This is a genomic window from Actinoplanes sp. CA-252034, assembly GCF_050956125.1.
GTDB lineage: Bacteria > Actinomycetota > Actinomycetes > Mycobacteriales > Micromonosporaceae > Actinoplanes.
Genome location: NZ_CP191846.1, coordinates 2,641,833 through 2,698,538 on the forward strand (window position 1 = coordinate 2,641,833; position 56,706 = coordinate 2,698,538).

Below are 56,706 nucleotides of genomic sequence, written 5' to 3' on the forward strand. Positions count from 1 at the left end.
GGCGGCGGCGTCAGCGGCCGCCTTGTTCGCCTCGGCCACCTTGCCCCACGCGTCATAGGCGGCCTTGTTCGCGGTGGCCGCGTCGGCGAGCGCCTTCTGCGCGTACTCCTGTGTCTGCGCGACAAGAGCCCGAGCGACCTGCACGTGCGCGGCCTGTTCCTGATCGCGCTGCATCGCCTGGAACTGCGACGTGGTCAGGAAGTAGGTGAGGTACGACTTCGGGCCGGCGAGCGCCACCTGTGCGGCGGCTTTGACCTCCGGGCCACCGGTCTCCATGATCCGGTAGACCTCGATACGGTCGTCCGCCGCCCGAGCGGTGTGCTGACCCTCGCGCAGGAACTTGTGCATGTCCGCGGTCGTACCGGCCAGCGCGGCGTTGGCGGCGTTCTTGACGTTCGGGCCGGGGCTCGCGTCCAGGATCGCGTAGATCTTCGTGCGGTCCTGAGCCGTCTTCCCCGCGTAGTTGCGCGTCTGCAGGAACCTCTCGACCGCGGCGTCGTCACCGGCCAGCGCGGTCTTCGCGGCGGTCTTCTCGGCACCGTCGGGCAGCGTGTCGGTCAGCCGCCACACCTTCGCCCGGTCGTCCTGGCCGACCGCCATCCGCCTGCCGTCGGCGAGCCAGGACCGCATCTCCGTCTCGCCGCCGGCGAGGGCTTCCGCCGCGGCGGCCTTGGTCCACTCGCTGCCGGTGGTCAGCAGCGTGATCGCGGCCTTGCGGCCCTTCTGGAGCATCACCTCGGTGGAGACACCCGTGGCCGCCGCTTCGGTCAGCAACTGACGCGTGGTCGGGTCGACCCGGCCCTCCTCGGCGGTGTCCCAGAGCAGCTTGCTGTTCCAGGCGAGCGCCTCACCGCCCGCGGCCTTCTCCTCGGTCTCCAGCCGCATCGCGTCCTGGGCGCGCAGGACACCCTGCTCGGTGGCCTCGGCCAACCGGGTGACGTCGTCCTCGCGGGCCAGCCTCTCCAGGTTCGCCGCCTGCTCGGCCGTGGCGACGGCCATGTTCGCCGCCGTGACCGCCGCGGCGGCGTGGTTGGACGCCTCGGTCGCCGACTTCTCACCCCGTTCCGCGGCGGCCGCGGCGGCCTCCGCGGCGGCTGCGGCCCGTTCGGCGTGGGCGGCGGCCTGCCGGGCGTACTCGAACGCCTGGTCCGACGCGACCGCGGCCTTGCGGGCGAACGCGACCGCCCGCTCCGCGGCACGCGCCGACGCGGCAGCCGCACGCCGCGCGTCCTCGGCCGCTTTCCGCGCCCGAGCCGCCTCCGACTCGGACACACCGGCCTGCGCACCCGCGTCGTCCGCGGCAGCGGCCGCCGCGTCCGCGTCCGAGCTGGCGCCCTTGGCCGCGTTCGCGGCCTTCTCCGCCTCGGCCAGCGCCCGGTCACGCTGCGCCCGCACCAGGTCCAGGTCCTTCGCCGCTGCGGCGGCGTCCCGGGCTGCCTGCGCAGCGATCCGGGCGGCCCGGGCATCGCCGGCGCCGGTCCGCGCGTTCGCCGCCGCCTGCTGCGCACGTGCCGCGGCCTGTGCCGTCGCCGACGCGGCAGCGGTCGCCTTCCGCGCCGCGTCCGAGGCGATCCGGGCCGCGCGCATCGCCGCGTTGGACGCGCCCACCGCGTCCCTGGCCGCTGCGGCGGCGCCCTTGGCCGCGTCGGCTGCCCGGCCGGCCGCCGCGTCGGCCTTCTTCGCCGCTCCGCCGGCGGCCCGGGTCTCCTCGGCCGCGGTCTGCGCCGCCTTCTTCGCCTCCGCCGCGGCGTTGGCCGCGCGGGTCGACGCGGCCGTCGCCGCCAGGGCTTCCCGGGCCGTGGTCTCGGACGCCTGCTTGGCCTGCTCCGTCAAGCTCCGCAGGGAAGCGAGCTCCTGGTCCCGGGCCCGCGCCACGAGCTGGCCGTAGCTCAGGAACTCCTCGAGCTCCTCCGGGGTGCCGGCCAGCGCCTCCTGGGCCGCGGTGTTGAGCACCGGGCCGCTGTTGTTCGGCCCTCCGGTCAGCATCCGCGTCGCGGCGATCCGATCATCGGCGTACGTGGCCTTCGCGTACCCGCTCGCCAGGAAGTTCTCCAGCTCCTCCGCGGAACCGCCGAGAGCGGCAGCCGCCGCGGCTCGCGCCGTCGGGCCGCCGGACTCGAGGATCCGGTTCGCGCGGATCCGCTCGTCAGCGCTCCAGCTGGAGACCCACCCCTCGTTCACGAAGGCCTCGGTCGCCGCCGGCGACGTCGCGATCGCCTGCAGGGCCGCCGCGCGCATCGTGGGCCCGTCCATACTGGCCAGGACCTGCGCCGCCGCGATCTGGTCGGCCGCGTGCGCCTCGCGGTAGGCGGTGCTGAAGTACTGCTGGAGATCGGCCTCGGAGCCGGTCAGGGCGGCGTGCGCGGCCCGGCGTACCGAGGGGCCGCCGTCGACCAGGTGCGCGACCGCGGTGGCACGGTCCACCGCCAGGGTCTCGGCTGCCGCCGGTGTGCTGGGGTAGAGGAACGTGGTGGTGAGAAGCATGCTGAGCGCGGCGGCTCGGCCACGTCCGGGTCTGGATAGTCGAAACACCGATTCTCCTTCACGCGTGAGGGTTCTCGCCGCCCGATGAAGTCTTGAGCTCATCAAGTCGCCGCTGTTTCCGTCCGCAATCGACAGGTCGGAATCGGGAGGTGGCGGAAAGCGTGAAGAATGAAGTGCGTCGGCTGATCCGGTTTTGACAACGACGTTGCCCTGGACGGCCGATGCGGCCGCCCAGTGTGCTTTCGTCAAATGCCCCCGCCGAAAGCTGGTCCCCGTTCCGGCATAGACACTAGCCGATGCAAGCGGATCCCAAGGTTGTGAGCGTCGTCACTGTGCAGCGGTGCCGGGGATCCGCTCCGGCCACGACTTCCGCCGTACTAGTGTGCAATTATGAGGTTAGTCCCTTTTGCGGAGCCGGCGCTGGCGCTGGTGCTGCTCGCCGGATGCACCTCCGGTGAGCAGAGCACCCCGGAGCCCACGCCGTCCGCGTCGCCGTCGGCGTCCGCCGGCCGGCCGGCGGACGCGCTGCCGGAGGCGGAGGCGCCGGGCGGCAACCTCGCGAGCGCCGGCAAGGACGCCGACTGGGACACGTTCGTCCTGCCCTGCGAGGACAAGACGCAGGAGGCCGTCGTCCAGCAGGTGGTGACCGGCGACGTGAGCGGTGACGGCGTCGCCGACGCACTCGTCGTCCGCAGCTGCGACAACGTCGGGACGGTCGAGGTGTTCGACGGCTCCTCCCCGGCGCAGCGCCCGTGGCGGATCGATCAACCACTGCTCGGCGGACCCCCGGCCGAACTACGGCGGCCGTGGATCACCGGCGTGGAGGTGACCTCGGGAGAGATCGTCATCAAGGCCAACGGCCACGCCATCGACTCCGGCAGCAAGACGTGCCCCAAGGACCGGCTCGTGTTCGCCTTCAAGCTCGTCGGCACCGACTTCACCCAGCTCCGGCTGGAGACCGACCCGGCCGGCAGCTGCCTGCCGGCCGGGTGACTCCGCGTCAGTCCTGGATCCTGCCCTCGACGGCCGGGTGCTCGCCGTTGACCTTGGTGCCGCCCAGCCGGGCCAGCAGGCCGGTCAGGTCGATACCGGTCAGGTCGGTGCCGATCTGCAGACCCTGCGCCACGTTGCCGGCCACCGACTTGGTCAGCGACGTGGCCCCGTCGGTGGAGATGACGGTCAGCTTGTCGACGTTGGCGAGCGGGGCGCTGGCCGCCTCGACGACCTGCGGCAGGACCTTCACCAGCAGGTCGATGACGGCCGCGTCGCCGTACGCCGCGAAAGCCTCGGCCTTCTTGGCCATCGCCTCCGCCTCGGCCTGACCCTTCGCCAGGATCGCCGCGGCCTCGGCCGTGCCCTCCCGCTCGATCGCCTCGGCGATGGCGGTACGCCGCCGCTGCTCCGCCTCACCCTCCTTGGCACCCTCGATCGCGTGCGCCTCAGCCAGCGCGGCACGCCTCGCCCGCTCGCCCTCACCGGTCAGGCGGGCCTGCTCGGCCTGCGCCTGCGCGCCGGCGATGGTGGCCTGCCGCTGCGCGTCCGCGTGCAGAACGGCGGCGCTGCGGGCCGCCTCGGCCTCCTGCTCCACCCGGTACCGGGCGGCGTCGGCCGGCTTGCGCACCTCGGTGTCCAGCTGGCGCTGCTTGAGCTCGGCGTTCTGCTCGGCGACCTTCTGCTGCTCGGCCAGGATCTTCTGGTCCCGCTCGGCCTGGGCGAGAGGGCCGGCCGCCGCCGACTGGGCCTTCGCCGCGTCGATCTCGGCCTGGATGCCGGCCTGCTTCAGCGACAGGTTCCGGTTCGCCTCGGCGATCGCCTCCTCGGCCAGCAGTCGCTCCTGCTCGGCGGCCTGCCGCGCCCGGGCCTCGGCGATGGCCGCATCCTTGAGCACCCGTGCCGCCTCCGGGCGACCGAGGTCCTGCAGGTACGACCCCTCGGCCAGGATGTCCTGCAGCTGGAACGTGTCGAGCACCAGACCCTGGTTGGTCATCGAGTGCTCGGCCTCCTCGGCGACCGCGCTGGCGAACGCCGCCCGGTCCCGGATGATCTCCTCGATTGTGAGCCGGCCGACGATCGACCGCAACGCGCCGGCCAGCACCTCACGGGTGAAGTCCTCGATCTCCGACTGCTGGTGCAGGAACCGCTGGGCGGCCGCGCGGATCGCGTCCTCGGTGCCGCCGACCTTCACGATCGCCACACCGTGCAGCTCGGCGCGGATGCCCTGCTTCGACACCGCGCCCTTGATGCCGACGTCGATCCGGCGGCTGGACAGGTCGAGTGACTGCAGCTTCTGCACGACCGGCAGCACGAACACCGACGCGCCCATGACGACCTTCTGCCCCGACATGTCGGTGCTGCTGGTGCCGTCCAGGCCCTGCGTCGTCTTGCCCTTGCGGCCGGTGATGATGAACGCCTCGTTGGGCCCGGCCACCTTGATCCGGGACAGGATGAACACCACGAGCAGCACGACCAGCAGCACACCGCCGCCGATCGCGATCAACAATCCAGACATTCGAGCCTTCCCTATGGTGTCTCTTCGACGATTACGCTCGTGTCGCTCGGCGCCTCGATCACGAAGACCTCGGCGCCCGCGGGGATGGCACGGTCGGCGCGTGCGTTGAGTTTCACCGGCTGCCCGCCCAGCCGGACCCGCACCTCGCCGTAACCCGTGCCGGCCGGGACCGGCGTGACGACCACGCCGATCGAACCGACCAGATGCTGCCGTTGCGGTGTCGCGTCGGTGCGCATGTCGCGCGCCGCCCGCGACAGCCGCCACGCGAGCCAGGCGGCGGGCACGGCGGCCAGCGCGCCCACGGCCGCTGCGATGACGATCATGGCGAGGGTACGGGCGTCGAGCAGCTCTGCCGCGGCGGCGCCGGCGAACCCGAACGCCCCCAGGAAGCCGGCCGCCACCTCGGTCGACACCGGCCCGCCCGCCTCCGGGTGACCGAAGTGCAGGAGCTCGCCGCCGACGAGCGCCAGCGCCAGCACCACCAGGGCCACGCCGCCGATCACCAGGAACACCACAGTCGCCGTCAGCACGATTCTTCCTGGCCTTTGCTCAGGCCCCTTCCCGGGCCGGTCCGATCAGCGTAGAACAGGCCGTCGACCTGCACTGTCGTCATTTCCGGTAGACCGGTGCCGGTGGATCCGCCGGGCCGAGGCGCTCCGCGAGCCACTTGTCGTAGATGTCCGTCCAGGTGCCGTCGGCGCGCATCCTCTCCAGGACCCCGTTGACGAACCGGGTCATGTCCTCGTGCTCCTGGGGGATGCCGATCCCGGCCGGCTCGTCGGACACCGCCCGCCCGGTGACCTCGGTCGTCGGGTCCTGCGCGGCCAGGCCGGCCAGCAGGATGTCGATCGTCGAGACCGCGTCCACCTGACCCTGCTGGAGCAGCACCAGACAGTCCAGGGTGCTGTCGGTGCTGACCGGGATCAGTCCGTACGGCTGCGCGGCGATCGTGACGATGCTGGTGCTGCCCCGGGTCGCGCACACCTTCCTGCCCCGCAGATCGGGGAAGTCCTTGATCTTGTCGGCCTTGCGCACCAGGAGCCGCTGCCGTGACGGGATGTACTCGGTGGAGAACTTCACCTGCTGCCAGCGCTCACAGGTCATCGACATGGTCCGGATGACCAGATCGACCTTCTTGTCCTGCAGCATCGGGATGCGCTCGGCCGTCGTGATCGCCCGGAACTGCACCTTCGCGGGGTCGCCGAAGAGCGCCCGCGCGATCTCCCGGGCGAAGTCGATCTCGAAGCCCACCAGCTCGCCGCTGCCCGGGTCACGGAACCCGAAGAGGTACGCGTTCTGGTCGATGCCGACGACCAGCCGGCCGTTCTCCACGATCCCGGCCATCGTGCTGCCGGCCGGCATGGCGCCCGGTTTCGGCATCGACGCCGGTGGCCGCAGGCTGGCGCGCGGATCGCAGGTCGGCGCCGGCCCCGCGGTCGGGATCTCCGCGGGGTCCTGCACGTTCAGCGGCCGTGGCACCGCCGCCGTGGCGTTCGCCGACACCGGCCGCGGCGGCCCGTCCGTGCCGCACCCGGCGGCGGCCACGGCGACCGTCAACAGGGCCGCGGCGGCCTTCATCCTCTTCGCCACCGGCACTCCCGCGATCCGCGACTGAGGCTTCGTCTTCACCGGTACTCCCCGATCCGTGGGCGGAATCCCAGTCCTACGGCGATCATCAGACCGATCGTGAGCAGCGCGAACCCGGCGATCAGCCCGGTCAGGGCGCTCGCCGCGCGGTCGGTCTGCCGGTCCACCTGCTGATTGCCCGCCGCCAGTGCGCCGGTCAGCGCCTCGTCCAGCCGGGCGAACACCGCGGGCAGCGCCTGGTCGCCGGTCGCCGTCGCCAGCTCCACCGCCCGGTTCCAGTCGCCGCCGTTGTCCGCCGCGCGCACCTCCTGGTGCAGCGTGCGCCACCGGTTGGCCTCGGTGCGGGCCTGGTCGAGGAGCGCCCGGTCGGCGTCACCCGCCCGGGCCCGCGCCTCGGCGAGCAGGCCACCGTGCCCGTCCACGCCGATCAGCTCGTCCATCGTGGCGGTGAACACGGTCTCGAACCCGGCCCCGCCGCCCCGGGCCACCAGCGTCAGTGACTCGTTGGCCCGCGCCTGCAGCGCCGCGCGCCCCGAGTCGGCCAGCAGCGACACCTGCTCGGCCGGGCTGCCCCGCCCGGTCTCCAGCCGGTCGGTCGAGGCGCCGAGCGCGACCACCGACCAGAGCAGCGCCAGCGCGGTGATCCCGCTCGCCGCCACCAGCCCCAGGTTGAACGTGCGCCGGCTGCGGCGGGCCACCAGCACCTGCGCCCACAGCAGCGCCCCGGCGAGCAGCACCACGAAGAACGCGGTCAGCCAGGGGAACCCGTCGGCCTCCTCCTGCTCGCCGACCAGCCGCCGGTGAGTGCTGTCGAAGACGCCCGCCGCGGCCGGAAGGATCGTCTGCTGCATCAGCCCGGACGCCTCCCGCAGATAGGCACCGCCCAGCGGCACCCCGTGACGCTGGTTGGCCCGGGCCGTCTCGATCAGCCCGGTGTAGACCGGCAGTTGCCCCGCGACCACCTGCAGCCGGGCCGTCTCGTCGTCGTCGGCGTCCCGCAGCGCGATCGTCAGGGCCGCGCCGGCCTGGGCGATACGGTCGAGATACCGGGTCCGCAGGGCGGCCGACTCGCCACCGGTGGACAGGAACGCCGCCGCGGCGGTCGCGTCGGCGTCGGCCAGCGACCGGTACAACGTCTGCGCGTCGACGCTGATCGGTGCCTTGACCTCGGAGACGTCGGTCAGCAGTGCGGACCGCTGCCGCACGTCGGACACCGCGGCCGTGCCGGTGATCAGCGCCAGCACCACCAGCCCGATGGCGACCAGCCAGTACAACCGGGGTGTTGACCACCGGTCGTTCCCGGGCGGCGCGAGCTGTCTTGCAGGCGCGAGTTGGGTCGGCACGCACACCCCCGATTGATCCATGTGGGACGGCCACGATACGGCGACACCGCCACGGTAGGGAACCGCGTCCACACAGGGCGGGACCAGGGGCTAGCTCGCGGCCAGATCGAGGGCGGCCAGGTAGCCGAACGTCATCGCCGGGCCCAGTGTGGCGCCGGCGCCCGCATAGCCCCGGCCCATCACCGAGGCACTCGTGTTGCCGGCCGCGTACAGGCCGGGAATCGGCGTGCCGTCGCCGCGCAGCACCCGGGCGCGCTCGTCGGTGCGCAATCCGCCCTTGGTCCCCAGATCGCCCGGCACCAGCGAGAACGCCAGGAACGGCGGTCGCAGCAGCGGGCCCAGGCACGGGTTCGGCCGCTGGCGCGGGTCGCCGTAGTAGCGGTCGTACGCCGAGTCGCCCCGCCCGAAGTCCTCGTCCCGCCCGTTCGCCGCGAACCCGTTGAACCGCTCGACCGTCGCCCGCAGGGCCTCGGCCGGCACACCGATGCGCCCGGCCAGCCCGTCCAGGGTGTCCGCCCGGTGCGCGATCCCGGCGTCGAACCAGCGCCGGGGCAGCGGGGCCCGTGGCGCCCGGCCGGCGAACAGGTACCGGTCCCGGTACGACCGGTCGGTCACCAGCCACGCCGGCAGGTGCGGCCCGCTGCCGGTGCGGCCCAGCATGGCGTGGACCACGTCGACGTAAGGCGCGGCCTCGTTCACGAACCTGCGCCCGGTCCCGTCGACGATCAGGCCGCCCGGCAGGTTGCGCTCGGCCAGGCAGAAGTACGCCCCACCGGTCAACGGCAGCGACGGCCCCCACCACGCCTCGTCCATCAGGTCCAGCGCCGCGCCCAGCCGCTGGCCCTCCTCGATCCCGAGCCCGGTGTTGCCGGCCGCGCCGACGGTCCACGCGACGCCCAGATCCTGATGCTCCCGGCGCATCCGCTCGTTGTGGTCGAACCCGCCGCACGCCAGCACCACCCCGCGCCGGGCCCGCAGCAGCCCGTCCGGCGTGCGGACACCGGCGACCCGGCCGTCGTCCGTCACGTGCAGGGCGGCCATCGGCGTACCCAGGCGCACCGGAACCCCCGCCGACCGCAACCCGGCCCGCAGCCCCGCCGCGAGCGCCTGCCCCATGGTGAGCCGCCGCCCGCGGAACCGGCCGGCCGCCAGCTTGACCGCGGTCAGCGCCGACCGTGGATGCCGCAGTCCGAGCGAGAGCCACCGGTAGTCGACCGCGGTCACCGCCATCCCGTTGGGCGCCGCACGATACGGCGGGGCGAGCGCGCCGACGTCCGCGGCGACCCGGCGCACGTCCAGTGGGCGCGGCTCCAGCGTGCGGCCCTCGGCCAGCCCGCCCGGCGCCTCCGGGTGGTAGTCGGGATAGCCCGGCACCCGCGCGAACTCCAGCGGGGTGTGCCGGGTCACGAACGCGAGCACCTCAGGCCCGTGAGCGAGCAGCGCGTCCCGCCGGACCGATGGCACCTCATCGCCTGCAACGTGTTTCAGGTAGGTGGCCGCTTCCGGTCCGGGTAGCCACAGTCCTCCACCGGAGCGGGCGGTCGAACCGCCGTACACCTCTGCACTGTCCATGACGACAACGCTGAGCCCATGGTGCGCGGCGGCGAGCGCAGCGGTCATCCCGGCTGCGCCGCTCCCCACCACGACGACATCGAATTCCTCTTCGCGCAACACTAGAACAGGTTATAGTTATCCGGTTGCCGACGCCATTCCTCCGGAGGCCCGCATGCTCGTCGTGGTGGTGGGCTTCGGCGCGGCGGGCGCCTGCGCCGCCATCGAGGCCGCCGAGTCCGGCGCCGACGTCCTCGTGATCGACCGCTTCACCGGCGGGGGCGCCACCGCCGTCTCCGGGGGCATCGTCTACGCCGGCGGCGGCACCCGGCAGCAGCGGGCCGCGGGCGTCACCGACACCCCGGAGGCGATGTACGAATACCTGCGCCACGAGGTCCGCGACGCCGTCTCACCGGCCACTCTGCGCCGCTTCTGCGCCGGGTCCGCCGACATGCTGGCCTGGCTGGAGGAGCACGGTGTCCCGTTCGACGCGGGCCTGTGCCCGTACAAGACCTCGTACCCCACCGACCGCCACTACCTCTACCAGTCGGGCAGCGAGCACGCCCATCCGGCGCCCGCTCCACGCGGCCACCGCACCCACGCCCCCGGAACCTCCGGCGGCACCCTCCACGCCCGCCTGGCGGCAGCCGCCGCGGCGCGCCGGGTCCGCCTCCTCCCGCAGTCCCGGGCCGTCACCCTTCTCGTCGCCCCGCGATCCCATCCCGGCAGTGGTACGTCCACCCCTCCCCGACCGCATCCCACGACTTCCGCCGTGCCGGCTGATCCCGCGTCCCACGACCCTCGTGACGAGCCCGCGGGGCGGGAGCGGGTCGTCGGGCTGGTCTGCCGGACGCTGGGTGAGGCGCCGGGCTGGGCTCGGCTCACGCATCGGTGGCTGCACCGGTGGTCGGTCAAGCCCGGTGTCTACCTGCCGGGGTTCGGGCGGGCGCTGCACCGGGCGGTGGCCCGGATCGAGGAGCGCTACGGTCGGGAGCTGCGGATTCGCGCCGACGCGGTCATTCTGGCGGCGGGTGGGTTCGTCTTCGACCGGGAGATGATGCGGGAGCACGCGCCCGGGTATCGCGGTCTGCGACTGGGGACGCCGGGGGACGACGGGTCCGGAATCAGGCTCGGGACCTCGGTGGGGGCGGGCACCCGGCACCTCGACCGGGTCACGCTGTGGCGGTTCCTCACGCCGCCGTCGGCGCTGCTCGGTGGCGTCCTGGTCGACCGGGACGGGCGGAGGGTCTGCGACGAGTCGCTCTACGGCGCGGCCGTCGGTGACGCCGTGCGCGCCCGCCCCGGTGGGAGGGCCTGGCTCGTCGTCGACGCGGACGTGCTCGGCGAGGCGCGGCGGCAGCTCTCCTCGCAGACCCTGTGGTTCCAGCGCTGGCAGAGCCGGTGGCTCTTCACCGCGCGCCGCACGTCCGCGCGGACCCTCGCCGAGTTGGCCCGCCGCGCGGGTATCGACGAGACCGCCCTGGCCGCGACCGTGGCCGCCAACAACGCCGCCGCCTCGGGCTTCGCGCGGGACGTCGCCGGTAAGCCGATGGAGTTGGTGCGGCCGCTGGTCAGGGCGCCGTTCTCGCTCATCGACGTGTCGCTGCGCGCGGTCCCGGCGCCGATGCTCACCCTCGGCGGCCTGACCGTCGACGAGGAGACCGGCCAGGTGCTGACCCCCGCCGGCGCCGCGATCCCCGGTCTCTACGCGGCCGGCCGGACGGCCGTCGGTATCTGCTCAGGCTCCTACGTCAGCGGCCTCTCGCTGGCCGACTGCGTCTTCTCCGGTCGACGAGCGGGCCGTCATGCCGCCACCACGGGCTCCGCAGCCGCGCCGCCGGCCGCCACCGCCGTCTCCGTGGCCGCGGAGACGGCCGCGCCGCCGGCCGCCGTCCCCACCGATGTCGCGCCGCCGGCCGCCGTCCTTCCTGCCGCCGCCGCGCCCGCCGAGCCGGGAGAGGATCATGATCGACGAGACTGAGCTGTGGATCGTCGCCGACCGCCTTCGGGACGCGGAACGGGATCGGGTCCCGATTCCCCCGCTCGTCCTGGAGCATCCGGGGCTCACCGCCGACGACGCCTATGCCATTCAGCTGATCAACATTCGGCGGCGCAGTGCCGGGATCGTGGGGCACAAGGTGGGGCTCTCGTCGAAGGCGATGCAGGAGATGATGGGCGTCGACGAGCCGGACTACGGACATCTGCTGGCCGACATGCGGTTGTCCGAGGACGAGCCGGTCGACGCCGCACGGTTCTGCCGTCCGCGGGTGGAGATCGAGGTGGCGTTCCTGCTCGGGGACGACCTGCCCGGTGAGGAATGCACCGAGGAGGACGTTCTCGCTGCCACGGCGGCGTTCGCGCCCTCGATCGAGCTCATCGACAGCCGGATCGCCGATTGGCGGATCAGTCTGGCCGACACCATCGCCGACAATGCCTCTTCCGCCGGTTTCGTGGTGGGCGCTTCACGCGTACCACCGAAAGAAGTCGATCCTCGCGGCATCGCCGCCGTTCTGTGGCGTGGCGACGAGAAGGTGGCGGCCGGGCGGTCGGATGCCGTGCTCGGGAATCCGGTGACCGCGGTCGCCTGGCTGGCGCGGAAGGTGGCGAAGTTCGGGGTCCGGCTCGAGGCGGGACATCTGATTCTGCCGGGCGCCTGCGCACGTGCCGTCGACGCGCGGCCGGGTGACGAGTTCCGCGCCGAGTTCAGCGGCCTCGGCGATGTGCGATTGACGTTTGCCGATGCAAAAGAGGGGGGTCGGGAATGACGCTCAGCGCGGCGATCGTCGGATCCGGGAACATCGGGACGGATCTGATGTACAAACTGCTGCGATCGCCGGCCGTCGAGCCGCGGTGGATGGTCGGCGTCGATCCGGAGAGCGCCGGACTGCGGCGGGCGGCGAAGGCGGGGCTGGCCGTCAGCAGCGACGGGGTGGACTGGCTGTTGCGCCGGGAACCGCGGCCCGACCTGGTGTTCGAGGCGACGTCGGCGGCCGTGCACCGGGCGAACGCGCCGCGGTATGCGGAGGCGGGGATCCGGGCGATCGACCTGACCCCGGCGGCGGCCGGGCCCGCGGTCGTGCCCGAGGTCAACCTCGGCGAGCACCGGGACGCGGCGAACCTCAACCTGATCACCTGTGGTGGGCAGGCGACGATCCCGATGGTGCACGCCGTGTCGCGGGTGACGCCGGTCGGCTACGCCGAGATCGTGGCGACCGTCGCGTCCCGCTCGGCCGGGCCCGGCACCCGGGCGAACATCGACGAGTTCACCCGGACCACGAGTCGAGGGCTGGAGACGATCGGGGGAGCGGCGCGGGGCAAGGCGATCATCGTGCTGAACCCGGCGGAACCACCGTTGATCATGCGCGACACGATCTTCTGCGCGGTCGGGCCGGACGCCGACCAGGCCGCGATCAGCAGGTCGATCGTGGACGTCGTGGCCGCGGTGTCGGCGTACGTGCCCGGCTACCGGCTGCTCGACGAGCCGCAGTTCGACGTGATCGGCGACCGGGTACGCGTGGGGATCTTCATCGAGGTCGAGGGCGCGGGCGACTTCATGCCGCCGTACGCCGGGAACCTGGACATCATGACCGCGGCGGCAACCAGGGTGGGTGAGGAACTTGCTCGATCTCAGGATCACTGACTCGTCGTTGCGGGACGGGTCGCACGCGAAACGCCACCGGTTCACCGTCGCCGAGGTGACCGCGATCGTGGCGGCCCTCGACGACGCCGGCGTACCCGTCATCGAGGTCACCCACGGTGACGGCCTGGGTGGGTCGTCGTTCACCTACGGGTTCAGCCACACCCCCGAGCAGGAGTTGATCAGCGCGGCCGTGCGTACCGCCACCCGCGCGAGGATCGCCTTCCTGATGCTGCCCGGAGTCGGGGTGTTCGACGACATCCGGGCCGCGGCCGGCAACGGGGCCACGGTCTGCCGGATCGCCACCCACTGCACCGAGGCCGACATCGCCGTTCAGCATTTCGGCATCGCCCGTGAACTGGGCCTGGAGACCGTCGGGTTCCTGATGATGGCGCACTCGTCCCCGCCGGAACGGCTCGCGGAACAGGCCCGGATCATGGTGGACGCCGGCTGCCAGTGCGTCTACGTCGTCGACTCGGCGGGAGCGCTCGTCCTCGACCAGGTCGGTGACCGGGTCGCCGCGCTCGTCGCCGAGCTGGGCGGGGACGCGCAGGTCGGGTTCCACGGGCACGAGAACCTGGGGCTCGGCGTCGCGAACTCGGTGCTCGCCTACCGGGCGGGGGCGAAGCAGATCGACGGCAGCACGCGGCGTTTCGGGGCGGGGGCCGGGAACACCCCGGTCGAGGCGTTCGTCGGCGTCTGCGACAAGCTGGGCATCCGGACCGGCGTCGACTTCTTCAAGATCGTCGACGCGGCCGAGGACGTGGTCCGCCCGGCGATGGCCGACGAGTGCAAGCTGGACCGGATGGCGCTGATCATGGGGTACGCCGGGGTCTACTCCAGTTTCCTCATGCACGCCTACGAGCAGGCCGAGCGGTACGGGGTGTCCGGCGCGGAGATCCTGGTGAAAGCGGGGGAGCGGCGTCTCGTCGGCGGCCAGGAGGACCAGTTGATCACGATCGCCCGGGAGCTGTCGGCGCGATGAGAGGCGCCCGGTGGCAGTGGCCCGGGATGGGCCACTTCACCCGGCGTGGTGGCGGACCCGCCCGGCCCGCGCACGCGGAGTGTCGTTCCGGTCAGTAGTAGGTGACCGAGACGTGGTCGGTGACCGGAACCGCCTGGCAGGCGAGGATGTAGCCCTCGGCGAAGTCCTCCTCCTCGAGGATCTCGTTGTCGACCAGTGTGACCTCGCCGCTGACCAGACGGACCGCGCACGCACCGCACTGGCCCTGCCGGCACGAGTAGGGCGGGTTGAGGCCCGCGTCGATGATCACGTCGAGGAGCCGTTTGCCCGGCGCCCACGGCAGCACGTGCGTCTGCCCGTCGATCGCCACCTCGGCCGTCGACGCCCGGCTCTCGACCGGTGGGAGCTCGAATCGTTCCACCCGGATCCGGTCGGCAGCCATGCCGGCCGACAGCAGCGCCTTCTCGGCGACGGCGACGAACGCCTCCGGGCCGCAGAGGAAGGCCTCCCTTGCGAGGTACGGCGTGAGCAGCTCTCGGAGGGAGTCGGCGGTCGGAACGCCCCGCTCGCTGTCCAGCCAGTGGACGACCGGCAGCATCGCGTCGAGCCGGTCCCGGAAGATGATCGACGCGGCGTCGCGGTTGGCGTAGACGAGGACCGGGTCGCCCCGCAGCGCCCCCAGAATCCCCATGATCGGCGTGATGCCGGAGCCGGCGGCCAGGAACAGCAGGTCGTCGTCGAGCGAGGCGGGAGTGAACGCCCCGGCCGGACCGGCCACGTCGAGGGTGTCGCCGGCGCGGACATGGTCGCAGATCCAGTTCGACACCTGGCCGCCCGGCACCCGTTTCACCGTCACCGCCGGCGAGTCGTCGACCCCCGGCGTGGTGGACAGCGAATAGCACCGCGCCCCCACCGGGGTCCGCACCGTCAGGTATTGACCGGGCAGGTAGTCGAAGGTGGTGTCGAGAACCAGGGAACGGGCGTCCGCGGTCTCCGGGACCACCGCGGCGATCCGGACAGGGCGGAACTGCGGCATCAGCTCACCTCCAGACGACCCTCGCGAACCGCCCGATCGATGCTGGCCCGCAGCTCGGGGCAGGTGGGGACGAGCGCGGTGGGCCGCCCGGCAGCGGCGGCGGCCTCGCTCAGCCGATCGCACGCCGGTCCGGACCACTGCACGCTGGTCTGCATCGCGCTGCGCTTCCCGGCCCGCACCGGAAGCCCGCAAGCCTCGCACCGCACCTCGGCGAGCCCTCCGGCCAGATATTCCTGTCGCTCATCGCGCTGTTGCCGGCCGTCGTGTGCGGCCAGGTCGTGGCCGGTGACCGTCATGAGGCGCCGGCCCGGGCCTGGTTGGCGGCGACCTCGGCCTCCCACGTCTCGACGGCCCGTGTGGTGTCCACCTCGAACTCGTAGCGCGCCACCATGTCGTCGGTGACGTCCTCCACGTCGACGTAGAACTGCTCATACCACCGGCGGAGCTGGTAGACGGGCCCGTCCTCGGCGCAGAGCAGCGGGTTGTCGATGCGTGTCTTGTTCTTCCAGATCTCCACGTCCTGCAGGAACCCGACGCCGATGCCCTTGGCGAACTTGGCCGCCGCCTTGGCCGCCTGCTCGGTGCTGAGCCCGGGCAGCCGTTTCATGCTCAGGCCCCACTGGAGGACGAACGAGTCGGGGCTGACCGGGTAGTGGCAGTTGATCAGCACCGACTCGATGTTCACGCCGTGCCAGTCGTTGTACAGATAGTCGATCATGTAGGCCGGCCCGTAGTAGGCCGCCTCCGACCGCAGCGTGGCGTCACCGGACTGGCTCGACGAGGCCGGCACGTCCGGGCGCGGCCGGGTCTTCAGGAACTGCGCCGCCACGTGCCCCTCCATCACGTTCTTGAAGAACGTCGGGAAGGCGAAGTGGATGTAGAAGAAGTGCGCCATGTCGACGACGTTGTCGATGATCTCGCGGCAGTTGGCGCCCTCGATGAGCACCGAGTCCCACGTCCAGTCGCTCCACTCGTCGGAGAACGCGCCCTCGATGCGGGGGATCGCCACCTCGGGCGGCGGGGGATTGCCCTGCGGATCGTTCCAGACGAACAACTGCCTGTTCTGCTCACAGGTCGTCCACGCCCGGGTCCGCGCGCGCATCGGGATCCGGTGTGCGTAGGGCACCTCGACGCAGCGGCCCTCCCCGTTCCACCGCCAGTCGTGGAACGGGCAGGCGATGGTGTCACCCTTGATCGTGCCCTGGGTGAGGTCGCCGCCCATGTGCCGGCAGTAGCCGTCGAGCACGTTGATCCGGCCCTGGGAATCGGCGAACACCACGAGCTTCGTGCCGAACGCCTGGATCGCGTGCGGCTGCCCGTCGCGGAACGTGTCGGCGAGCCCCAGGCAGTGCCACCCCCGGGCGAACCTCGCCGGTGGTCTCCCGGCATCGATGGTGCGCGGTTCCTGGCTGATGCTCATGTCCCACTCCTGGTCCCTAGGTAGAACGTGTTCTAGTATAGAGGTCGCTCGACACGTGGCCAACCAGCCTGGAGGGATCTCATGGAAGCGGTCCTCGCCGGAGTTCGAGAACTGTTACCTGTTCTGCGGGAGCGCGCCCAAGAGACCGAGGACCGGCGCTCCCTCGCCCCGGAGACGGTCAAGGCCCTCGCCGAGACCGGCTTCTTCCGCCTGCTCCAACCGGCCCGCTTCGGTGGCCACGAGGCGCACCCGCTCGACTTCCTCACCTGCGTGCGTGACATCGCCTCGGCCTGTGGCTCGACCGGCTGGGTCGCCTCCGTGGTCGGGGTGCACGCCTGGCAGCTCGGCCTCTTCCCGGACCGCGCCCAGCAGGACGTCTGGGGCGCCGACCCCGGCACCCGGATGTCGTCCTCCTACGCCCCGACCGGAAAGATCACCAGGGTCGACGGCGGTTACCGGGTCGACGGCCGCTGGAGCTTCTCCTCCGGCTGTGATCACGCCACCTGGGTGCTGCTCGGGGGCATCGTCCCGCCCGGCGACGACGGCACACCCGCCGACTTCTGCACCTTCCTGCTGCCGGCGGCGGACTACACCGTCGAGGACGTCTGGCACACCGTCGGGCTGCGCGGCACCGGCAGCAACGACATCGTCGTCGACGGCGCTTTCGTCCCGTCGTACCGTGCGCTCAGCTTCAACGACACCGCACGCTGCGTCTGCCCCGGCCAGGAGCAGAATCCGGGACCGCTCTACCGGATCCCCTACGCCTCGATCTTCACCTACGCCATCACCACGCCGATCATCGGCATGGCGACCGGGGCCTACCGCGCCCACGTCGACTACACCCGCGAGCGGGTCCGTGCGGCCTACGCCGGTGTCAAAGCGGCCGAGGACCCGCACGCGCAGGTGCGCGTCGCCGAGGCCGCGGCCGACATCGACTCCGCCTGGTATGCCGTCGAGGCCAACATGCGCGAGCTCATGGACCTCACCACCGCCGGGACCAGACTCCCGATGCCACTGCGGCTGCGGATCCGCCGCGACCAGGTCCGCGGGACCGCCCTGGCGATCCGCGCTGTCGACCGGCTCTTCGAGAGCTCCGGCGGCCGGGCGCTCGCGATCGGCACCCCGATCCAGCGCTTCTGGCGCGACGCCCACTCCGGCCGCGTCCACGCGATCAACGACCCGGAACGGGCCCTGTCCATGTACGGCCGCGGCGAGTTCGGCCTGCCCCTCAACGACGCGATGGTGTGAGATGACACTGGCCTTTCGCCGCGACGGCGCCGGATCACCGGTGGTCCTTCTCCACGGGGGCGGTCCCGGCGCGTCCGCCGAGAGCAACTTCGGGCGTACGATCCCCGCGCTCGCCCCGCATTTCGACGTCCTCGCGGTCGATCAGCCCGGATACGGCGGCTCGCTGGGCGACCCGATCACCGGGCAGTACTTCACGCACGCCGCCACCGAGCTGGCCGCCCTGCTCGACAAACTCGGCATCGAGCGGGTCGACCTGATCGGCAACTCGCTCGGCGGCGGGACGGCCGTCCGCTTCGCCCTGATGCACCCGGGGCGCGCCCGGCGGCTGCTCCTGATGGGACCCGGCGGACTGTCACTGAACGTCTTCTCCGCGGACCCCACCGAAGGGGTCAAACGACTCGGCGCGTTCGGCCGGGACCCCAGTCGCGCGAGGCTGGCGGCATTCCTCCGCACCCTCGTCTTCGATCCGTCCCTGATCACCGACGAGCTGATCGAAGAGCGTTTCCGGGCGGCCGTCGACCCCGCCGCGATGCGGGCCATGCGCGAGATGGGCGCCTCCTTCAGCAACCCGGAGACATACGAGGAAGGGCTGCTCTGGCGCGACGCCCACCGGCTGCGCCACGAGACCCTGCTGGTCTGGGGCCGTGAGGACCGGGTCAACCCGCTCGACGGCGCGCTGGTCGCCCTCAAGGTGCTGCGCAACGCGCGCCTGCACGTCTTCGGCGGCTGTGGCCACTGGGCCCACCTGGAGAAGTTCGACGAGTTCAACCGCCTGGCCATCGATTTCCTCACCCCCTGATCTGCCCTTCACCTCACCTATCGCGCCCACCTCGACTTCTGGTTCTGTGAGAGGGGACACCGCCCGTGAGCAACCTCATCCGATCCCTCGGCTACCTGCGCGTCGAAGCCACCGACCTGCCCGCCTGGCGTGACTTCGGCGTCAAGGTGCTCGGCATGACCGAGGGCCGCGGCCCCGACCCGCAGGCCGTCTACCTGCGCATGGACGAGCTGCCGGCGCGCATCGTGGTGGTGCCCGGCGAGCGGGACCGGCTCGCCGCGTCCGGCTGGGAGCTCGCCGACCCGGCCGCCCTCACCCGGCTCGCCGGTGTCCTCGACGAAGCCGGCATCGCCGTCAAACCGGCCGGCGCCGACGAGCTCGCCGACCGCCGCGTCTCCCACCTGATCAGTGTCGACGATCCGGCCGGCAACCGGCTCGAGTTCTTCTGCGGCGCCGCCCTCGACGGCCGGCCGTCGCTGAGCAGCTACGGAACGAGGTTCGTCACCGGCGGGCAGGGCATGGGGCACGTCGTCCTGCCGGCCCGCGACGACGCCGCGTCGCTGCGGTTCTGGAGCGAGGTCCTCGGGTTCCGGCTGCGCGACTCGATGCGCCTCGTGCCGGAGCACCTGGGGCTCCCGCCGAGCGACACGCCGCTGTGGATGCGGTTCCTCGGCTGCGGGCCCCGCCACCACAGCGTCGCCCTCGCCCCGATTCCGGCGCCGACCGGACTCGTACACCTGATGATCGAGACCGAGACCCTCGACGACGTCGGCCGGGCCATCGACCGGTGCGCCCGCAACAAGGCCCCCATGATCTCCACCCTGGGCCGGCACGCCAACGACGAGATGGTCTCCTTCTACGTCCGCACCCCGAGCGGATTCGACATCGAGTACGGCTACGGCGGCCTCACCGTCGACGACGAGACGTGGGTCGCCCGCCAGACCACCGCGCACAGCATCTGGGGACACCGCTTCTCCGGCGGTGGCGGGCATTGACCACCCACCCGTCCGTGCCGGTGTCGCCGGCCGCCGGTTTCCGGAGAGTCCTCGGCCACTTCGGAACCGGCGTCACCGTCGTCACCACGGCCGACTCCGACGGGCCGGCCGGATTCGCGTGCCAGGCGTTCGCGCCGCTCTCCCTCGACCCGCCCCTGGTGCTCTTCTGCCCGCAGAACGGATCGGACACGTGGCGTCGCATCCGCGCCTCCGGGACCTTCTGCGTCAACATCCTGGCCGCCGACCAGCGGGACGTCTCCCGGCTCTTCGGCACCCGCGGCGCGGACCGGTTCGCCGCCCTCGACTGGACGCCGGCCCCGTCCGGCGCGCCCGTCCTGGACGGCGTCCTGACCTGGGCCGACTGCCGGGTGGAGGCGGTGCACCCGGGCGGTGACCACGCCATCGTCACCGGCCTGGTCACCGCGCTCGGCCCGTGCCGTGACGTCACGCCGCTGCTCTTCCACCGCAGCCGTTACACCACGACCACGCCGACCTCGCCGTACGAGCCACCCGAGGTCGTCGACACCCTGCTGTCCTGGCCCCGCCACACCGACTGGATCTGAACGCCGTAGCCGGGCGGCCGACCGCAGACCGACCGATCGGCCACCATGGATGGTTTGCGCAGGTCTTGTTAGGACGGTCGCGCGGGCGAAAGGATCGCGGTGGATCGTCTCCGCACGGGGAGCCCGCAGGGGCGCGCGGGGCGACGGGGGAGGCCACGTCATGTGGACAGTCGTTCTCGAAATGCTCACCCCAGCCGGCTCACGAGCCCGCTGGGCCGCCCTGTTGGTGCTGGCCGTGGCGGTGAACGGCCTGGTGGTGACCGCCGCCGAGCGGCCCGGCCCGGACCGGTCGGCCACCGTGGCACTGGCCGCGGCCGAGAGCGCACCGGCCACGACCCGGCTGGGCCGCTGCCAGGCCGCCCGGATGCTGCACGCGGGCGGCCCCGCGCTGAAGGCCGCAGCGACCGGGGTCCTGGCCGGACCGGACGCCGATCTGGCCGCCGCCGGAGAACCGGGCAGCGCCGTGTACGCGCGGCTCCTGGGCGCCTACCGGACCGACGACGAGACCGTCCAGGCGTACCGCGACGCCCGCTGGGCCCGGCAGGCGGCCTGGCGTGACCAGCTTCAGCCGTACGGGGTGTTCGACGCGGCACCGGAGGCCGACGCCTCGGTCGCACAGTTCATGTTCGGCCGCCAGGACATCGCCTACCGGACGCTGCACGGCGAGCCCGACCACCCGAAAGCCGGGCCGGAGGCGCTGAACCGGGTCTCGGCGATCATGGCGGAGAGGCCGGACGACCTCACCCTGCAGATCGTGGGACAGCTGGTCCTGGCCACCGGAACCGCGGACGACGTGCGTCGCTTCCTGCTGCACGGCGGCTATCTCTCCGCACCGCCCGCACCGGGCTCGGTGGAGTCCCGCCACGAGGTGGAAGCACTCAAGATCCGCTGGGCCTCCTGCGACACCGCCGACCCGCGCCCCTACTCGAGCGATCCCGACAACCCACTCAGGGACGTGACGGCCACCGCGGCCGCCGAGTGGAACGCGGAACTGGCCGCGCAGGCCGGTCCGCGCAACGACATCGTGACCGCCGAGGCCGACGCCGCCGAGCAGGTCCGCCGCGCCTCCGAGACCATGTTCGAGGCCATCGGGCAGGCCTGGGTGGCGGAGCGGATCCTCGCCGTGCAGAAGCGCTGGACGGACTGCCCCACCTGCACACCGGTGCCGAGCGCGGCCCTGAAAGCGCGTGCCGTGTCCGACCTCGCCGCGATCCGGAGCACGGTGGCCGGGCTGGTCACCACGGCGCAGACGGCGGTCACCGCGGCCGAGCGCGCCGCCGGGAGAGCGGACACGGCCAAGACGCAGGCGGCGCAGATCGCCGTCCGGGACCACACGCCGTACGGGCGAGGTCTGGGCTACGCACAACAGTCCGCCCAGGTCACCAGAGCCTCAGCGGCGGCCGCGGTGGCGGCGAAGAGGGCCACCGAGACCGCGTTGCGCGCCGTGCAGGCCACCGCCGCCGACAGCGCCGCGCTGCTGTCGCTGGCGCAGACCCAGTCCCTGGCGCTGGGGGCGGAGTTCAGACGGGTGGCCGCCCAGGAAGCGGCCGCGCAGGCCAGGGCCGCCGCCGTCACCGCTGACGCGCAGGCCACCGAGGCGGGCCGGGCCGCCGCACGGGCCGCCGCCGACCGGGCCGTCGCCGAGCAGGCCGAGGGCGCCGCCCGGGCCGCCGCGCAGTCCGCACACGACAAGCGGGCCGTGGCCGACCGCGAACGCGACACCGCCGCCGCGCAACGAGCCGCCGCCGAAGCGGAACGGGCGACCGCGCAGCAGGCCGAGACACGAGCCCGGGAGCAGCAGTCGGCCGCCGCCGACGCCCGCGGCCGCGCCGAGACGGCCGGAGAGACCGCGAGGCGGAACAGGGATGCCGCGCTGAACGCCGAACGCAAGGCGGTTCAAGCCCGCGACGACGCGGTGCGCGCCGAACGACACCGGGAGGCGCTCGTCGCGAAGGCCGCCGCGCTGCGCGCCGTGGCCGCGGCCTCCGAGGGGGAGGCCGGCGCCGATCAGGCCCGCGCCGCCGCCGACGAGGCGCAGGCCGCGGCGGACACGGCCACCGGGGCGGCCACCGCCGCACGGGCCGCCGCCGACGAGGCGACCGCTGCCGCCGTCGCCGCCCGGGAGGCCGCCACCCGGGCCACCGCCGCCGCCGAACGAGCCCGGGCCGCCGCCGACGGGGCCTGGGCCGACGCGACGGTCAGCCAGTCCGCCGCGGCCACGGCGCACGCCGCCGCAGCCGACGCCATCGTCGCCTCCGAACAGGCCGCGAGGAACGCCGAGACCGCCGAACAGCAGGCCGAACTGGCCTCGAACGCGGCGGCCGCGGCCGCCGCGGACGCCGCCGCGGCCCGGGAGCTGGCGGACGCGGCGCTGGCAGAGTCCGCCCGCACCGCCGGGCACGCCTACGCGGCGGCCGCGGCGGCCACCGCTGCCGGCGACGCCGCCCGCGCCGTGACGGACCCGGCCAACGAGGCGATCACACTGGGCACGCCGTTCGGCGAGAAGGACTCCTCGGCCGGCATGGCCGTCCTCGTCGGCCAGAGCGCGAAGACTCTGGCCGAACAGCACGCCTCGGCCGCCGGGGCGAAGGCGGCCGAGGCCGCCCTGGCCGCCGAGGCCGCCCGGCAGGCCGCCGCCCGGGCCGTCGGGGACGCCAAAGCCGCCGCCGAGGCCGCCGCGGCGGCAGCGGCCGACGCGGCCTCCGCCGCCCAGTCGCTGGAGCGCGCCCGCCGATTCGCGGCCGAGGCCACCCGGGACGCCGAGGCCGCCCGGCAGGCCGGCGCCCGCGCCGCCACCCACGCCCAGCAGGCGCTCGGCGACGCCCTTCAGGCCGGATGGTCGGCCGACAGCGCCGAGGCGGACGCCACGGCGGCCCGCAACGCCGCCACCGCCGCCGAACAGGACGCCGCCTCCGCCCGCGGCGCCGCCGACCGGGCCGAATCGGACGCCTCCGCCGCCCGGGACGTCGCGACCCGCGCCGACCGGGACGCCACCACCGCCGAACAGGCCGCGGCCAGGGCCCGGGAGGCCGCGCAGGAGGCCCAGGCCGCCGCCCAGCGGGCCGAGGCCGCCGCGAAAGCGCGGGAGGAGGCAGCCGCCCTCGGCCCGGACGCACCCAGCGGCATGGAGAACGTGATCATCCAGCCGATCAACGTCCGGGACGAGGTCCCGCAGACGGTGGACTGCATCCAGATCGATCCCCTGCACTGCACGGCGACGATCACGCACCACCTCACCGGCCAGTTGGCGGTGTATCTCCGGACCTGCCCCGACCCCGACACCACGGACTGCCCCGGCGAGTACGTCGACGACTACCTGGGCACGATGCCGCTCGACACCCGTGTCACCAGGACCTACACCATCAACTTCCTGGACATCACCAGAGAGCTCTGGCTGAACCTCGGGAAAGCCATGGTCCAGGACTACGTCGACTGCTACCACGGCGCGCTCGACAAGTGCGCCCTCGCCGCCGGAGAGCTCGCACTCGACGTGGTCACCGCCAAGGCGGCCACCACCCTCATCACGCTCCGGCGGATCGCCAAGGCGCGGGCCCTGTCGACCGCGACGGACGGCGCGATCTTCTGGTCCGGAACCGTCAACGGCTCCAGTGTGCAGCCGCTGGCCGAGGAGCTCGCCCGCACGCGCGGCGGTGCGACGCTGGAGATGCTGTTGTCGCAGCGGGGCGTCACGATGCCTGGCTGGACCGCCCGCGACCCGGCCTCCGTCCAGATGTGGAAGGAGGCGTCCGAGGCCTTCGCCGGCACCGCGCGGGGAGAGATCCGGGCTCTGGTGGGCGACACCGTCCCGCCGAACGGCGTCTGGAGGAGAATCGAGCTGCCCGCTCTCCGGCAGAATCCGAACGTGACGAGGATTATCGAGGTCAATGCCGTCACCGGCCAGGAGACCGTCATCTTCACGCGGTGATCGCTTCGGCGAGGGGGGCAGAGGTGCACGACGACAGGCTGAGCCGGGCCGTCACGGTTTTCGTCTGGGGCGACCCGCCCCGGTCCTGGCCGTCCTCCGACCCGGCCGCCGTCACCCGCCTGTTCGGAGACGGCGCCGCCGGCCTCCTCCAGCACATCGATGCGCTGGTCGCCGAGCTGAACCAGATCCCACCCGACGACGACCTGATCGTCTACGGCGACCGGATCGAGCAGGCCCTGGAGCGCGGCCATCCCGAGCTCGACAAGGCGGCGCGCGAGGCGCTGGCGAACAGATACACCTTCGCCTGGCGCTGAGCCCGGCGGATCGGCATCCTCCTGTCATACGACAGCTAGGTTGCCGACCACTCTTCTAGCGCCTATAGTCATGAGCAAGGCTCGTCGGGGTCGACTGCCGCTGAGGAGGTATCCGCATGGGTAAGCTGCGGGAACGGGAAATCGTCCGCAGAGGGGGTCGTTCCATGAGCGCCGAGTCAGCGTTCCAGTGGCAGCGGCCGCCCGCGGAAGGATTCACCGCCGATGACCTCGATAAGATTCCCGATCTCCCGTCGCACGCCGAGCTCATCGACGGGAGCCTCATTCTCGTGAGCCCGCAAAAGATTTTTCATACTCTGATGCTCGACCTCTTGACGCAATCTTTGCGTTCGAGTGCACCTCGATCGAAGTATCTGGTTCGGCGAGACATGTCTGTGGTGCTGAGCAAGAGGCAGCGGCCCGAACCGGACGTGATCGTCGTTCGAGCGGATGCTGAGCCCGACCTCTCCGGGACGTGGTATCCGGCTGAGGCGGTCGTTCTGGCGATCGAGGTCGTGTCGCCGGAGTCGGAGATCCGTGACAGGCACCGCAAGCCGCAGCTCTATGCCGAGGCCGGAATTCCCTACCACTGGCGTGTGGAGAATCGCGAGGGCAAACCGGTCGTCTACGCCTACGAGCTCGACCCGGTCATCAAGGCATATACGCCGATCACCATCTTCCGTGACCGGGTGCAGCTGCCCGACCCGTTCGTGATCGACATCGACCTCACCGAGCTCGAGCGGATGTGACGGCTCAGCCGCAGTGGGAGAAGTCGCTCGTGAAAGACAAACCGCCGATCGAGCCGCTCCACTTGACGCACGTCTTCGAGGCCGTGGCGGTCACCGGCCCGGCGTAATACTGGAACGTTCCCGAGTCGGCGACCGGCGCGCTGCCCTGGACCTCCAGCTTCGCGGACATCGAGGTCTTCTCGTCGAGCGTGTCGGCCTTGATGGTGACCACGCAGTTCTTGCCACCGGACGCCCGGTAGAGCAGATAGACCGTGCCGCGCAGCACCCCGGCCGAGGTCGCCAGCTTCTTCGAGTCGATCACCTGGTACCCGTTGCCGCAGATGCCGACCGGATCGCTGTGAGGGTTCGTCGCCGGTTCGGTGGCGTCCGGGTCGCGGGGCTCGTCCGGGTCGGTGCTGGCGTGCTGACCGGTGTCGGTCGGGCCGGCGACCGGATCGTCGACCGCGGGCGCGGTGTTCCCGGTCGTAGCGCCGCCCTTCGGTGACGACTTCGGGCGGCCGGTGCCCTGGCCGCGTGGCTTGTCGGTTCCGGTGACCGCCGAAGGTGGGGCGTCCTGGCCGCCGAGGCTCTGCGAGCCGGTCACCAGGTTCGGTTCGTCCGGCTGGTTGCCGAGGATGATGCCGACACCGGCCAGCACCGCCACGACCGCGGCCGCCGCCAGCGCCACGGTGACGTTGCGCCGCCGCGCCGAGGACGCCGCAGTGACATCCCCCGCCGTGGAGCCGTGCCCGCCGGTCGACGTTCCACTCGCGCCGACCAGGGCGGAACCCGCCACGAACCCGTGCGGAGCCGCCCCATCGGCGGCCCCGCGCCCGGCGGAGAAGGAGCCGGTAGCCGTCCCACGGGGGAAAGCGCCGCTCGCCGGCCGGGCAGGAAAGGCGCCGCTGGGCGCCGGCCCGCCACCGAAGCCACCGCGAGGCGCGGTCCCCGGCATCTGACCGCCGGCAACGGACGGCCCGCGGCGAGACAGGGCGGCAGCCGCGCCCCGGGCGGCCGCCGCCAGCGCCGCGGCGCTGGGAAACCGCTGACCAGGGTCCTTGGCGAGTGCCCGCATCACCACTCCGGCGACCGGAGCGGGCACGTCCGGCGGCAGGACCGGCGGCTGCCCGTGCACCAGTTGGGCGAGGACGGCGAGCGGATTGTCACCGACGTACGGCGGGCGCCCGGTGAGGCAGCAGAACGCGACCGCGCCGACCGCGTACATGTCGGTGGCGGCGGTGACCGGGCGGCCCTCGGCCTGTTCCGGGGCCATGTAGTGCGCGCTGCCCAGAACGACGTTGGTGCTGGTGATCCCGGTGACCCCGGTGGACCGCGCCACTCCGAAGTCGACCAGGACGATGGCGCCGGCCGGGCGTACCAGAAGATTGGCGGGTTTGACGTCGCGGTGGATGATGCCGGCGTCGTGGGCGGCCTGGAGGGCGTCGGCGACCTGGGCGACCGCCTCCATCGTGTCGGCCGGGGACAGGCGCCCGGCCCGCTGGATCCGCGCCGACAGCGGGGTGCCGTCGATGTACTCCATCACCAGGTAGTCGAGCCGGTGTGCGCCGACCTGCGCGTTCTCGCCGTAGTCGTAGACCTGCACGATCCCGGGGTGCCGCAGCGCCGCCATCATCCGGGCCTCGGAGCGGAACCGCGTGATGAAGTCCGAATCGGCCATCAGTGCCGGGAGCAGCACCTTCACCGCGATCTTCCGGTGCAGCAGCAGGTCGTCGCCGCGCCACACCTCGCCCATGCCGCCCGCCGCGATCCGCTGGGTCAGCCGATAGCGGCCGTTGAGCACGTCTCCCGGTGAAAGCACCGGATCATGTTAGTCGGCAGAGGACAGCAGCGCGGGGGTGAGCCGCGCGACATGGGACTCCGGCGAACCGAACATCTGCGCCGTGGTCCACGCCCGACGCAGGTACCGGTGGGCGTCGTGTTCCCAGGTGATCGCGATGCCGCCGTGCATCTGCACCATCTCGGCGGCGACCGCCCGCACCGTCTCCGAGCAGGTCACCTTCGCCGCCGCGGCGAGCAGTGGGGCGTCGGCCGAGCCGTCGACGACGGCCTGCACGGCGGTCTCGGCGGCGGACCGGGCGGCCTGCACCCGAACGTACGCCTCGGCGAGCCGATGCTGCAGCACCTGGAACGACCCGATCGGCCTCCCGAACTGATGCCGTTGCCGTACGTGGGCGACGGTCAGTTCGAGGGCGCGTTCGGCGGTGCCGAGCTGTTCGGCGGCGAGCGAGACGCAGGCGAGGTCGAGCAGTTCGGGCGCCGCGCCGGCCAGCCGCCGCCCCGCGACGCCGTCCAGCCGCAGTGTGCCGAACCGCCGGGTGAGGTCCAGCGTCGCCGCGATCTCGATGCCCCCGTCCACCTCGTAGAGGGCGCCGTCGATCACGACGAGCACGACGTCGGCCGCGGGGACGTCCCGGAAGACGCCGCTGACCAGTCCATCCGCCGAGACGGTCCCGGATCCCCGCCAGGCGACGCTCACGGTCCGCTCGCCCGAGCAGAGGCCGGGCAGCAGCCGGGCGCGGGCGTCGTCGTCGCCCGATCCGAGCAGCGCGTGCGCCGCCAGGACGGTCCCCGGCATCGGCGCCGGGCTCAGCACCCGCCCGAGCTCCTCCAGCACGACGGCCGCCTCACCGAGGGTGGCTCCCGAACCGCCGTACTCCTCCGGGACGGTGAGTCCCGCCACGCCGATCTCCTTGCACAGCCGCGCCCACAGGCCGTCCGCCGCGATCTGCCCGCCGAGCAGTCCGCGCACCGCCTCGCGCAGCGCCGCACGCTCCTCAATCATCAAGATCAACCCCTTCCTTCGCGGTACGGTCCACACCCGCCCCCGCCGAGCCCACCCCGTCCCGCGGCCACCCCGCGACGCTCTCCCGGCGCAGGGCCGCAACGCGACCGCCGGGCTGAGGCCTTCGGTCACCGCCACCGTTCCCGCCGTCCGGCACGGTGTTCGCCTCGCGGGGTCCGCCGGCCGTGCCGGTGAGCTCGCCGAGGATCCGCCGGCGATGCCAGCCCGGGGTGCCCCAGGACAGATGCAAGGCGCGGACCCGGGTCAGGTAGCGCCCGAGCGGGTGCTCCCGCGTATACCCGATCGCGCCGTGCACCTGCAGCGCTGTCCGTGCCGCGAGCAGCGCCGCCTCGCTGCAGGCCACCTTCGCCGCCGACACGTCCCGGGGCGCGCTGGTCAGCCCGGCCGTCCCGGGGGAGGGGCAGGTGCGGACGTGCACGGAGAGGGCGACCGCGGCCGCGTAGAGCAACGGGCGGGCAAAGGCGAGCGCCACCGCCACGTCGGCGAGCTGGTGACGGACCGCCTGGAACGAGCCGATCGGCCGGCCGAACTGGGTGCGGTTCTTCGCGTGCTCGACGGCCATCGACAGCAGGGTGTGCCCGGCGCCGAGCAGCTGGGCGGCGCAGGCCAGCGTTCCGAGGTCGAGGGCCCGCTCGATCGGGGCGCCACTCTCGACTACCTCGCCCGGGGTCACCTCCGCGAGCCGGCGGGACGGGTCGAGGGACCGGTGGAGCGAAGCGGGGCCCGCCCGCCGTACCGCCTGGTCGTCGACGGCCAGGAGGAGATCGGCCACGTCGCCGTCGGCGGCGAACGGCAACCGAGGTGGCGCGGACACCGAGGCGACGATCCGCCCGTCGGCGAGCTCCGGCAGCCACCGTCCGGAGGACAGCAGCGCGGGCGCCGCCGCGACGGACTCGGCGACCGGCCCGGGCACGGCGTGCCGCCCGAGCACTTCGCAGGCGACGATCAGGTCGTCGACTCCGGCTCCGAGCCCGCCGAACCGTTCCGGCACGAGCAGCCCGGTCACCCCGGCGCCGGCGATCGACTCCCACAGCCGGCGCCACGGCCCGGCATCCCCCGCGGCCCTTGCCTGCGCCACCGCGGCCGGATCCGCCCTGGTCAGCATCGTGTCGAGGACCTCGGCGAAGCGGCGCTGCTCCGCGGACGGCGCGAGTCTCACCGCGGCATCCCGAGTTCGCGCTGGGCGAGGATGTCCCGCTGGATCTCGTTGGTCCCGGCGTAGATCGGCCCGGCCAGCGAGAACAGGTAGGCGCCGGTCCACCCGGTGTCGATCTCCGCGAGCGGCCCGAGCACGTCGAGGGCCGTCTCGTGCAGCGTCACGTCCAGGGTGGACCAGAACAGTTTCGTGGCGCTGGGCGCCACCGGCTCGTCGAGCGACGCATACGCCTGCATCCGATAGGCCCGCGCCCCGATCCAGGCGTCCACGACCCGATCGCCGAGCCCGTCGCCGAGCCCGCCGTCGCCGTGCAGGGCGACCAGCCGGGACGCCGCCGCCGTGAAGCGGCCGGGCCCGCGCAGCGTCAGCCCCCGCTCGTGCCCGGCGGTGCCCATGGCGATCCGCCATCCGTCCCCGGGCGACCCGATCACGTCCTCGTCCGGCACGAACACGTCGTCCAGGAAGATCTCCGCGAACCCGGCCGTCCCGTCGAGCTGCCGGATCGGCCGGACCGTCACCCCGGGCGCCCGCAGGTCGAACATCAGATAGGTCAGCCCGCGGTGCCGTTCCCCGGCGGAGCTGCGGAACAGCCCGAATGCCCGGTCCGCGACGACGGCCCGCGAGCTCCACGTCTTCTGCCCGTTCAGGATCCATCCGCCGTCGACGGCACGGGCCCGCGCCCGAAGAGACGCGAGGTCGCTCCCGGCGGACGGCTCCGACCACGCCTGCGCCCACACCTGCTCGCCGCGGGCCATCGGCGGCAGGACCCGCGCGCACTGCTCGGCGGTCCCGTGCGCGAGCAGGGTCGGCGCCAGCAGGAACAGCCCGTTCTGCCCGATCCGCACCGGCGCCCCGGCCGCGAAGTACTCCTCGTCGAACAGCAGCGCATGCAGTGGTGGAGCGGCCCGGCCACCGTATGCGGCCGGCCACGACACGGCCGCCAGCCCGGCGTCCGCGAGCCGCGCCTCCCACGCGCGGTGAGCGGCGCTCCCGGCCGGGGTGTCCGGCGCCGGCAGTGGCGTCTTCGGCACGTTGCCGGCGAGCCACTCCCGCACCGAGTCCCGGAACGCGACCGCCGGCGGATCCAGGTCGAGGTTCATCCGGCGGCCCTCTTCATGGCGCGCGCGTCCAGCCCGGCCAGCGGATCGGCGCTGACCTCGGCGTTGTGCGAGTGCGCCACGTGATGCAGCCCGAACACGCCGTCCATCCCGGCGCGCATGCCCATCTGGTCCTCGCACAGGTTGACCGCCCGTTTCGCCAGCGCCAGCCCGAACGGCGGCATCTCGGCGATCCGCGCGGCCAGGGCGAGGGTCTCGGTCTCCAGCGCGGCGCGCGGCACGATCCGGTTGACCATGCCCATCTCGTACGCCCTGCGCGCCCCGAACCGATCCCCGGTGAACAGCACCTCCCGTGCGAAACGCGGCCCGAGCATCCAGGGGTGGGCGAAGTACTCGACGCCGGGGATGCCCATCCGCAGCACCGGGTCGGCGAAGAACGCGTCCTCGGCGGCGACGATCAGGTCGCACACCCAGGCGAGCATCAGCCCGCCGGCCACGCAGGCCCCCTGCACCATGGCCACGGCCGGTTTCGGGATGTCCCGCCAGCGCCGGCACATGCCCAGGTAGACCTCGGTCTCCCGGGCGTACCGCCGGTCCGCCCCGGCTTTGGACGTGTGGTCCCACCAGGTGACCGCCCGCCGTGGGAAGGGCGTGTCGGCGTCCCGCGCAGGCGTGCCGATGTCGTGCCCGGCGGAGAAGTGGTCCCCGGCTCCGGCGAGCACGATCACGGCCACCTCGTCGTCGTCGACGGCCCGGGTGAAGGCGTCGTCGAGCGCGTAGGTCATCGCCGAGTTCTGGGCGTTGCGGTAGCGGGGCCGGTTCATGGTGACGAGCGCGACCGGCCCGCGCCGCTCGTAGAGGACGACGTCGTCGCTCATGAACCCTCCCGCAGCACGTGTTTGAGGACCTTGCCGCTCGCGTTGTGCGGCAGCTCGGCCCGGATCTCGACGGACTTCGGGGCCTTGTAGCCGGCGAGCCGCTCCCGGCACCAGCCGATCACCGCGTCAGGGTCGAGCGCGTGGCCGGGACGGGTCACCACATAGGCCCGCCCGACCTCACCGAGCCGCTCGTCCGGCACCCCGATCACGGCTGCCTCGGCGATCCCGGCCAGCCCGGCGAGCACCCGTTCCACCTCGGCCGGGTAGACGTTGAAGCCTCCGCAGATGTACATGTCCTTGAGCCGGTCGGTGATGGTCAGGTTGCCGTTGTCGTCCAGCCGTCCCACGTCACCGGTGTGCAGCCAGCCGTCCGGGTCGACCGCCGCCGCCGTGGCCGCCGGGTCGTCGAGGTAGCCGAGCATCACGTTCGGCCCGCGCAGCAGCACCTCGCCGTCGGCCTCGGCGATCCGCACCTCGAACCCGGCCGCGGCGCGCCCACTGGTGCTCGCGACGGTCCGGGTGTCGTCGCCGGGCCGGCACATGGTCGCGACGACGGCCTCGGTCAGCCCGTACGCGGTGAGCACGGTCGTGATCCCGAGCTCGTCGCGGATCCGGTCGATCAGCACCGGCGGCACGGTCGCGGCCCCGGTGACGGCGAGCCGCAGCGAGCCCCGGGCGATCCGCCCCGGATGGTCGAGCAGCCCGATGTAGAGGGTCGGCGGTCCGGGCAGCACCGTGATGTGCTCGTGCTCGATCAGCTCCCGGGCCCGCGGCACGTCGAACACGGCCTGCGGCACGATGGTCGCCCCGCTGGTCAGGCAGGCGAGCAGCCCGGCCTTCAGCCCGAAGCTGTTGAAGAACGGGTTGATCACCAGGTAGCGGTCGTGGACGCCGACGCCGCCGATCTCGGACCAGGCCCGGGCCACGCCGAGCGACTGCCGGTGCGCACTCATCACGCCTTTGCTGGTCCCGGTCGTGCCGGAGGTGAACAGGATGTCGCTGACGTCGTCCGGGCGGACCGCCGAGGCTCTCTCCTCGGCCGCCTCCGCGGCGATCCCGCCGGCCCGGTCGAGGAACGCGTCCCAGTGCGGCAGCGGCAGCACGAACCGCGGCAGCGCGGAGGGCGGCAGCGACGCCAGACGATCGGCGCCGAGGAACGGCCCGGTGACGATCAGGCCCTTCGCGCCGCTGCGGGTGATGATGTCGGCGGCCTCCGGGCCGGTGAACCGGGTGTTGACCGGCACCAGCGTGGCCCCGGCACCCCAGACGCCGAGCGCGGCCAGCACCCAGCGGGCGCTGTTGGGCGCCCAGAGCGCGACCCGGTCGCCGGGCTCGATGCCGGACGCGATCAGCGCCCGGGCCACGGTCTGCGCCTCGTCGTGCAGCTCGGCGAAATTCCACCGGCGCTGATGCGGGTCGACCAGGGCGGGCGCCCGGCCGAACTCGCGCGCCGCGTGCGCCGTCACCGCCGGAACGGTCTCCATCAGACCTCCCCTTTACCAAGCAAGTGCTTGGTAGGTAGCGTGAGCCTACGCGTGATCGGGGAGGCGACGCCAGTGACCGACGACGATGCGTTCCGGCGGGAGATCCGTGAGTGGCTGGCGGGCGAGCTCACCGACGAGGTGCGTGGCGCCGGCGGCGTCGGCCGGGAGAACGAGGCCTTCGAGCAGCGGCTCGCCTTCACCCGGCGGCTCGCCGCCGCCGGATGGAGCACGCTGGCCTGGCCGGTGGCGCACGGCGGGCGGGGCGCGTCACTGTCGCGGCAGGTCATCTTCCATGAGGAGTACGCGAGAGCCGGCGCCCCGAGCCGGGTCGACCACATCGGCACCACCATGGTCGGGCCGACGCTCATCGACCTGGGCACGCCTGCGCAGCAGCGCCGTTTCCTGCCGAGGCTGGCCGCGGTCGACGAGTTGTGGTGCCAGGGCTATTCGGAGCCCGGCGCCGGTTCCGACCTGGCCGGCGTCACCACCCGCGCCCGGCTCGTCGGCGACCGCTGGGTGATCACCGGGCAGAAGGTGTGGACGTCGCTGGCCCACGTGGCCGACTGGTGTTTCGTCCTGGCCCGCACCGCGCCCGCGCCCGCCGGCGGCCCTCGCTCGGCGGGACTGTCCTACCTGCTCGTGCCGATGCGGCAGCCCGGGATCACGGTGCGCCCGATCCGGCAGCTCACCGGCGACAGCGAGTTCAACGAGGTGTTCCTCGACGACGCGGTCACCGAGGCGGGGCTGGTCGTCGGCGAGCCCGGGCAGGGGTGGAGGGTCGCGATGGCCACCCTGGCGTACGAGCGGGGCGCGGCCACCGTCGGCCAGCAGATCGGGTTCCAGCGCGACCTCGACGACCTGGTCGCGGTGGCCCGGAGCACCGGCGCCGCGGCCGATCCCCTGCTGCGCGAACGGCTCACCCGCGCCTGGATCGACCTGACCGTGCTCCGCGCCCACACGTTGCGGGTGCTGCGGGAGCCGCCGCCGGCCGCGTCCTCGGTCATCAAGCTGCTGTGGACCCGGTGGCGGCAGGGTCTCGGCGAGCTTGCCATGGACGTGCTGGCCCGCGGTGACGCCGACCCGGCCGCGGTCGCGCGCTGGCAGACGTACTTCCTGTTCAGCCGCGCCGACACCATCTACGGCGGGTCCAACGAGATCCAGCGCGGCATCGTCGCCGAACGGGTGCTCGGTCTGCCCCGTCAGGCCCGCGGATGACCGGCCCGTCCGGCTCTCCGCCCGGTCCGCCCGGGCGGGCGCTGCTGGACGGCAAGGTGGTGGTGGTCACCGCGGCGGCCGGGGCCGGGATCGGGTCGGCGGTGGCCCGGCGCTGTCTCGACGAGGGTGCCCGGGTGGTGCTCGGCGACAGCCACGAGCGACGGCTCGGCGAGACCCGTGACCTGCTGTCGGCGGCGTTTCCGGGCCGGGTGTGGGCGGTGCCCTGCGACGTCACCGACGAGGCCGCGGTCCGGCGGCTGATCGGCGGGGCCGTCACCCGGTACGGCCGCCTCGACGTCCTGGTCAACAACGCCGGCCTGGGCGGGAACCGGCCCGTCACCGAGCTCGACGACGACGAGTGGCACCGGGTCCTCGACGTGACGCTGACCGGCACGTTCCGGTGCACCCGGGCGGCGCTGCGCCAGATGATCGCGCAGGGTCGGGGAGGGGCGGTCGTCAACAACGCGTCGGTGCTGGGCTGGCGCGCGCAGGCCGGCCAGGCCCATTACGCGGCGGCGAAGGCCGGGGTGATGGCGTTCACCCGGTGCACCGCCCTGGACGCTGCCGCGCACGGGATCCGGGTCAACGCGGTCGCCCCGAGCCTGGCCGCGCATCCGTTCCTGGCCAGGGTGATGAGCCCGGCCGAGCTCGACGTGCTGGCGCAGCGGGAGGCGTTCGGCCGGGCCGCCGAGCCGTGGGAGGTGGCGACCGTGGTGGCGTTCCTCGCCAGTGACTACGCGTCCTACCTGACCGGCGAGGTCATCTCGGTGAGCAGTCAGCACCCGTAACCCTTTCCATCGATGTTACGGGGCAGTAGATTGTAACGCGTTCTAGTTTCTGGGCGGGCTCCACGCGGGAGGACGCGATGCGGCGGATCACCGGCACGGCACTGTTCGGCCTCGGCATACTCTGTCTGCTCTTCGCGATGGCCCTGGCCTGGGTCATCGTGCCGTCCCAGCGGAAGGTGCCGCTCGATCTGGTGCCGCCCGATGTCGTCGTGGAGACCGCGGACGCGTCGTTCGTGCAGGCCAAGATGCTGCCCAACGGCACTCCGCAGGTGGTCGTGGAAAATGCCGGGCTGCGCTCGATCACCGGCATCAAGCCCGACTTCGCGGCGGCCGCCGGACTCGACGGCGAGACCCTGGTCTGGAACGTGTATCACTCGACGCGGCGGGCCGACACCGACGAGGTGATCAACAGTGCCGAGAGCCGGGTCGCCCTCGACCGCTCCACCGGTGAGGCCGTCCCCTGGGAGGGGCAGTGCCACGTCGAGGAGAAGGCGCCCTGTGTCGCGGGCGATGTCGCCTTCTCCGGTCACCTCTACCTGTTCCCGTTCGGCACCGAGAAGAAGACCTACCTCTACTGGGACTCCACGCTGGGCAAGGCGCTGCCGCTGGAGTACCAGGCCGAGGAGGAGTTCAACGACCTGCCCACGTACCGGTTCCAGCAGGTCGTGCCCGAGCAGCCGGCCGGGATGGACGCGGACAGCCTCAGCGGGCTGCTCTCCTTCCTCGCACCCGGCGCCACCAGCGGGACCATCTCCTACCGGGCCACCCGGACGCTCTGGATCGAGCCGCAGACCGGGGCCATCGTCGGATACCGCGAGCAGCAGCACCGCGAGCTGGTGCCGGACACCGGGGCGCGGGTCGTCATCTTCGACGCCGACCTGCAGTACGACCAGGCCACCCTGGACGCGGTCGGCGACCAGGCGAGGGACGGGCGTAACCAGCTCAACCTGCTCGGCTTCTGGGTGCCGATCGGGCTTGCGGCCCTCGGTCTCCTGCTGATCCTCGTCGGGCTGCTGCTCGCCGCCGGCGGCTCCTCCCCGCGCGACGGTCACCCGGCCGCCGACACGACCCGGCCGCTGCCCGCCCCCGTGCCGTAGCACCGGGTGCGGCCCGCCGTTGTCCGCTTCGATCGTCAGCGCGTGGCCGTACCTCCTCCGGGCTTGAGAAGAACGTCTCTCCCGCACGAGCGGGAGAGACGTTCGGCGCCGGAGAACGGCCTATCGGGTCCCGTAGAACTCGGGCGGGACCAAGGGGTCGTTGCCGCTGACGCTGCCGGCCACCTCGGTGGCGGACGGGTTGAGCGAGGCCATCACGGCGGTGACGCCGATGGCCGCCAGTACGGCCGCGAGGACCGCGCTGAGCAGGAGATATCTGAACGGGACCACGGTCGCTCCTCTACAGGCGTTCGATGATCGTCGCGGTCGACATCGCCCCGCCGGCGCACATGGTGATCAGCGCCGTCGTCGAGTCCGACCGTTCCAGCTCGTGCAGTGCGGTGGTCAGCAGCCGCGCACCGGTGCTGCCGACCGGATGGCCCAGGGCGATCGCCCCGCCGTTGACGTCGACCCGGTCCGGATCGGCGCGGTGCACGGCGAGCCAGGACAGGACCACGCTGGCGAACGCCTCGTTCACCTCGCAGCGGTCCAGGTCGTCGATCTTCATGCCGGCCCGGGCCAGCACCCGGTCGGTGGCCGCGATCGGCCCGTCCAGGTGGTAGTAGGGCTCGGCCCCGACCAGGCACTGCGCCACGATCCGGGCCCGCGGCCGCAGCCCCAGCGAGCGGGCCCGGTCGGCGTCCATGAGCAGCACCGCCGCCGCCCCGTCGGAGATCTGCGACGAGGTGCCCGCCGTGTGCCGGCCGTCCGGCAGCACCGGTTTCAGCCCCGACAGCCCCTCGAAGGTCGTCTCCCGCAGCCCCTGGTCGCGGGTGATGTCGCCGACCGGGACGATCTCGCGGTCGAACCGGCCCTCGGCCCACGCCCGCGCCGCGTTCGCCTGCGACCGCACGCCGAACCGGTCCAGGTCGGCGCGGGTCAGGCCGCGCCGGTCGGCGATCCGCTCGGCCGCGACATACTGGTTGGGCAGGTCGATGCTCCACGAGTCGGGTCGGGGCAGACCGGCGTCGCCGAGGTTGGCCCGCAGCGGCACCCGGCTCATCGCCTCGACCCCGCAGGCCACGCCCACGCTGATCGCGTCGGTGGCGATCAGGCCGGCGATCAGGTGCGCGGCCTGCTGTGCCGAGCCGCACTGGGCGTCGATCGTGGTGCAGCCGGTGGCGTGCGGCAGCCCCGCGTGCAGCCAGGCGGTACGGGTGATGTTGTTGGACTGCTCGCCGCCCTGGGTCACGCAGCCGCCGATGGCCTGCTCGACCTCGACGTGCGCCGCGATCCGGGTCAGCACCGTGCCCAGCAGCTCGGCCGGGTGCAGTCCCGACAGCCATCCGCCGCGTCGACCGATCGGGGTTCGCGCCGCATCGACGATCACCGGTGTGCCCACCGCGGCCTCCAGCCGGGACGAGAAGCTAGAACGTGTTCTCGATTCAACCTACCAAATGTCTCAGGCAACGTGCTTGAATCGGTAGAACTTGTTGCTGTAGGAGGAGCTGTGGCCGAGCCGCGCACCCGCATCGACCCCACCGATCCGGACATCTACCTGCATGGCATCCCGCATGCCGAGTTCGCCGGGATGCGCCGCGACGAGCCGGTCTGCTGGATCCCGCAGGCCCGCGGCAGCGCCGGATTCGACGACGAGGGCTACTGGGCGGTCACCAGGCATGCCGACGTGATGGCCGTGTCCCGCAACAGCGAGACCTTCTCCAGCCGGGAGAACACGGCGATCGCCCGGTTCCAGCCGGACATGACCCGCGAAGGCATCGAGATGCAGCAGGCCATCCTGCTCAACATGGACCCGCCGCAGCACACCGCGCAGCGGGCCATCGTCTCCCGGGGCTTCACCCCGCGCGCCATCAACAGCCTGCGGTCCGCGCTGCAGTCCCGGGCCTCACAGATCGTCGCCTCCGTCGACGGCGAGTCCGGGGACTTCGTCACCGACATCGCCTGCGAACTGCCCCTGCAGGCCATCGCCGAGTTGCTGGGCGTGCCACAGGAGGACCGCCGCAACGTCTTCGAGTGGTCCAATTCGATGATCGGGTACGACGACCCCGAGTTCAGTGGCGCCGACCCGATGGAGTCCGCCATGGGGCTGCTCGGGTACGCCATGCAGATGGCCGACGAACGCCAGACCTGCCCGCGCGACGACATCGTCACCACCCTGGTCAAGGCGGAGATCGCCGGGGAGAACCTGTCGGTCGACGAGTTCGGGTTCTTCGTGCTGATGCTCGCCGTCGCCGGCAACGAGACGACCCGCAACGCCATCTCGCACGGGATGCACGCGCTGCTGTCCAACCCGGACCAGTGGGAGCTGTTCAAATCCACCCGGCCGCGGACCGCCGTCGACGAGTTCGTCCGGTGGGGCAGCCCGATCAACGTCTTCCAGCGCACCACCACCCACGACACGGTGCTGGCCGGGGTGCCGCTCGCCAAGGGGCAGCGGGTCGCCATGTTCTACGGCTCGGCCAACTACGACGACACTGTGTTCGCCGACCCGTACACGTTCGACATCACCCGCAGCCCCAACCCGCACCTGGGGTTCGGCGGCAGTGGCGCGCACTTCTGCCTGGGCGCCAACCTGGCCCGCCTGGAGATCGACCTGATCTTCAACGCCATCGCCGACCTGATACCGGACATCAGCCTCACCGGGCCGGCGCAGCGGCTCCGCTCGGGCTGGATCAACGGGATCAAGCACCTCCCGGTCCGCTACCGCTGACTGATCGGGCGTTTCCACTGTTCAGGGTCGGAATTGTGCCTACCGTGAAGTGGTGCGCAACATCATCGGAGCGGTACTGGCCGGCACGGTCGCGGCGATTGTGGTCCTGACGGCGCCCGCGGTGGCCTCACCGTCGTTCGAGCAGATGCGCAAGGCGCTGCTGACGGCCGGGGAACTGCCCGCCGGCCTGAAGTTGATCGAGGACAGGCAGGAGACGACCGGTGACAATGATTTCGCCGCCTGGGACCGCTGCGACCACGAGACGGCGAGGCGCGCCGACGACGTGCGGATGATCTCGATGGACTACGCGACCGATACGGCGGGCGGCGCCCGGGTCTCCCTGTTCCTGGGTGCCCCCGGCGCCGAGGAGGCGCAATCGATCGTCTCGTCGCTGGTCGACGCGGCACGGCGGTGCCCGGAGGAGATCCTCGGCACCGTCGCGGACCCTTCGCCGGTGACGCAGTGGGTGCATCCCCGGCTCGGTGACACGTCGCTGGTCTTCGGCCACGGCGCCGTCATCGCCCAGGGAGACGTCCTGCTGTACTTCTCGACCGACGGGCTGGACGACGCCGGGTTCACCACGTTGGTCGAGGCGGCGGCGCGGAAGCTGGCGAAGCACTTCCCGAGCGCGACGGTCAGGTGATCGGGTGGCCGAACTCGGCCGCCAGCGGCGCCAGATCGGGCTCGCCGAAGCGCTCCACCAGTGACGCGAAGCGCTCGACCTTGTCGTCGCCGAACCGGCTCACCCGTGCCGAGAACGTGGCCGCCGTCAGAAAGCGCGGTGGCGTGCTCTTGCTGTGGAACTTGTCGGCATACATGACGAGCTCCTCCTCGGCGGTCTCGGCGAGGAAGTCGCAGTCCGGCAGGGGAAGCCGCTGCCGGCGCACGTCGTCACGGGTGATGCCCACACCGGTGTGGTGCGAGCAGAACCGGCGCAGCGTCTCCGGCAGGCCCACCTCGCCGAGCATCTCGTAGCCGAGCAGCCCGTGCCGCACATACGGGTCGGCCGGCGCGAGCCGGTGGACGCCGATGTCGTGCAGCAGGCACCCGGCACGCACCAGGTCCATGTCGAGGCCGTCGGCGCCCACGGCCTGCTCGGCGATCCGGCTGACGATCAGACAGTGCGTCCAGACCAGCTCGAAAGCCTCCGGCGTGGGGGCGAACCGCTCGTGCAGCGCCCGGATCTCGAGATCGGTCGGAATACGCATCACTCCTACCGTATATCGGGCTTTGACGGTTCCGGTGGGCGGGCCGCGACGGCCGGTTGGGGTTCGCATGGCTCCGGTGGGCGGGCCGTGGCGGCCGGTTCGGGTTTGCCCGGTTCCGGTGGGCGGGCCGTGACGGCCGGTTCGGGTTCTCGGAGCTCCGGTGTGCGGGCCGCGATCGCCGCCACCGCCGCGACGCACAGCAGGCCGCCGCTGACCAGTGCCGCCGTGGCCGAGCTCCCGGCCGCGACCAGGCCGCCGCGCAGGTTGCCGACATCCGGGCCGGCCTGGCCGACGATCTGCTCCGCGGCCGCCGCCCGGCCCAGGAACGCGTCCGGCGTGTGCCGCTGCACGACGGTGCTGCGGGAGACCACGGCGACCGTGTCGGCGGCCCCGGCCACCGCGAGCAGCGCCAGCCCGGCCCACGCGTTCGGCGTGACACCGAACAGGGCGAGCGCGACTCCCCAGGTCAGCGAGCCGGCGACCATGACCGCACCGGGCCGGCGGGAGCGGGTGAACGTGCCGGACAGCGCCGACGCCACCACTCCGCCGGCCGCGATCGCGGTGAGGAACAGCCCCAGCGTGCGCGGATCGTCGCCGAACCGTTCCGCGTTGACCACCGGGAACAGGCTGATCGGCATGGCGAGCACGGTGGCTGCGAGGTCGGTGAGCAGCGCGCCCCGGACCGGCCGGTTGCCGCCTAGGAACCGTAGCCCGGCCAGCACACCGGTGAGCCCGGTGGGGGTGGCGGGCATCGGTGGCAGCAGGATCGCCGTCCACAGGGCCACCGCGAACGTGACGGTGTGGATCAGGAAGCAGCCGCCGACACCCACTTCGCTGATGACCAGGCCGCCGAGTGCGGGCCCGGCCAGCATCGCGCCCTGGAACGAGATCCGGTTGAGGGCCAGCCCGGCGCCGAGCTGCTCCGGCGGCAGGAGCCGGGACAGGAAGGTCCGTGAGGCCGGCCCGCCTCCGGCGACGAACAGCGACTGCACGGCCACCAGGCACAACACCAGCGGCGCGGACCCGCCCGTGAACGCCTGCACGGTCAGCAGCACCGCGCAGGCCGCCTGCCCGACCTTGGTGATCAGGTAGAAGCGGCGGCGGTCGGCCCGGTCGACGAGCGCCCCGGCGAACAGCCCGAAGACGATGATCGGCAGCGCCTGGGCGAGGCCTGCCGCACCGGTCCAGATCGTGCTGCGGGTCGACTCCCACACCTGGTAGAGCACCGCCACCACGGCCATCTGCCCGCCCAGGCCGGAGAGCAGGCCGCCGATCCACAGCCGGCGGTAGTGCGGCGAGGTCCGCAGGGGTGTCACATCGAGCAGCGCCCGGCTCACTCCCATGCCGGGTCCCCGGCCAGACGCTCGGTGATCCGCGCGTGCAGGCTGCGCCGCTCCAGCACCGCCTCGATGTCACGGACCACCCGGCTCAGCGGATAGGGGATCTCCGCCTCGATCTCGGCGATCGCGGCCTCGGTGGCCCGCCACTCGGCGCCCAGCCGGCGAACCACGGCCTCGGCCCGGGCGGTCAGCTCCACCCTCTTGCTGCGGGCGTCGGGCCCGGCGACGGTACGCACCCACCCTGCCACCCGCATGGCCGCCACCTTCTGGCTCATCCCGGAGTGGGTGATCTGCACCGACTCGGCCAGTTCGGTGATCGTCATGGGACCACGGTGGTGCAGCCGGAGCAGCTCCATCACCCAGGTCGGTTTCAGCCCGTCGATCCGCGCGTCGGCGTAGACCCGCGCGATCTCGGCGTCCATCGCCGCCTGCAGCAGTCGCCACGGCCGCCACACGCTCTCCTCGGTCGGATCGGCCAGCCAGTCATCGGTCACCGGCCGACTGTAACAGCACTTATATAAGCACTGTTACGATTTTGCCCGCCCAGCGAGGTAAGTGGATGGCGCGGCTCTGGCGTAATACCAGCGTGGGACAACAACGGGCGGAGTTCGCCGCCTTCTACGAGAGCGCCCGGGACGACTGCCTCCGCGCGGTGATGGCCTCGGTCGGCAACCGGCAGGTCGCCGAGGACGCGGTCGCGGAGGCGTTCGCCCGGGCCTGGGCCTCCTGGTCCACGGTCGCCCGGCACCCGTCGCCGCGCGCCTGGGTGGTCCGTACCGCCCTCAACACGCACATCTCCTGGTGGCGTCGCCGTCGCCGGGAGGTGCCCGAACCGGCCTCGCCGGACACCGGCCGCGACGACACCGGTGACCTGATGCCCGACCCGCGGGTGATGACGGCGTTGCGGTCGCTGCCCACCCGCCAGCGCGAGGTGTTCGTGCTGCGCGTCTTCCTCGACCTGGACAGCGAGACCACCGCGCGGACCCTGGGCATCGCCGCCGGGACGGTCACCGCCCACCTCGCCCGCGCCACCCGGGCCCTCCGGGAGCACCTGACGCCCGTTCTCGAACAGGAGCAGAGACTGTGATCGACCACGACGACGACCTGTACGCCCGGGTCCGCACCGAGTTCGGCCAGGTGCACATGGGCGACAGCCTCGACGACATCACCAGCCGTGGCCGGGGCCTGCGCCGCCGTCGCCGAATGGCCACCGCCCTCGGTGTAGCGGTCCTGGCCGCCGGGCTCACCGCCGGTCTGACCCTGAGTCGTCCCGCCGAGCCGGAGCACGGCCTGACCCAGGTGGCGGCCTGGACCGTCGACTCCCGTCAGGAGGACACGGTCGTCTTCTCCATCCGCCAGCTGGTCGACGCCGACGAGCTCGGCGCCGCCCTGAAGAAGGCCGGCGTCCCCGCTCTGGTCGAGTTCATCAAGGTGCCCCGGGAGCAGAAGGTGGCCGGCTGTCAGGACGCCCGCGACGGGCTACCGGGCCTCTGGGACGTCATGCCGCACAGCAACACCCCCGCCGGGCCCGACGAGAGCACCTACGCGATCCGGCGTGACCTGATGCCGCCCGGTTCCACCCTGCACTTCATCATCTTCGAGGAGACGAACCGCATCGACGGCACCACCCAGCGGACGGTGCGGACGGGCCTGATCGACGGTGACCCGGTGCCGTGCCGGCTCTTCCCGCCGGACTACACGATCCCGGAGTGAGAGCCACACCGAACGGGGGTCGCCCGCCTCGCCGGGAACGGCGGGGCGGGCGACGGTGTTCGGACGGCGCGGGCGGGTCAGAGCGAGACGGCGACCCCGCCGATGGTCACGGCCAGCCGGCCGTCGGAGGCGTACGACCAGGCCAGAGCCCCGCTGTACGAGGAGCACCGCGAGCCGTTCGTCCCCGACCAGAACTGGTTGGTCGAGTCCGAGTTGCCGATGATCCGGTCGTTGGTGCCGCTGGAGGACCGGCACGACGTGTTGTTGCGGAAGACCGACGTACCGGCGTCGAAGTTGAAGTTGCGCTCGGCGTTGTCGATGCTCAGGTTGTTGCTGATGGCCAGCGAGCCCGGGTTGCTGTTGTAGGTGAACCCGTGCTTGCCGTTGCGGTAGGCGATGGTCCGCCGCACGATGTGGTTGACCGCGATGTCCTCGCCGCCGAGCTTGAACCCGTTGCGGTCGCCGTTGCCGGCCTGTGAGCCGTCGCTGAGCGTGCCGTTGCCGTAGGCCAGCGAGTCCTCGATCGTCACCACGCCGATCGGGCCGGTGTCGGTCTTGGTGTACAGGTCCCAGCCGTCGTCGATGTTGTTGTGCGACACCGCGTACCGGAACACGTTGCCCGAGCCGACCGTCAGCTTGGCGGCGAAACCGTCCGCGTCCTCACCGTCGGAGTCGGCGTTGTCGTGCGACTCGGCGCTGAGGATCAGGTTGTTCGCCGGCCACTGCGAGCTGGGGGTGGTCGACAGGATCCGGGACAGCTGCAGGCCGGTGTCCCGGTTGTAGCGGGTGATCGTCCGCTCCAGGATGTTGTTGCTGCCGCCGACGAAGATGCCGTTGTCGCCGGCCCGCTCGACGGTCAGGCCGTAGATCCTCCAGTAGTTGCCGTTGACGGCCAGACCGCGGTTGGCCGGGTCCTCGGCCTGTGCGGAGAAGTTCAGCACCGGCTTCTCACCGGGGTACGCCGAGATCGTCTTCAGCGCGCCGGACGACCCGTTGTTGCCGGCCGGGACGGTGACCGTCGCCGAGTGCGCGTAGGTGCCACCGCGCAGGTAGATCGTGCCGCCCGCGGCGATCCGCGTGATCGCCGAGGTCAGCGTGGTCGGCGCGGAGATGGTGCCGGCCGCGCTGTCCGTCCCGCCGGGGCCACGTAGAGGGCGCTTGAGGACGGCGGCGGGCTGGAGGAGGTGGACGGACTGCTCGACGGCGAGGACGACGGCGAGGACGACGGCGAAGAGGGGGCGTGGACACCCCGTCGTCGACCACGACGTCGTCGAAACGGCCGGCCGCGTTCTCGGTGAGCAGCCCGATCCGCCCGGCGGCGATGGTGCTGTCGGTGACCGAGCCGACGCCGGCCCCGTTCACCGAGCCGCTGATCGTGGTCCCGCTGAACGACAGCTTCAGCGTGTAGTACGTGCCGGGCGAGATGGTCTGGGCGAGGCTGCCGAGGACCGTCACGGCGCTGCCGTTCATGGTCTCCAGTTGCACCCGGTTGGCGCCGGTCAGCGACAGCCGGTACATCTTCGTGGAGCCGGCCGCCCGCCCGGTCAGCGCGACCACACCGGCGCTGGACCCGAAAGCGGTGGCCTTGACGCGCGCCTGCACCGAGTAGTTGGTCCAGGAGGTGTTTCCGGCGAACTGACGGGCCCGCTCGCTACCGGTGTCCGACTGCGCCAGAACCGACGTTCCGTCGCTCACCACCGACCATGTTCCGCCCGATTTCGACCAGCCGCTGGTGCTGCCGGATTCAAAGTCCGCGCCGAACAGGGTGGCTGCTTCGGCCGTACCGATGGAGAGTAAGAGGCCGGCCGCCACCAGGCCGGAGAGGCCGGCGGCGCCGAGGGATCGGCGCAGCGTGCGGCCCCGAAGGGATGCTGACATGGGGGATGGGCTCCTTGTCGCAAATGGATCCGCCGGACACGCCGCACCGACCGCGGAACGTATTTACGAACCGCGGCACAATGCAGCGTTGGGGATGGTCCGGCGGACTGCCAAGGGAAATCGTTCCGAGATGGAATCTGCCACCGGGCATATCGGCGAGTCAACGGAATCCATTTGCAGGTTTGTTGCAGGAATGGGTCACGCCGATGACGCGAGGAACACGTCCAGACAGCGCTCGGCGTTCGCGGTGATGGTGATCGCCGGGTTGGCCAGGCACGCCGTCCCGGGCAGCAGGGCACCGTCCACACAGAACAGGTTCTGATATCCGGCGACCTTTCCACCGAAGTCGGTGGCCTTGCCCATCACCAGGCCACCCAGCGGGTGGTACGTGTTGCGCGACCCCAGCCCCATCCCGGTGCCCCGGTCGTAGGACGGCAGCCCGGTCAGCAGTGAGCCCTTGGACCCCTCGGTCGCCCACCACAGCCGGGTCGCCAGGTCCCGCCCGGCCTTGTCCGACGACGTCTGCATCTCCGCGTACGGCCAGTAGACCTTCCCGGTCCCGGTGGCCGCGTCGTACCGGATCTCCCCGCGCTCGGGAGCCAGGCTGGTGATCAGGTGCGCCGAGGTGCCCGGCAGCCACGACGGGATCGGTGCCGCCTCCCAGGCCATAGCCGCCTTGGCGTACGGGTTCGAGTCGTCGTAGAACCGCACGTTCCCCGGCCCGCCCTGCGCCGTCCCGACGGTCTTGCGCAGGTTGAGCCGTGCCACCAGGAAGTCCCCGTTGTTGCCCCAGCCCTTGCCGATCTCGGTGCTGGTCAGCTTCGGCAGCTTCCCGGAAGCCCGGGACTTGAGCAGCAGCGACGTACTGCCCAGCGACCCGGCCGCCAGGAACACGTAGTCCGCGGTGAACACCGGGTTCGACAGCACGCCGCCGGTGTCGTCGATCTGCCGGCAGGCCACCTCGAACACCGTCGACCCGGACACCTCACGGATCTCGGTGACCTCGTGCAACGGCAGGATGCGGGCGTTACCGGTCGCCACGGCCCACTTCAGGTAGGTCTTGTCGACGCTGTTCTTGGCGCCGGAGTTGCTGCCGAACGGCCCCTCGCCGATGGTGTGGCAGGCCGGCACGCGACCGGCCAGCTCGTCGCGGATGACGTCCCAGTTCACGCCGAAGGGGACCGGCACCGGCGTCTTGCCGAACTCGCCGATGTACTGCAGCCAGGAGCGCGCTCCCGCGTACGCCGCATGACTCTGAATGTCCGCGGGGATCGTCGCGGTGCCGATGTTCTGCCGGGCGCGCGGCCAGTAGGTGTTCTCGAAGGCGGTGTACGACAGCTGCGCGGGGTAGGCGCTCTCCCAGTCGGCGCGGCGCGGCTGGGGCATGAACATGCCGATGACCAGCGAGCCGCCGCCCACCCCGGAGCCGCACATCACCTGGATGCCGTCGCCGACGTGCTTCTGGATCAGCCCGGCCCCGCGGGTGATGCTCTTGCTGACGTCCAGGCCGAGCGGCGGGTTGTCGGCGAACCACGCGCACCGCCAGTCCGGGTTGCTGATCGTGCAGAACGTGGTTCCCGAGCTGTTGAGATCCCAGCGCCGGCCGCGTTCAAGAACGGTCACGCTCATGCCGGCCTGTGCGAGCCGCCACGCCGCGACCGCACCACCGAACCCGCTGCCGATGACGATCGCGGTCCGGCCTTGCAACTCCGGCAGGCGCACCATGGGCGCGAGCGCCGCCACGGAACCTGCCAGCAGGGTTCGACGTTTCATTGAGGATTCCTCCCGACCACCCACATGGAGAAGAACTGAGATCCGCCCCCGTAGGCGTGGCCGAGCGCCGTCGACGCTCCCGCCACCTGGTGATCCCCGGCCCGGCCCATCACCTGCATGGCGGCCTCGGCGAACCTCAGGAGCCCGGAGGCGCCGATCGGGTTCGAGCAGAGGACGCCCCCGCTGGGGTTGATCGGCAGAGCGCCACCGAGCGCGGTTTCACCCGATTCAACAAGCTTCCAACCTTGCCCTTGACCAACGAACCCGACATTTTCCAGCCACATGGGCTCGAACCAGGAGAAGGGCACGTACAGTTCGGCGACGTCCACCTCGTCGAGCGGGTCCTTGATCCCGGCCGCGGCCCAGAGAGCGGCCGCCGCCGTGGCGCCCGCCCGCGGGTTGACGTGGTCCTTGCCCGAGTAGAACGTGGGCTCGGTCCGCATGGACGTCGCCCGGATCCACGCCACCTGATGATCCGTTGCGGACGCGGCCGCCTCGTCCCCGATGACGATGGCGCACGCCCCGTCGGAGGAGGGACACGTCTCGTCGTACCGGATCGGGTCCCACAGCATCGTGGACGCCTGCACCGACTCCCGGGTGATCTCCGGTTGCCGCAGGTGGGCGTAGGGATTGAGCGCCCCGTTGCGCCGGTCCTTGACCGCGACCAGCGCGCCGATGTGCCCCGGCGCGCCGGACCGGCGGATGTACGACCGGATGTGCGGAGCGAAATACCCGCCCGCGCCGGCCGTGATCGGCGCCGAGAACGGCGGCTGGATCGACAGCGCCCACATCGCGTTCGACTCCGACTGCTTCTCGAACGCCACCGCCAGCACCCGCCGATGCGCCCCGGCACGCACCAGACTCGTCGCGACGATCGCCGTCGCCCCGCCCACCGACCCGGCCGTGTGCACCCGGAGCAGGGGTTTCCCGGCCGCCCCGAGCGCCGACGCGAGGAACAGCTCGGGCATCATCACGCCCTCGAACAGGTCCGGCGCCTTGCCGAGCACCACCGCGTCGATCTGCTCCCAGCCGACCCCCGCGTCGGCCAGCGCCCGGTCGATCGCCTCCCGGCACAGCCCGGCCATCGACACGTCGGTGCGCCGCGTCCGATGGTGCGTCTGCCCGGTCCCCAGAACGGCCGCCCGCCTCATGATCCACTCCTCAGCACGCAGACGAGGTTCTGTTGCAGCAACGGCCCGGCCGTCGCATGGGCGGCCGCCACCGACGCCCGTCCCGACATGACCTCCCCGGCCGCCGCGCCGATCCGCGACAGTCCGGCCGAGAACATCGGATCGCTGCCGAACGCCACGCTCCGCACCGAGCCGGGCAGCCCGAGCGCCCGGCGCAGCAGCAGCTCCTGATGGGTGAACGGGGCGTGCAACGCCACCACCTGCACGTCGCCGAGCCCGCCCGCGTCCACGGCGGCGGCCGACGCGGACGGCACGACGGTCAGGTCCCGCTCCCCGAACCCCTGCGGATCGACGCGATGCCCGATCCCGGAGATCCACGCGGCGCGCCTCCCGCCGACCCGGTCGCCCGCGGCGAGGACGACGGCCGACGCCCCGTCCGCGACGCGCGCGACGTCGTGCTCCCTCAACGGCATGCGGACGTACGGCCGATCGAGCAACGCCTCCACGGAAGAGGCGTCCTCGCGCCCCGCCGCCACGGCGGCCATGTCCCGCTCACTGAACAGCCCGGCGTCGAGCCCGAGCCGTGCCTGCAGCGCCGCCACACTGATCGCGTCCGGCCACAGCGGGGCCACCGTGTACGGGTCGAGCTGCAGAGCGAGCACCCGGGCGAGATCACCGGCCGTGCCCTTGCCGAAGCCGTACACCAGCGCGGTCGACGCCTCCCCGGCCAGGATCTTGATGTACGCCTCGTACAGGGCCCACGCCGCGTCCATCTCCACGTGCGACTCGGCGATCGGTGGCACCGCCCCGATCGCGTCCACCGCGTTGACGAACGAGAACGCCCGCCCGGCGAGGTAGTCGGACGAGCCCGAGCACCAGAAGTCGACGTCCCGGCGCTCCAGCCCGGCCTGCCCGAGTGCCGCCTCGAAGACCGGCACGAGCGTCTCCACCCCGCTCGTGGTGACACTCGTGTCCGAGCGGGCGAAGCCGATGACCGCGACGTCGTTCACAGGTGCTCCGCAAAGGTCTCGTAGGGCGCGTCCGCCTCACCGGTCGGCTCGAAGTGGTCGATGTTCTCCGGCGTCGTCGACCAGTCGGCCCGGTCCCGCCACACCGCCGCCACCCGCAGCCCCATCCGCACGTCCGCGGCCGGAACCCCGAGAACCAGATGCGGGACCGGGATGTCCGCCCCGTCCAGCAGCACCTGCGCCACCACGTAGGGCGGAGTGAGCCGCTGCCCGGCGAACGGCACGTTGACCACGCAGAACGTGGTGACCGTCCCGCGGTCGGCCACCTCCACGGTCTCGACCGTGGCCACTCCGCAGGCCGGGCACACCCGCGGCGGCACGTACACCTTCCGGCAGGACGGGCACCGCCGCCCCACGATCCGCCCCTCGGCGAGCCCGCGCAGGTAGCCGCTCTCCTCCACCGAGGTGCTGTGCCGGTAGTGCAGCCGGATCGGCGTCGTCATGATGGTGACGGGCTCCGTCTCCGGGGCCCCGCCGCTGGGCTCGGCGGTTCCCGGCTCGAAGCACTCGATGTCGCGGATGTGGCCGGCCGGCGACGGCGCCCAGCGGATCCGCACCCGCATGCCGGTGCTCATGGCGTCGGCCGAGCCCGCGTCGACGGCGTGCAGCAGGGGGGTGTCGGCGCCGTCGAGACGGATCAGCGCCCACCCGAACGGCCGGTCCAGCGGCTGGCCCTCCATCGGCCGGTCCATCCAGGTCCAGCCGGTCACGATCCCGGTGGGGGCGACCTCGACCAGCTCGGTGACCGGCTCGTGGGTGGCGGGGTCGTACTCCAGTGGCGGCACGTGCACCCGCCCGTCCGCCGTGCGCCCGCCCAGCACCCGCCGCTCGCGCAGCCCCGCCATGAACCGGCCCAGGACCGGCCCGAGCGAGCGGGTGTAGTCGAAGGCGATGGTCAGCGGTGCCGACAGCGTATCCACGAGACTGAGTGAAACACGTTCCAACTTTGCCGGGCAAGAACGCGGTGGTAGCGGCTTTTGCATCGATGGAACGAGTTATAGAGTTCTGGCATGACCGGGATCGGGACGTGGACCATCGCGGCGGAGCGCCCACAGCACACGGCCATCGTGGAGCCGGGTGGCCGCACCGTCACCTACGGCGAGCTGGCCGGCGAGGCCGACCGGATCGCACGCGGGCTGCGCGCGGCGGGGCTGGGCGCCGGCGACACCGTGGCCCTGCTGATGCCCAACGGCGCCGACATCCTCGTCGCCTACTTCGCGGCGGTCCAGATCGGACTGCACGTGGTGCCGATGAACTGGCATCTCACCGCGGCCGAGCTCGGCTACATCCTGCGCGACTCCGGCGCCCGCGCCTTCCTCGCGCACCACCGGTTCGCCGACGCGGCCCGCCTCGCCGCCGACGACGCCGGCCTTCCGGCCGAGGGCCGCTACGCGGTGGGCGACATCCCCGGCTTCCGGTCGCTGGCCGCGCTCGGCGCCGGCGGTTCGGGACGACCCTCTCCGCGTACGGTCGGCGCGCTCATGGTCTACACGTCCGGCACGTCCGGTCGCCCCAAGGGGGTCCGGCGCCCCCTGCCCGGCCTCGACCCGGACCAGGTGCCGCCGGTGTCACTGTGGTTCTTCGGCCTGTTCGGCCTGCACCCGTTCGACGACCACGTGCATCTGTGCTGCTCGCCGCTGTATCACACGGCCGTGATGAACTTCGCCGTCATCTCGCTCCAGTTCGGGCACACGGTCGTCGTGATGGACCACTGGGACGCCGGGTCGTTCCTGCGGCTGGTCCAGCAGCACCGGGCCACCCACAGCCACATGGTCCCCACCCAGTTCCGCCGTCTGCTCGCCCTGCCCGTCTCGGTCCGCACGAGCTTCGACGTGTCCTCGATGCGTGCCATGATCCACGGGGCCGCGCCCTGCCCGCAGCCGGTGAAACGCCAGATGCTCGACTGGTTCGGGCCGGTCGTCATCGAGTACTACGCGGCCTCCGAGGGCGGCGGCGCCCTGATCACCGCGGCCGAGTGGCTGCAGCGCCCCGGCTCGGTCGGCCGGCCCTGGCCCGGCTCCCGCATCCGGGTGCTCGACGACGACGGCAAGGACTGCGCGCCCGGCGAGGCCGGGAAGGTCTACCTGCAGATGGGCGACGCCACGTTCGAGTATCACGGTGACGCGGAGAAGACCCGTGCCTCCTGGCGGGACCGGATGTTCACCGTCGGCGACATCGGCTACCTCGACGACGACGGCTACCTCTACCTCTGCGACCGGGCTGCCGACGTGATCATCACCGGTGGTGTGAACGTCTACCCGGCCGAGATCGAGAACGAGCTGAGCGTGCACCCGGCGGTCGCCGACGCGGCGGTCTTCGGCATCCCGCACGACGAGTGGGGCGAGGAGATCAAGGCCGTCGTGCAGCCCGCTCCCGGTGTCACGGCCGGCGCCGCCCTCACCACCGAGCTGCAGGCGTTCCTGTCCGGCCGGCTTGCCCGGTTCAAGCTGCCGCGCACCATCGACTACGTGGACGCCCTGCCCCGTGACCCCAACGGCAAGCTCTACAAACGGCACCTGCGCGACCCGTACTGGTCCGGCCGCGACCGCGCGATCTGACCCGCTTCAGCGAATCGACCGCAACCGATGGTGGGCGCCCCGCCCGGGGTGACGGTGCGATCCGGGTCACCTGGTGCGGGGCGGCGGCAGCGCGGCATCCACGCCTATGGTGGCGCGATGAAAATCCATCCCTACCTGGCCGGGCTCGCCGCCCTCGCCTGCTTGGCCGGTTGTTCCGGCGAGCCGGTGGCGGCGCCCGCGGCCCAGCAGCAGGCCCCGGCCGCTGCCGTGGCCGAGCCGGCCGAGCAAGCGGTGACGACGGACGTGGAGCTGGTCGCGGCCGCGACCAAGGCCAAGTACGTCTTCCCGGTCAAGGCGAAGAACGTCTCGTACCACAAGACCCACTCCGGCTACCCGGCGACGGACATCTTCGCCGCCTGCGGCAAGCCGTTCCTGGCCACCACCGGCGGTGTCGTGCTGGAGGTCAGCCGGGTCGACAGATACAAGAAGGGCAAGCCGGACGGGCCGTACAACGGCGGCAAGTTCGTCTCCATCCTCGGTGACGACGGTGTGCGCTACTACGGCTCGCACCTGAGCGTGGTCGGCACGGGCATCACGAAGGGCGTCCGCGTCAAGGCCGGCCAGCAGGTCGGCAAGGTCGGCAAGACCGGCAACTCCAGCGGCGTCTGCCACGTGCACTACGGCATCTCCCCGGCGTGCAAGAAGACCGGCGACTGGAAGGTCCGCCGCGGCGTCGTGTGGCCCGCGTCCTACCTCACCTCGTGGCGCAAGGGCGGGGCCAAGAGCCCGGCCGCCGCGGTGAAGTCGTGGAACGCCAAGCACAAGTGCAAGCCCTGACCTGACCCGGTGATCCCGTGCGCCGGCGTGGGCCGGCGCACGGGAGAGCCCGGTTCGGGGGTCGAGGTCGACCCATCGCCCCCAGCCCGGCGGCCGCGGTGCGGTCCGGGCCCCGCGCCCGCGCCGCGTGGTGGATGCCGGGACTGTCCCGATTCTCCGGGCCTGGGTGGCCGTACCGTCAGAGGCCCTTGAACTGGGGTCGTCTCTTCTCGATGAACGCTCTCGGGCCCTCTTTGGCGTCGTCCGAGGTGAAGACCTGCATGCCGATGCGGGATTCGATGGCGAAGGCGTCGTTTTCGGGCAGGCCCTCGGTTTCGCGGATGGTGCGCAGGATCGCCTGGACGGCCAGGGGGCCGTTCGCGGCGATCGTCTCGCCGATCTCCAGGGCCCTCGTGAGCGCCTGGCCGTCGGGGACGACGTGGCCGATCAGGCCCATCCCGAGAGCTTCGGCGGCGGTGATGTGCCGGCCGGTGAGCAGGAGCTCCGCGGCGACCGTGTAGGGGAGCTGGCGCGGGAGGCGGACCGCCGAGCCGCCGAGCGGGAACAGCCCCCAGCGCGCCTCGGAGACGCCGAACCGCGCGCTCTCGCCCGCGATGCGCACATCGGTGGCCTGCAGGATCTCGGTGCCGCCGGCGACGGCCGGGCCCTCCACCGCGGCGATCAGCGGCTTCGTCAGGCGGCGGCCCTTGAGCAGGGCGTCGATGCGCGACAGGTCGACGCCGCCGTTGCGGAAGCCGTCGCCCGGGTGGTCGCCGGTCATGGCACGCAGGTCGGCGCCGGCACAGAACGCGCCGCCCGCGCCGGTGAGGATCGCGACCCGGATGCCGGGGTCGGTGTCGACGCGGTCCCAGGCGTCACGCATCACGGCCATCATCTCGGTGGAGAGCGCGTTGCGGACCGCGGGCCGGTTCATCGTGACGATCAGGATCGGTCCACGCTGTTCGACGAGAGCGTCCACCCGGTTCTCCTTCTTCTGTACAGCCCTTGCCTCGGAACGATAACAGGTTCTACTTTGCGTTGATGGCGGCCAATATTGCGGACCTTTTCGAGCACGCGGTCGACGCCTTCGCCGATCGCGTCGCGGTGGCCTGCGGCGAGCGTGAGATCACCTACGCCGAGCTGGAGGAGACCGCCAACCGTTTGGCCCATTTCCTGCAGAGTCGAGGAGTGGGCAAGGGCGCCCACGTCGGGCTGTACGCGGGCAACTCGATCGAGGCCGTAGTGGCCATGATCGCCGTGTACAAACTGCGTGCCGTGGTCGTCAACGTCAACTATCGATACGTCGAGAACGAGTTACAGTATCTCTTTTCGGACGCTTCCCTCGTCGCACTCATTCACGACCGCCGGTTCTCGCCTCGGGTGCAGGCGGTAACGACCGACATGCGGGCGATCGTGGCACTGCCCGACGGCTCCTCGCCGGAGATCCCGGACATCTCGTATGCGGATGCGCTGACCGCCGGATCCTCGAAACGCGACTTCGAGGAACGGTCCGGTGACGACCTCTACCTGCTCTACACCGGCGGGACCACCGGCTATCCCAAGGGCGTGATCTGGCGTCACGAGGACGTCTGGCGGGTCCTCGGCGGCGGCATCGACTTCATGTCCGGCATCCCCCTGGAGGACGAGTGGGCACAGAGCCGCCGCGGTGACGAGATGCCGCCGATGACCCGGTTCTGCCTGGCACCGCTCATCCACGGCAACGCCCAGTGGGCCGCCCTGGCCGCCCTCTTCGCCGGCGACACCGTGGTCTTCCTGCCACACTTCGACGCCGACGAGGTGTGGCGCACCGTCGAACGCCGCAAGGTGAACGTGATCGTCCTGATCGGCGACGCGATGGCCCGGCCCATCATCGAGGCCTACCTGGCCGGCGACCACGACGGATCGACGCTGATGGCGATCTCGTCGAGCGCGGCGCTGTTCTCCCCGTCGGTGAAACGCCAGTACCTGCAGGCGCTGCCGGACGTCATGGTCACCGACGCCGTCGGGTCGTCGGAGACGGGGTTCGCCGGCATCGGCATCGTGGCCGACGTGGACGGTGGCGCGGTCGACGGCCCGCGCGTCATGCCCGGCCCGGACACCATCGTCATCGACGAGCACGGCCGGCGCGCCGGACCGGGCGTGATCGGCCGGCTGGCCCGCGGCGGGCACGTGCCACTCGGGTACTACAAGGACCCGGAGAAGACGGCGGCGCTGCTCACCGAGGTCGACGGCGTCCGCTACGCGATCCCGGGCGACCTGGCCCGGCTCGAGGACGACGGCACCATCACGCTGCTGGGCCGGGGCAACACGTGCATCAACACCGGCGGCGAGAAGGTCTTCCCGGAAGAGGTCGAGGGCGCGCTCAAGGCCCACCCCGACGTGTTCGACGCCCTCGTCATCGGCGCCGCCGACGACCTGCTCGGCCAGCGGGTCGTCGCGCTCGTCCAGCCGAGGCCCGGCACGGCGCCCGACCTCGGCGAGCTCGACACCCACGTACGGCAGCGGATCGCCGGCTACAAAGCGCCCCGCGGCGTGTGGCTCGTCGACCGGATCAACCGCACCATCAGCGGCAAGGCCGACTACCGCTGGGCCCACTCCCACGTGAAGGAGCACGATGCGGACTGACCTCTGCGACACGCTCGGCATCGAGCACCCGATCGTCGGGTTCAGCCCGTCCGAGCACGTCGTCGCCGCGATCAGCCGGGCCGGTGGGCTCGGCGTGCTCGGCTGCGTACGGTTCAACGACGCGGCCGAGCTGGACGCGGTGCTCACCTGGCTGGACGAGGCGACGGACGGCCGGCCGTACGGTGTGGACGTGGTCATGCCCGGTCGTGAACCCACCGAGGGCGCCGTCACCGACCTCACCCAGATGATCCCTTCCGGACACCGCGACTTCGTCGAACAGACCCTGCTCCGGCTCGGCGTGCCGCCGCTCGAGGCCGCGTCGAGCCGGCCCGGTGTGCTCGGCTGGCTGCACTCGGTCGCCCGCAGCCACGTCGAGGTCGCCCTCCGGCACCCGGTCCGGCTGATCGCCAACGCGCTCGGCCCGCCACCGGCCGACGTCATCGCCCAGGCCCACGACCGAGGTCTGCTCGTCGCCGCGCTCGCCGGCCGGGCCGACCACGCCCGCAGCCACGTCGCCGGCGGTGTCGACATCGTGGTCGCCCAGGGCTACGAGGCCGGCGGCCACACCGGCGAGATCGCCGGCATGGTGCTGATCCCGGAGGTCGTCGACGCCGTCGACGTGCCCGTCCTGGCCGCCGGCGGCATCGGGAGTGGCCGCCAGATCGCCGCCGCGCTCGCCCTCGGCGCCCGCGGCGTGTGGATGGGCTCGGTCTGGCTCGGCACCAGTGAATACCGCAGCAGCCCGGGACTGCGGGAGGCGCTGCTGCGGGCCACCTCCGGCGACACCGTCCGCAGCCGCATCTACTCCGGTAAGCCGGCCCGCCTGCTGCGCAACCGCTGGACCGAGGCGTGGGCGGCCGAGGACGCCCCGGCCGCGCTGCCGATGCCGCTGCAGAATCTGCTGGTCTCCGAGGCCCACGACCGATTGATGGCCTCGGACGATCCGACGGTGGTGCCGATGCCGGTCGGCCAGATAGTCGGCCGGATGAATGCGGTCCGCCCGGTCGCCGAAGTGGTCGCCGACCTGGTGACCGAAACCGACGAGACCTTGACGAGAATTCATAAACTGCTGTGACGGTACGGGCCGCCGACTCACTTCATGATCTTGTGAGTCGCCGCTCAGCCGAGTGGTCGCCGTCGCGTTCCGAATGAATCTCAGTGCGGCGCCGACCACTGCGGGTCGCGGCCGATGAAAGCGATCAGGCGGGTCTGCGGGTCGGCGCCGTCCGGGACCGGTACGGCGGGCCCGTACTGCCCGGAGGCCCTCAGCATCTCGTCCATCGGCTCCATGCCGGCCACCAGGGTCGCGCACATCTCCGTCTCCAGGGCCTCGTCCTGCCCGGTGGCGCGGGCGAGGTCCCAGGTGTGCATGAAGACGTCGGTGGTGTAGAAGCGGTCGATCGCCTGGTCGAGCGGCAGCGTGCCGAGGTGGGGGTTGGTGAGCTCGCGGCCGGCCGGGTCGTCGAGCAGCCCCTGCACCGCGGTGGCGTGCACCTGCCAGGCGCGGACCGGGTCGGCGTCGACGCCGGGGCCGGCGGGCAGGGTCACTCCGGCGCCTGACGACAGCAGGCCCGGAAGCCACTCGACCAGGTGACGGACCACGTCCCGCGCGGTCCAGCCCTCGACCGGCGCGGGGGCGTCCCAGTCCTTGGCGCCCACGACACGGGCGGTGAATCCGGCGGCAATCCGGCGGTGGCGTTCGGCGGCGGACAGGTCGGTCAGCGACATCGGCGGCATCCTTCCCTAGCTTTAAACTCCTGAGTTTAAAGCAAGGAGCCGTCGGCCGCGATGGAACCGGGCGCAAACGGAAAGAGCGTGTGACAGCCCGAACCGGACAGTCACACGCTCTCGCTTTCCGCGCCGGTGAAACCTCGCCCACCAGCGGAAACGGGCAGTCGACGAGACGACAGCCCGCGATTATCCGCCGTGGCGAAAGATCAAGTGGCGAAAGATCAGATCGTGCGGATGTTCTCCGCCTGCGGGCCCTTCGCGCCCTGCGAAACCTCGAACTCGACCCGCTGGTTCTCCTCGAGGGACCGGAATCCGCTCGACGCGATGGCGGAGAAGTGGGCGAACACGTCAGGACCGCCGCCATCCTGGGTGATGAAGCCGAAGCCCTTGTCGCTGTTGAACCACTTAACGACACCGGTGGCCATAAAAAATCTCCTTGCCGACCATGAGGAACGCCGCACCGTGCGGCATTCCGCGCCGCCGCGTTGATACCCCCGGAACCCGGGTAGAAGACGAGAAAGGCCTGTTGGGTGTACATAAACCCATCAGGCGCAGGAACCACGTCTGCTTCAAGAAAATTCTTGGAAATCAAAACTGCAACACGCCCAACCTAACACACGAATCGGGGAACCGGCGGG

The 56,706-nt window shown here is 72.0% G+C and carries 50 protein-coding genes and 2 pseudogenes (1 of these 52 cut by a window edge); 23 read left to right on the top strand and 29 right to left on the bottom strand.

Features of this window, described 5'->3' with window-relative positions; translation table 11 throughout:
* On the bottom strand, window positions 1-2,532 hold the 5' portion of the coding sequence (locus ACQPZW_RS11835) for a polymorphic toxin-type HINT domain-containing protein (protein ID WP_433794894.1). The gene continues 1,584 nt to the left of window position 1, outside the view; only the first 2,532 of its 4,116 coding nucleotides appear in the window; its start codon is at window positions 2,530-2,532; its stop codon lies off the left edge, out of view.
* 342 nt (window positions 2,533-2,874) lie between these two features.
* Between ACQPZW_RS11835 and ACQPZW_RS11840 the strand changes: the two genes are divergently transcribed.
* Complete coding sequence (locus ACQPZW_RS11840; RefSeq protein WP_433794895.1) at window positions 2,875-3,477, top strand: hypothetical protein; 603 nt, start codon at window positions 2,875-2,877, stop codon at window positions 3,475-3,477.
* Window positions 3,478-3,484: 7 nt separating this feature from the next.
* Here the strand turns inward: ACQPZW_RS11840 and ACQPZW_RS11845 are convergent, their stop codons facing one another.
* The 5 genes from ACQPZW_RS11845 to ACQPZW_RS11865 form a co-directional block, all read right to left on the bottom strand.
* Window positions 3,485-4,993: a flotillin family protein gene (locus ACQPZW_RS11845; protein WP_433794896.1), complete on the bottom strand. Its 1,509-nt coding sequence runs from the start codon at window positions 4,991-4,993 to the stop codon at window positions 3,485-3,487.
* A gap of 11 nt (window positions 4,994-5,004) precedes the next feature.
* Window positions 5,005-5,523: an NfeD family protein gene (locus tag ACQPZW_RS11850; RefSeq protein WP_433794897.1), complete on the bottom strand. Its 519-nt coding sequence runs from the start codon at window positions 5,521-5,523 to the stop codon at window positions 5,005-5,007.
* A 79-nt stretch (window positions 5,524-5,602) separates the two neighbouring features.
* Window positions 5,603-6,622 carry a glutamate ABC transporter substrate-binding protein gene (locus tag ACQPZW_RS11855; protein ID WP_433794898.1) on the bottom strand — a complete coding sequence of 340 codons (1,020 nt, stop codon included), beginning with the start codon at window positions 6,620-6,622 and terminating at the stop codon, window positions 5,603-5,605.
* Entirely contained in the window at window positions 6,619-7,923 is a 1,305-nt protein-coding gene (locus ACQPZW_RS11860; protein WP_433794899.1) for a hypothetical protein, read from the bottom strand. Before ACQPZW_RS11860 ends, ACQPZW_RS11855 begins: the two co-directional genes overlap by 4 nt.
* A gap of 90 nt (window positions 7,924-8,013) precedes the next feature.
* Complete coding sequence (locus ACQPZW_RS11865) at window positions 8,014-9,543, bottom strand: FAD-dependent oxidoreductase (RefSeq protein ID WP_433797513.1); 1,530 nt, start codon at window positions 9,541-9,543, stop codon at window positions 8,014-8,016.
* A 106-nt stretch (window positions 9,544-9,649) separates the two neighbouring features.
* Here ACQPZW_RS11865 and ACQPZW_RS11870 point away from each other — a divergent pair.
* From ACQPZW_RS11870 to dmpG, 4 genes and pseudogenes are all read left to right on the top strand, one after another.
* A pseudogene (locus ACQPZW_RS11870) lies at window positions 9,650-11,296 on the top strand (FAD-dependent oxidoreductase); the annotation flags it as partial.
* Window positions 11,297-11,438: 142 nt separating this feature from the next.
* A complete protein-coding gene (locus ACQPZW_RS11875) occupies window positions 11,439-12,239 on the top strand; it encodes a 2-keto-4-pentenoate hydratase (RefSeq protein ID WP_433794900.1) in 801 nt (266 codons plus the stop codon).
* Window positions 12,236-13,114 carry an acetaldehyde dehydrogenase (acetylating) gene (locus ACQPZW_RS11880; RefSeq protein ID WP_433794901.1) on the top strand — a complete coding sequence of 293 codons (879 nt, stop codon included), beginning with the start codon at window positions 12,236-12,238 and terminating at the stop codon, window positions 13,112-13,114. Before ACQPZW_RS11875 ends, ACQPZW_RS11880 begins: the two co-directional genes overlap by 4 nt.
* Window positions 13,092-14,096 (top strand): 4-hydroxy-2-oxovalerate aldolase, encoded by a 1,005-nt coding sequence (gene dmpG / locus ACQPZW_RS11885; RefSeq protein WP_433794902.1) that lies wholly within the window; start codon window positions 13,092-13,094, stop codon window positions 14,094-14,096. The genes ACQPZW_RS11880 and dmpG overlap by 23 nt, the downstream gene beginning before the upstream one ends.
* Before the next feature lie 91 nt (window positions 14,097-14,187).
* On the opposite strand, the gene ACQPZW_RS11890 is transcribed toward dmpG, so the two are convergent.
* The 3 genes from ACQPZW_RS11890 to ACQPZW_RS11900 are packed head-to-tail and all read right to left on the bottom strand — an operon-like array spanning window position 14,188 to window position 16,531.
* Window positions 14,188-15,111, bottom strand: a complete 924-nt coding sequence (locus ACQPZW_RS11890; RefSeq protein WP_433794903.1) for a 2Fe-2S iron-sulfur cluster-binding protein — start codon at window positions 15,109-15,111, stop codon at window positions 14,188-14,190.
* Window positions 15,111-15,407 (bottom strand): hypothetical protein, encoded by a 297-nt coding sequence (locus ACQPZW_RS11895; protein WP_433794904.1) that lies wholly within the window; start codon window positions 15,405-15,407, stop codon window positions 15,111-15,113. The genes ACQPZW_RS11890 and ACQPZW_RS11895 overlap by 1 nt, the downstream gene beginning before the upstream one ends.
* Entirely contained in the window at window positions 15,404-16,531 is a 1,128-nt protein-coding gene (locus tag ACQPZW_RS11900) for a Rieske 2Fe-2S domain-containing protein (RefSeq protein ID WP_433794905.1), read from the bottom strand. Before ACQPZW_RS11900 ends, ACQPZW_RS11895 begins: the two co-directional genes overlap by 4 nt.
* Window positions 16,532-16,612: 81 nt before the next feature.
* On the opposite strand from ACQPZW_RS11900, the gene hsaA reads away from it, so the two are divergent.
* The 7 genes from hsaA to ACQPZW_RS11935 all read left to right on the top strand — a co-directional run bounded on the left by hsaA (window position 16,613) and on the right by ACQPZW_RS11935 (window position 25,100).
* Entirely contained in the window at window positions 16,613-17,779 is a 1,167-nt protein-coding gene (hsaA, locus tag ACQPZW_RS11905) for a 3-hydroxy-9,10-secoandrosta-1,3,5(10)-triene-9,17-dione monooxygenase oxygenase subunit (RefSeq protein ID WP_433794906.1), read from the top strand.
* A 1-nt stretch (window position 17,780) separates the two neighbouring features.
* Complete coding sequence (hsaD, locus tag ACQPZW_RS11910) at window positions 17,781-18,578, top strand: 4,5:9,10-diseco-3-hydroxy-5,9,17-trioxoandrosta-1(10),2-diene-4-oate hydrolase (RefSeq protein WP_433794907.1); 798 nt, start codon at window positions 17,781-17,783, stop codon at window positions 18,576-18,578.
* A gap of 65 nt (window positions 18,579-18,643) precedes the next feature.
* Window positions 18,644-19,552, top strand: a complete 909-nt coding sequence (gene hsaC / locus ACQPZW_RS11915; RefSeq protein WP_433794908.1) for an iron-dependent extradiol dioxygenase HsaC — start codon at window positions 18,644-18,646, stop codon at window positions 19,550-19,552.
* Window positions 19,549-20,115, top strand: a complete 567-nt coding sequence (gene hsaB, locus ACQPZW_RS11920) for a 3-hydroxy-9,10-secoandrosta-1,3,5(10)-triene-9,17-dione monooxygenase reductase subunit (protein WP_433794909.1) — start codon at window positions 19,549-19,551, stop codon at window positions 20,113-20,115. Before hsaC ends, hsaB begins: the two co-directional genes overlap by 4 nt.
* 160 nt (window positions 20,116-20,275) lie before the next feature.
* Window positions 20,276-24,040: a hypothetical protein gene (locus tag ACQPZW_RS11925; protein WP_433794910.1), complete on the top strand. Its 3,765-nt coding sequence runs from the start codon at window positions 20,276-20,278 to the stop codon at window positions 24,038-24,040.
* A gap of 23 nt (window positions 24,041-24,063) precedes the next feature.
* On the top strand, window positions 24,064-24,354 hold the full coding sequence (locus tag ACQPZW_RS11930) for a hypothetical protein (protein ID WP_433794911.1): 291 nt from the start codon (window positions 24,064-24,066) through the stop codon (window positions 24,352-24,354).
* A gap of 116 nt (window positions 24,355-24,470) precedes the next feature.
* Window positions 24,471-25,100, top strand: coding sequence for a Uma2 family endonuclease (locus tag ACQPZW_RS11935; RefSeq protein ID WP_433794912.1), 630 nt, complete (start codon window positions 24,471-24,473; stop codon window positions 25,098-25,100).
* 4 nt (window positions 25,101-25,104) lie between these two features.
* Here ACQPZW_RS11935 and ACQPZW_RS11940 read toward each other — a convergent pair whose 3' ends face one another.
* The 6 genes and pseudogenes from ACQPZW_RS11940 to ACQPZW_RS11965 form a co-directional block, all read right to left on the bottom strand.
* Window positions 25,105-26,898 carry a serine/threonine-protein kinase gene (locus ACQPZW_RS11940; protein ID WP_433794913.1) on the bottom strand — a complete coding sequence of 598 codons (1,794 nt, stop codon included), beginning with the start codon at window positions 26,896-26,898 and terminating at the stop codon, window positions 25,105-25,107.
* A gap of 9 nt (window positions 26,899-26,907) precedes the next feature.
* Window positions 26,908-27,882, bottom strand: coding sequence for an acyl-CoA dehydrogenase family protein (locus tag ACQPZW_RS11945; RefSeq protein WP_433794914.1), 975 nt, complete (start codon window positions 27,880-27,882; stop codon window positions 26,908-26,910).
* 190 nt (window positions 27,883-28,072) lie between these two features.
* Window positions 28,073-29,062, bottom strand: a pseudogene (locus tag ACQPZW_RS11950) (acyl-CoA dehydrogenase family protein); the annotation flags it as partial.
* Window positions 29,059-30,159, bottom strand: a complete 1,101-nt coding sequence (locus tag ACQPZW_RS11955; RefSeq protein WP_433794915.1) for an acyl-CoA dehydrogenase family protein — start codon at window positions 30,157-30,159, stop codon at window positions 29,059-29,061. The pseudogene ACQPZW_RS11950 and the gene ACQPZW_RS11955, both read right to left, overlap by 4 nt.
* Window positions 30,156-30,995 (bottom strand): enoyl-CoA hydratase, encoded by an 840-nt coding sequence (locus ACQPZW_RS11960; protein WP_433794916.1) that lies wholly within the window; start codon window positions 30,993-30,995, stop codon window positions 30,156-30,158. Before ACQPZW_RS11960 ends, ACQPZW_RS11955 begins: the two co-directional genes overlap by 4 nt.
* Window positions 30,992-32,482 (bottom strand): FadD3 family acyl-CoA ligase, encoded by a 1,491-nt coding sequence (locus ACQPZW_RS11965; protein WP_433797514.1) that lies wholly within the window; start codon window positions 32,480-32,482, stop codon window positions 30,992-30,994. Before ACQPZW_RS11965 ends, ACQPZW_RS11960 begins: the two co-directional genes overlap by 4 nt.
* Window positions 32,483-32,518: 36 nt before the next feature.
* Here ACQPZW_RS11965 and ACQPZW_RS11970 point away from each other — a divergent pair, with 36 nt between their 5' ends.
* From ACQPZW_RS11970 to ACQPZW_RS11980, 3 genes are all read left to right on the top strand, one after another.
* Window positions 32,519-33,694 carry an acyl-CoA dehydrogenase family protein gene (locus ACQPZW_RS11970; protein ID WP_433794917.1) on the top strand — a complete coding sequence of 392 codons (1,176 nt, stop codon included), beginning with the start codon at window positions 32,519-32,521 and terminating at the stop codon, window positions 33,692-33,694.
* Window positions 33,691-34,482, top strand: coding sequence for an SDR family oxidoreductase (locus tag ACQPZW_RS11975; RefSeq protein ID WP_433794918.1), 792 nt, complete (start codon window positions 33,691-33,693; stop codon window positions 34,480-34,482). The genes ACQPZW_RS11970 and ACQPZW_RS11975 overlap by 4 nt, the downstream gene beginning before the upstream one ends.
* A gap of 77 nt (window positions 34,483-34,559) precedes the next feature.
* Window positions 34,560-35,579, top strand: a complete 1,020-nt coding sequence (locus tag ACQPZW_RS11980) for a DUF3068 domain-containing protein (protein ID WP_433794919.1) — start codon at window positions 34,560-34,562, stop codon at window positions 35,577-35,579.
* Between the two features lie 120 nt (window positions 35,580-35,699).
* On the opposite strand, the gene ACQPZW_RS11985 is transcribed toward ACQPZW_RS11980, so the two are convergent.
* Together ACQPZW_RS11985 and ACQPZW_RS11990 are read right to left on the bottom strand one after the other, a co-directional pair.
* Window positions 35,700-35,867 carry a hypothetical protein gene (locus ACQPZW_RS11985; protein WP_433794920.1) on the bottom strand — a complete coding sequence of 56 codons (168 nt, stop codon included), beginning with the start codon at window positions 35,865-35,867 and terminating at the stop codon, window positions 35,700-35,702.
* A gap of 10 nt (window positions 35,868-35,877) precedes the next feature.
* Window positions 35,878-36,978, bottom strand: a complete 1,101-nt coding sequence (locus tag ACQPZW_RS11990) for a steroid 3-ketoacyl-CoA thiolase (protein WP_433794921.1) — start codon at window positions 36,976-36,978, stop codon at window positions 35,878-35,880.
* Between the two features lie 108 nt (window positions 36,979-37,086).
* Between ACQPZW_RS11990 and ACQPZW_RS11995 the strand changes: the two genes are divergently transcribed.
* Both ACQPZW_RS11995 and ACQPZW_RS12000 read left to right on the top strand, forming a co-directional pair.
* On the top strand, window positions 37,087-38,307 hold the full coding sequence (locus tag ACQPZW_RS11995) for a cytochrome P450 (protein ID WP_433794922.1): 1,221 nt from the start codon (window positions 37,087-37,089) through the stop codon (window positions 38,305-38,307).
* Window positions 38,308-38,359: 52 nt separating this feature from the next.
* Complete coding sequence (locus ACQPZW_RS12000) at window positions 38,360-38,950, top strand: hypothetical protein (protein WP_433794923.1); 591 nt, start codon at window positions 38,360-38,362, stop codon at window positions 38,948-38,950.
* Here ACQPZW_RS12000 and ACQPZW_RS12005 read toward each other — a convergent pair.
* From ACQPZW_RS12005 to ACQPZW_RS12015, 3 genes are read right to left on the bottom strand one after another with little or no spacing between them, the layout of a single operon-like run.
* Complete coding sequence (locus ACQPZW_RS12005) at window positions 38,943-39,515, bottom strand: HDIG domain-containing metalloprotein (RefSeq protein WP_433794925.1); 573 nt, start codon at window positions 39,513-39,515, stop codon at window positions 38,943-38,945. The two genes, ACQPZW_RS12000 and ACQPZW_RS12005, sit on opposite strands and share 8 nt — an antisense overlap.
* 5 nt (window positions 39,516-39,520) lie before the next feature.
* Window positions 39,521-40,858, bottom strand: coding sequence for an MFS transporter (locus tag ACQPZW_RS12010; RefSeq protein WP_433794926.1), 1,338 nt, complete (start codon window positions 40,856-40,858; stop codon window positions 39,521-39,523).
* Window positions 40,849-41,349 (bottom strand): MarR family winged helix-turn-helix transcriptional regulator, encoded by a 501-nt coding sequence (locus tag ACQPZW_RS12015; RefSeq protein WP_433794927.1) that lies wholly within the window; start codon window positions 41,347-41,349, stop codon window positions 40,849-40,851. Before ACQPZW_RS12015 ends, ACQPZW_RS12010 begins: the two co-directional genes overlap by 10 nt.
* A 92-nt stretch (window positions 41,350-41,441) precedes the next feature.
* On the opposite strand from ACQPZW_RS12015, the gene ACQPZW_RS12020 reads away from it, so the two are divergent.
* On the top strand, window positions 41,442-41,942 hold the full coding sequence (locus ACQPZW_RS12020; protein WP_433794928.1) for a sigma-70 family RNA polymerase sigma factor: 501 nt from the start codon (window positions 41,442-41,444) through the stop codon (window positions 41,940-41,942).
* Entirely contained in the window at window positions 41,939-42,568 is a 630-nt protein-coding gene (locus ACQPZW_RS12025) for a hypothetical protein (protein ID WP_433794929.1), read from the top strand. The genes ACQPZW_RS12020 and ACQPZW_RS12025 overlap by 4 nt, the downstream gene beginning before the upstream one ends.
* Window positions 42,569-42,645: 77 nt before the next feature.
* Here ACQPZW_RS12025 and ACQPZW_RS12030 read toward each other — a convergent pair whose 3' ends face one another.
* The 6 genes from ACQPZW_RS12030 to ACQPZW_RS12055 form a co-directional block, all read right to left on the bottom strand.
* Window positions 42,646-43,509, bottom strand: coding sequence for a hypothetical protein (locus tag ACQPZW_RS12030; protein ID WP_433794930.1), 864 nt, complete (start codon window positions 43,507-43,509; stop codon window positions 42,646-42,648).
* A 7-nt stretch (window positions 43,510-43,516) separates the two neighbouring features.
* On the bottom strand, window positions 43,517-44,446 hold the full coding sequence (locus ACQPZW_RS12035) for a family 16 glycoside hydrolase (RefSeq protein ID WP_433794931.1): 930 nt from the start codon (window positions 44,444-44,446) through the stop codon (window positions 43,517-43,519).
* Window positions 44,447-44,644: 198 nt separating this feature from the next.
* Window positions 44,645-46,219, bottom strand: a complete 1,575-nt coding sequence (locus ACQPZW_RS12040; RefSeq protein WP_433794932.1) for a GMC family oxidoreductase N-terminal domain-containing protein — start codon at window positions 46,217-46,219, stop codon at window positions 44,645-44,647.
* Window positions 46,216-47,370 carry a thiolase domain-containing protein gene (locus tag ACQPZW_RS12045; RefSeq protein ID WP_433794933.1) on the bottom strand — a complete coding sequence of 385 codons (1,155 nt, stop codon included), beginning with the start codon at window positions 47,368-47,370 and terminating at the stop codon, window positions 46,216-46,218. The genes ACQPZW_RS12040 and ACQPZW_RS12045 overlap by 4 nt, the downstream gene beginning before the upstream one ends.
* Window positions 47,367-48,359 carry a lipid-transfer protein gene (locus ACQPZW_RS12050; RefSeq protein ID WP_433794934.1) on the bottom strand — a complete coding sequence of 331 codons (993 nt, stop codon included), beginning with the start codon at window positions 48,357-48,359 and terminating at the stop codon, window positions 47,367-47,369. The genes ACQPZW_RS12045 and ACQPZW_RS12050 overlap by 4 nt, the downstream gene beginning before the upstream one ends.
* The gene (locus tag ACQPZW_RS12055; RefSeq protein WP_433794935.1) at window positions 48,356-49,360 is read right to left on the bottom strand and encodes a Zn-ribbon domain-containing OB-fold protein; all 1,005 of its coding nucleotides are present in this window, start codon (window positions 49,358-49,360) and stop codon (window positions 48,356-48,358) included. Before ACQPZW_RS12055 ends, ACQPZW_RS12050 begins: the two co-directional genes overlap by 4 nt.
* Before the next feature lie 27 nt (window positions 49,361-49,387).
* Between ACQPZW_RS12055 and ACQPZW_RS12060 the strand changes: the two genes are divergently transcribed.
* Both ACQPZW_RS12060 and ACQPZW_RS12065 read left to right on the top strand, forming a co-directional pair.
* Complete coding sequence (locus tag ACQPZW_RS12060) at window positions 49,388-50,935, top strand: acyl-CoA synthetase (RefSeq protein WP_433794936.1); 1,548 nt, start codon at window positions 49,388-49,390, stop codon at window positions 50,933-50,935.
* A gap of 117 nt (window positions 50,936-51,052) precedes the next feature.
* Window positions 51,053-51,733, top strand: a complete 681-nt coding sequence (locus ACQPZW_RS12065) for a M23 family metallopeptidase (RefSeq protein ID WP_433794937.1) — start codon at window positions 51,053-51,055, stop codon at window positions 51,731-51,733.
* A gap of 178 nt (window positions 51,734-51,911) precedes the next feature.
* On the opposite strand, the gene ACQPZW_RS12070 is transcribed toward ACQPZW_RS12065, so the two are convergent.
* Complete coding sequence (locus tag ACQPZW_RS12070; RefSeq protein ID WP_433797515.1) at window positions 51,912-52,646, bottom strand: crotonase/enoyl-CoA hydratase family protein; 735 nt, start codon at window positions 52,644-52,646, stop codon at window positions 51,912-51,914.
* Between the two features lie 107 nt (window positions 52,647-52,753).
* On the opposite strand from ACQPZW_RS12070, the gene ACQPZW_RS12075 reads away from it, so the two are divergent.
* Window positions 52,754-54,337 (top strand): acyl-CoA synthetase, encoded by a 1,584-nt coding sequence (locus ACQPZW_RS12075; RefSeq protein ID WP_433794938.1) that lies wholly within the window; start codon window positions 52,754-52,756, stop codon window positions 54,335-54,337.
* Window positions 54,327-55,412 (top strand): NAD(P)H-dependent flavin oxidoreductase, encoded by a 1,086-nt coding sequence (locus ACQPZW_RS12080; protein ID WP_433794939.1) that lies wholly within the window; start codon window positions 54,327-54,329, stop codon window positions 55,410-55,412. The genes ACQPZW_RS12075 and ACQPZW_RS12080 overlap by 11 nt, the downstream gene beginning before the upstream one ends.
* A gap of 80 nt (window positions 55,413-55,492) precedes the next feature.
* Here the strand turns inward: ACQPZW_RS12080 and ACQPZW_RS12085 are convergent, their stop codons facing one another.
* Both ACQPZW_RS12085 and ACQPZW_RS12090 read right to left on the bottom strand, forming a co-directional pair.
* A complete protein-coding gene (locus ACQPZW_RS12085) occupies window positions 55,493-56,065 on the bottom strand; it encodes a TIGR03086 family metal-binding protein (RefSeq protein ID WP_433794940.1) in 573 nt (190 codons plus the stop codon).
* Between the two features lie 224 nt (window positions 56,066-56,289).
* The gene (locus ACQPZW_RS12090; protein ID WP_433794941.1) at window positions 56,290-56,493 is read right to left on the bottom strand and encodes a cold-shock protein; all 204 of its coding nucleotides are present in this window, start codon (window positions 56,491-56,493) and stop codon (window positions 56,290-56,292) included.
* Between the last annotated feature and the right edge of the window lie 213 nt (window positions 56,494-56,706).

Bases quoted from the DNA above. Each gene is read 5' to 3' on its own strand.
- ACQPZW_RS11840 (WP_433794895.1), top strand. From the start codon at position 2,875: ATGAGGTTAGTCCCTTTTGCGGAGCCGGCGCTGGCGCTGGTGCTGCTC.
- ACQPZW_RS11845 (WP_433794896.1), bottom strand. From the start codon at position 4,993: ATGTCTGGATTGTTGATCGCGATCGGCGGCGGTGTGCTGCTGGTCGTG.
- ACQPZW_RS11865 (WP_433797513.1), bottom strand. From the start codon at position 9,543: ATGACCGCTGCGCTCGCCGCCGCGCACCATGGGCTCAGCGTTGTCGTC.
- ACQPZW_RS11875 (WP_433794900.1), top strand. From the start codon at position 11,439: ATGATCGACGAGACTGAGCTGTGGATCGTCGCCGACCGCCTTCGGGAC.
- ACQPZW_RS11880 (WP_433794901.1), top strand. From the start codon at position 12,236: ATGACGCTCAGCGCGGCGATCGTCGGATCCGGGAACATCGGGACGGAT.
- ACQPZW_RS11890 (WP_433794903.1), bottom strand. From the start codon at position 15,111: ATGCCGCAGTTCCGCCCTGTCCGGATCGCCGCGGTGGTCCCGGAGACC.
- ACQPZW_RS11895 (WP_433794904.1), bottom strand. From the start codon at position 15,407: ATGACGGTCACCGGCCACGACCTGGCCGCACACGACGGCCGGCAACAG.
- ACQPZW_RS11900 (WP_433794905.1), bottom strand. From the start codon at position 16,531: ATGAGCATCAGCCAGGAACCGCGCACCATCGATGCCGGGAGACCACCG.
- hsaA (WP_433794906.1), top strand. From the start codon at position 16,613: ATGGAAGCGGTCCTCGCCGGAGTTCGAGAACTGTTACCTGTTCTGCGG.
- hsaD (WP_433794907.1), top strand. From the start codon at position 17,781: ATGACACTGGCCTTTCGCCGCGACGGCGCCGGATCACCGGTGGTCCTT.
- ACQPZW_RS11925 (WP_433794910.1), top strand. From the start codon at position 20,276: ATGTGGACAGTCGTTCTCGAAATGCTCACCCCAGCCGGCTCACGAGCC.
- ACQPZW_RS11935 (WP_433794912.1), top strand. From the start codon at position 24,471: ATGGGTAAGCTGCGGGAACGGGAAATCGTCCGCAGAGGGGGTCGTTCC.
- ACQPZW_RS11945 (WP_433794914.1), bottom strand. From the start codon at position 27,882: ATGATTGAGGAGCGTGCGGCGCTGCGCGAGGCGGTGCGCGGACTGCTC.
- ACQPZW_RS11955 (WP_433794915.1), bottom strand. From the start codon at position 30,159: ATGAACCTCGACCTGGATCCGCCGGCGGTCGCGTTCCGGGACTCGGTG.
- ACQPZW_RS11960 (WP_433794916.1), bottom strand. From the start codon at position 30,995: ATGAGCGACGACGTCGTCCTCTACGAGCGGCGCGGGCCGGTCGCGCTC.
- ACQPZW_RS11975 (WP_433794918.1), top strand. From the start codon at position 33,691: ATGACCGGCCCGTCCGGCTCTCCGCCCGGTCCGCCCGGGCGGGCGCTG.
- ACQPZW_RS11980 (WP_433794919.1), top strand. From the start codon at position 34,560: ATGCGGCGGATCACCGGCACGGCACTGTTCGGCCTCGGCATACTCTGT.
- ACQPZW_RS12005 (WP_433794925.1), bottom strand. From the start codon at position 39,515: ATGCGTATTCCGACCGATCTCGAGATCCGGGCGCTGCACGAGCGGTTC.
- ACQPZW_RS12010 (WP_433794926.1), bottom strand. From the start codon at position 40,858: ATGGGAGTGAGCCGGGCGCTGCTCGATGTGACACCCCTGCGGACCTCG.
- ACQPZW_RS12035 (WP_433794931.1), bottom strand. From the start codon at position 44,446: ATGTCAGCATCCCTTCGGGGCCGCACGCTGCGCCGATCCCTCGGCGCC.
- ACQPZW_RS12040 (WP_433794932.1), bottom strand. From the start codon at position 46,219: ATGAAACGTCGAACCCTGCTGGCAGGTTCCGTGGCGGCGCTCGCGCCC.
- ACQPZW_RS12045 (WP_433794933.1), bottom strand. From the start codon at position 47,370: ATGAGGCGGGCGGCCGTTCTGGGGACCGGGCAGACGCACCATCGGACG.
- ACQPZW_RS12055 (WP_433794935.1), bottom strand. From the start codon at position 49,360: ATGCAAAAGCCGCTACCACCGCGTTCTTGCCCGGCAAAGTTGGAACGT.
- ACQPZW_RS12060 (WP_433794936.1), top strand. From the start codon at position 49,388: ATGACCGGGATCGGGACGTGGACCATCGCGGCGGAGCGCCCACAGCAC.
- ACQPZW_RS12065 (WP_433794937.1), top strand. From the start codon at position 51,053: ATGAAAATCCATCCCTACCTGGCCGGGCTCGCCGCCCTCGCCTGCTTG.
- ACQPZW_RS12070 (WP_433797515.1), bottom strand. From the start codon at position 52,646: ATGAACCGGCCCGCGGTCCGCAACGCGCTCTCCACCGAGATGATGGCC.
- ACQPZW_RS12075 (WP_433794938.1), top strand. From the start codon at position 52,754: ATGGCGGCCAATATTGCGGACCTTTTCGAGCACGCGGTCGACGCCTTC.
- ACQPZW_RS12080 (WP_433794939.1), top strand. From the start codon at position 54,327: ATGCGGACTGACCTCTGCGACACGCTCGGCATCGAGCACCCGATCGTC.
- ACQPZW_RS12085 (WP_433794940.1), bottom strand. From the start codon at position 56,065: ATGTCGCTGACCGACCTGTCCGCCGCCGAACGCCACCGCCGGATTGCC.
- ACQPZW_RS12090 (WP_433794941.1), bottom strand. From the start codon at position 56,493: ATGGCCACCGGTGTCGTTAAGTGGTTCAACAGCGACAAGGGCTTCGGC.